Genomic DNA, 55088 nt, shown 5'->3' on the forward strand with positions numbered 1-55088 from the left:
CGAATCGGCGCGTGGCAAAGCGCGTGGCCGACAGCGCTACCGCCACGCCGGACAACAGGACCGCCACCAGACTCGCCATGTTGAGGTAACGCTCGGCCTTGCCCAGCGCGCCGCCAATTTGTCGGTTGCCATCGCGGGCATCCTGCAGGCGCTGGTTGGCAGCCAGGCCCGGCTTGACCAATTGGCGATAGGTTTCCAGCGCCTCGGCTTTGCCGCGCCAGAGTTCCCGGTAGCTGACCCGGCTTCCGGGTTGCACCACACCGGTGGCGGCCAGGTCGCTGAGGTTGATGAGCACCCGTGGTGTGAGGCTATAGAAGTTGCCGGCCCGGTCGGGTTCGTAAGTCAGGACACGTGCCAGTTTCAGGGTTTTCATGCCGACGTCGATGCTGTCGCCGATCTTCAGATCCAGCGCTGTCAGCAGTCGCGCCTCGACCCAGGCCTCGCCGGATTTCGGCCCGCCGCCGGGTACTTCCTGCGCAAAAGGCGCCGGGGCACTTTTCAGTTCGCCGCGCAGTGGGTAGGCATCATCGGCCGCTTTTATGCTGGACAGTTGAATGCCGTTATCGGTGGCGATGACGCTGGAGAACTCCACTACCTGTGCGTGTTCAAGCCCCAGTTCCATACCGCTTTTGATTTGTTCGGGGCGTGCCGGTGAGCTGCCTTCGAGCAACAGGTCGGCGCCGAGAAATTCGGTGGCGCGCAACATCATGGCGCCGTTGAGGCGGGCGCCGAAGTAGCCGATGGCGGTACTCGCCGCTACGGCCACCAGCAGGGCGAAGAACAGCACGCGCAATTCACCGGCGCGGGCATCACGCAGCAGTTGACGGATGGCAAGACTGAACAGGCGCAACAGCGGCAGGCGTGCCATCAAGGCTCCAGTGGGGCGACCAGCAGGCCGGCTTCAAGGCGGATCAGGCGCCGGCAGCGATGTGCCAGGCGTTCGTCGTGGGTCACCAGTACCAGTGTCGTGCCGCGTTCCTGATTGAGTTCGAACAACAAGTCGCTGATGCGCTCACCGGTATGGCTGTCGAGGTTGCCGGTGGGTTCATCAGCGAACAGCACATCGGGCTCGGCGGCAAACGCACGGGCAATCGCTACACGTTGCTGTTCGCCACCGGATAGCTGGCGGGGGGAGTGGGTCAGGCGCTGGCCCAGGCCGACCCGTTGCAGCAACTCGGTGGCCCGCTCGCGGGCATCTTTGCGGCCATCGAGCTCCAGCGGCAACATGACGTTTTCCAGGGCGTTGAGGCTGTCGAGCAACTGAAAGGACTGGAATACAAAACCGACATGCTCGGCCCGAATGCGTGCGCGTTGATCCTCATCGAGGGTGCTCAGCCCTTGCCCGGCGAGGGTGACTTCGCCGCTGCTGGGCAGGTCGAGCCCGGCGAGCAGGCCGAGGAGGGTGGATTTGCCGGAACCGGAGGCGCCGACGATGGCCAGGCTGTCGCCCTTGTTCAGTTCCAGGCTGAGTTCGTGCAGGATAGTCAGTTCACCTTCCGCGCTGGGAACCACTTTGCTGAGGTTCTTCGCGGTGAGAATGCTTGCGCCCATGGAGAATCCGATGCGTGTGTGGTTTTTGAGTGCTGGCCTGGCCTTGATGTGCATGGCCCAGAACGCAGCGGCGGGTACTGTCCTGATCGTTGGCGATAGTATCAGCGCGGGTTTCGGACTGGATACCCGGTTAGGGTGGGTCTCGCTGCTCGAGCAACGGCTCAAACACGAAGGCTTCGACGATAAAGTGGTCAACGCCTCCATCAGTGGCGACACCAGTGCCGGAGGCCAGGCGCGCCTGCCTGCGCTGCTTGCAGAACATAAGCCGGAGCTTGTCATCCTCGAGTTGGGCGGCAATGACGGACTGCGTGGAATGCCCCCGGCTAATTTGCAACAAAACCTTGCGTCGATGATCGACAGCTCCCGCGACAACGGCGCCAAGGTCCTGCTGTTGGGTATGCAACTGCCTCCTAATTACGGCGTGCGCTACACCGAGGCCTTTGCCAAGGTCTACAGCACGCTGGCCACCGAGAAAAAAATCGCGCTGGTGCCGTTTTTCCTCGACGGCGTCGGCGGTCATCCGGACTTGATGCAGGCTGACGGCATACACCCGGCGGCCGGGGCTCAGGACAAGTTGCTGGATAATGTCTGGCCTACGCTAAAACCGCTGTTATGACCCTTTTCTAGGCGCAGGCTTTCGGCTAAGGTGGCGCCCCCGATTTGGAGCCCTCGATGCCGCGTCCTGCCTGGTCACTTTTTGCCTACCAACTGATCGAGCCTGACGAACAGCTGGATCTGTTCGCCTGCCAGGAAGTGCGGGTGCATCTGGTAACCCGTCAACTGGAGCTGGGCGGCTCGGCGGACCGAACCTTGTGTGGCAGCCTGTTGCCTGCACAGCCACGTTGGTCGAGTGTTGATCGTCGAGTATTCCAGGACCAGCGCCTGTGCTCGCTGTGCCGGGCCATCCTTGAATCGCAAAAGCGCGGCACCTCGCCGATCTGGCCAGAGCTGCGCTTTGAGCTCTAGCGCATAAAAGATAGCGTGCTATCGGCCAACTCCCCGAAATTCCAGGCGGCGGTGTACAATCCCGTTTTTTATACCCTTGTCGATCATGCGAAGGACTTTCCGGATGTTGCCGCGTTTTCCTGCCGTCACCCGCTGCCTGTCTCTTGCCGCCCTTTGTATGGCCGGTCCAGCTGCAGCATTGGAGTTTCCCCTGCCACCGCCCGGTGAAGACATCATCGGCCAGGTGCAGGTGATCAAGGCCAAGTACGAAGATACCTTTGCTGACCTTGGTACCGCTTACGACCTGGGCTACACGGAAATGATCGCGGCCAACCCGGGTGTCGATGCATGGTTGCCGGGCGCCGGTACTGAAGTCATTCTGCCGACCCGTTTCATCCTGCCACCGGGCCCGCGCGAAGGCATCGTGATCAACCTGGCCGAGTACCGCCTCTACTACTACCCCAAAGGCCAGAACGTGGTGTACACCTTCCCGCTGGGGATTGGTCGCGAGGGTTGGGGCTCGCCAATCGCACACACCACCATCACCGCGAAAACGCCTAACCCGACCTGGACCCCTCCAGCGTCGATCAAGGCCGAGCACGCCGCCGATGGTGATCCGCTGCCGAATGTCGTGCCAGCAGGCCCGGATAACCCTCTGGGGCCGTTCAAATTCAGTCTGGGCACTCCGGGCTACCTGATTCATGGCTCGAACAAGAAATTCGGCATTGGCATGCGCACGAGTCACGGCTGCTTCCGCATGTTCAACAATAACGTGCTGGAAATGGCGAAAATGGTGCCGGTCGGCACGTCGGTACGAATCATCAACGATCCGTACAAATTTGGCGTAAGCGGCGGCAAGGTGTATCTCGAAGCGCACACACCGCTGGATGACAAGGGCAACCCGTCGGTGGTCGACAAGCACACCTCGGTGATCAACGCGATGCTCAAGCGTGAAGACATCACTAACAACCTGCGCATGAACTGGGATGTGGTGCGTGACGTGGTCGCCGCTGAAGATGGCCTGCCGGTGGAAATCGCGGTGCCGAATGGCTCCGCGCCGATGGTGTCGAATACACCGCTCGATCCGTTGCAGTAAGGCTTGAAAACAACCCGCCGACGCACACCGCGTCGGCGGGTTTTTTATTGCCGGTAGGAAACACCAGGCAATAAAAAAGCCGACCCAAAAAATGGGTCGGCTTGATAACAATCCCGAGGGATTATTACTTGCGGCTAGCTTTGTCCAGCATGCGCAGAGCACGCTCGTTAGCTTCGTCAGCAGTCTGTTGTGCTTTTTGAGCAGCAGCCAGAGCTTCATCAGCTTTACGGTAAGCTTCGTCTGCACGAGCCTGGGAGCGAGCAGCTGCGTCTTCAGTAGCGGTCAGACGTGCTTCGGTTTCTTTCGATGCGCTGCTGCAACCGGTAGCCAGAACTGCGGCCAGAGCCAGAGCAGAGAATTTCAGAACGTTGTTCATCGTGTTCCCCTTCAAGGACTTTCTATTAAGTTAGCTGTCTCCTCAGAGTGAGGAAATAGCCGGCGTACATACTACTCATTACTACTCGTAAGTAAACTGACGTAAAGCAAGAAGCAAAAAAAATTGTAGGCGTTGATTCTTTTTCGAGCAACTTTTAACTGCATTGTCTAAAAAATATCCAGCTGCGAGGCCCGAGATGAGCGAGCCGCTCAAAAAAAGTTCCGCGCACTCACAGGGCTTTTTTTCGGTCTTGGCTAAAGTCTGGCTAGATGAGTTCGTCCATACTTCTGTTCGAATTTTGCGCAGAGGCTCTCATAATCTTTATCCATCTAGAGGTGACTTTAAGAGAGCAGATTCGTCTTATGTCTCAATATCCGGCAATGTTCAGGCTGCCGACCCGCTAAGACCGTCGGTCGAGCCGTCCCTGCGTACCCCCGGAGCAGCACCCGCTGGCTGAGCATGATGACGAGCGCACCTTGAGCATTTTCGCCAATGGTGCCTACTATTTGATACGTGCTCGGTTGCGCGAGATCGGTGCAGTTCTTCTCGGTGTCCATTGGCACGGGGTGGCGTAGATGTTCCTTCGCCGGAAAAACATCGGTAAGGTAGGGGTCAGAATTCAGACCCGCGAGGAGTAGTGATGAGCGAGGCGTTGTCCATCCACCATGACCAGGCTGGTCATCAGTTCGAGACCAATGTGGACGGTCATCGTGCCTACCTGACCTATATGGATCTGGGAAAACAGACCCTGGATATCTATCGTACCTTCGTGCCCAACGCATTGCGTGGTCGTGGCATTGCTGCGGCATTGACCGAGAAGGCGCTGGAGTACGCTGATGAAATGGGCTACACCGTCATTCCATCGTGCTCCTACGTTGAGCGCTACATGGAGCGCCACCAGCGGCACGCCGCCAAGCTGTGACCCAAACGAACGCATAAAAAAACGCCAGGTTTAAGCCTGGCGTTTTTGTGTGCGCTAAACGGTGATCAGGTGCGATCGCGTTTGGGCAACACGTCCTTGAGCTTGGCGTGCATGCTGCGCAAGGTGTTTTCGGTGGCGGACCAATCGATGCAGGCGTCGGTGATCGACACGCCGTATTGCAAGTCGGCGAGGTCTTTCGGGATGGCCTGGCAGCCCCAGTTCAGGTGGCTTTCGACCATCAGGCCGATGATCGACTGGTTGCCTTCGAGGATCTGGTTGGCGACGTTCTCCATCACCAGCGGTTGCAGGGCCGGGTCCTTGTTGGAGTTGGCGTGGCTGCAATCGACCATGATGTTCGGCTTGATCTTCGCCTTGTTCAGCGCTTGCTCGCAGAGCGCGACGCTGACCGAATCATAGTTCGGCTTGCCGTTGCCACCGCGCAGTACCACGTGGCCGTAGGCGTTGCCCTTGGTGGTGACGATCGACACGCCACCTTCCTGGTTGATGCCCAGGAAGCGGTGAGGGCTGGAAACCGATTGCAGGGCGTTGATAGCGACCGTCAGGCCGCCGTCGGTGCCGTTCTTGAAACCGACGGCCGAGGACAGGCCGGAAGCCATTTCGCGGTGAGTCTGGGATTCGGTGGTACGTGCGCCGATGGCCGACCAGCTGATCAGGTCCTGCAGATATTGCGGGGAGATCGGGTCGAGGGCTTCGGTCGCGGTCGGCAGGCCCATTTCGGCCAGGTCCAGCAGCAACTGGCGACCGATGTGCAAACCGTCCTGAATCTTGAACGAGTCGTCCAGGTACGGGTCGTTGATCAAGCCTTTCCAGCCGACGGTGGTGCGTGGCTTTTCGAAATACACGCGCATGACCAGATACAGGGTATCGGACACTTCTGCCGCGAGTGCCTTCAGGCGCTCGGCGTATTCGTGGGCAGCCTTGATGTCGTGGATCGAGCAAGGCCCGATGACGACGAACAGGCGGTGGTCGGTGCCATCCAGGATATTGCGAATGACTTCGCGACCCTTGGTGACGGTGCGCAGGGCGGCGTCGCTCAGGGGGATGTCACGCTTGAGCTGGTCAGGAGTGATCAGCGTCTCGTTGGAGGCGACGTTTAGGTCGTTGATCGGTAAATCAGCCATCGTTTACTCGTCAGGTCACGGGTGCCGGCCGCCAGCGAACCCGCGCGGCGGAGCACAGCAAATTAAGCGCGTCGGGGACCCGAACCTTAGCGCGTTAGGCGCCTGCTCGACAATGGGCACACACCTGTTTAATCCAGCACAGCCTGTGCAAATGCCTTGCGCACGGTGTCGTGAGAGAACTCGTCGGCATGCGCCTGGACCCATTCGAGGGCCAGCGCCTGAATACCTTGCAAGTCATCATGTGCGTCATGCAGGCGGCAATACCGTTCGATCTGGCACACTTGCTCGCCCATTCGGGCACTGAACATCATCTGCTCGTCGACAAAGGCAATGCCCACCAGGTAGCCGCGTTTGCGCCGCAGGCACCAGGCCACATAGCCCAGGTAGCGCAAGTCGGGGTTCAGGGTCGGCATGCGCACTTCCAGCGCCGTGCCATGGCGCCAGGCCCTGTGATAATTGCAAGCCATGCCCCCGAGGCTGATAGTGTGCAAGCGTTGTCGCGAGATGCACTCATGTGTGAGCAACGTTAATTCGACGGGCACATCATCAGGATGAGGAATAAAACGTCCCATGAACACGGACTCCCTGTGTCGGCCATCTGACATTCTTTCACCCAGTATAGTGGTCGAATTGGAACTGACCGATTTCGATGCCGACCAACGGCTGTTGGGAATGCCCGGTGTTTCCCTGGTGATTTTTACCAGTGTCGGCTGCGCCAGTTGCCGATTTGCCCGTGAGCAATTGCCAAGGCTCGATCTGGCAGTCGATCGACTGTGCTGGATCGATGCGGGGAACAATGGCGGGGTGGTCGAGCGTTACCAGGTTTTTCATTTGCCGGCGCTGTTTTTAGTGCGCGACGGTGAGTTCTTCGGGGCATTAAAATCGCGCCTGACCGGTACCGAACTCAATGAAGCGGTCGGACGGGCGCTGATGAAAACAGCAGAGGAGTTGCCATGATGGGGGCAGTGACCAGGCCGACAATCGGTGTGATCGGGACCGGCGCAATCGGCGGGTTCTACGGGATGATGCTGGCGCGTGCCGGCTTCGATGTGCATTTTTTGCTGCGCAGTGAGTTTTCAGCAGTGGCCGAGCGCGGGTTGCAACTCGACAGCGCGGTGCATGGCGCGTTGACGTTGAGCCCGGTTCAGGCTTATTCGTGCGCTGAAGACATGCCCGCCTGCGACTGGTTGCTGGTCGGCGCCAAAACCACCAGCAATGCCGACCTGGCCCCCGCCATCATTCAGGCGGCTGCCGCGAACGCCAAAGTGCTGGTCTTGCAGAATGGCCTGGACGTCGAAGACAGCCTGCGCGAGTTGCTTCCTGACACTTTGCACCTGCTCGGCGGGCTGTGTTTTATCTGTGTCCATCGCACCGGCCCCGGGGAAATTACCCATCAGGCACTCGGCGCCGTCAACATCGGCTATCACAGTGGTCCTGCGGTCGATGAAGTGGAGCGCGTGGCGATTGTAGAAGCGGGCGCCAGACTGTTCCGCAGCGCTGGCATCGATTCCCAGGCCATGCCGAACCTGCAACAGGCACGTTGGCAAAAACTGGTCTGGAATGTTCCGTACAACGGTCTGTCGGTTCTGTTGGGGGCCAGCACCACGCCATTGATGGCCGATGCTGACAGCCGGGAATTGATCAAGGCATTGATGGCCGAAGTGGTGCAAGGCGCAATCGCTTGTGGTCACGACATACCGGCCGGTTACGCCGACCATCTGTTCATGGTGACCGAAAAAATGCCGGACTACTGGCCGAGCATGTACCACGATTTCCTGCACAAGCGACCGCTGGAACTGGCGGCGATTTACGCGCGTCCCTTGGCAGCGGCCAAAGCGGCAGGGTGCGAATTGCCGCTGATCGAAGCCTTGTATCGCAGTTTGAGTTTTATCGATCGACGAAATACCTGAGTCGATCAATCCGGGGGGAAGCGCATGGCCAAGATTATCGACGACAAACTGGTGCTGGCGATTTCTTCGCGGGCACTGTTCGACCTGAGCGAAAGCCACAAGGTGTATTTGTCGAGCGGTGTCGAGGCCTACCGGCAATATCAGATCGAGCACGAGGACGAAATCCTTGAGCCTGGTGATGCCTTCCCGCTGGTGCAGAAACTCCTGAACCTCAATACGCTTCTTGGTCGCGCCCGGGTCGAGGTAATCCTGGTGTCGCGCAACAGCGCCGACACAGGACTGCGGGTGTTTAACTCGATTCATCACTATGGACTGGCAATTTCCCGCGCGGCGTTTGTCGGCGGGCGCAGTCCCTATCCGTATCTCAAGGCCTTTGGCTGTGACCTGTTTCTGTCGACGCATGCCGAAGACGTGCGCAGCGCACTGGAGGCCGGTTTCGCCGCGGCGACCATTCTGTCGGGTGGTGCCAGCCGCGCGGCCAGCGATGAATTGCGGATTGCCTTCGACGGCGATGCGGTGCTGTTTTCCGACGAGTCGGAGCGGGTCTACCAGTCGGGCGGCCTGGAAGCGTTTCAGGCCAGCGAGCGCGAAGCCGCCCGTGAGCCATTGCGCGGAGGGCCGTTCAAAGGCTTCCTGGCGGCCCTCAATCTGTTGCAGCGTGAGTTTCCAGACGACGACTGCCCGATCCGCACGGCGTTGGTCACGGCGCGTTCGGCGCCGGCCCACGAGCGCGTGATCCGCACGTTGCGCGAATGGGACATTCGCCTCGACGAATCATTGTTTCTCGGTGGCCTGACCAAATCGGCGTTTCTCGAAGCGTTCGCCGCCGATGTGTTTTTCGACGATCAGGCCGGCCATTGCGAATTGGCCCGTGAAGTCGTCGCCACCGGTCACGTACCGCACGGCATAAGCAACGAGCAAAAGATTTAAGCCCGCCGTTCAACGCGTTACGCAAAGCGTCGTACTCGTCAAGGCGCTGCTAAGCTGAATCAAATCTCCGCCATGTTGGCTTGCGAGGAGATCCTATGATTCAGTCGATGCTGTATGCCACTGACCTTGGCCTATATGCACCGTTGGTGATGCAACATGCCTTGGCCCTGGCGCGGACATTCAATGCCGACTTGTATGTGGTCCACGCGGTTGAGCCCATGGGGTTGTTTGCCGAATCGGTGCTTCAGAGTTATTTGGATGAACAGGCCTTGAACGAGTTTCACAGTCAGGGCCTGAGTACTGTCATTGCCAATATCGAGCAGCGGGTGCTCGACAGTTTTCGCGAAGAGCTGGGGGATGAAGGGGAGCAGGATCTGGCGCGAATCCGCGCGGTGCGCGTACTTCAGGGGGATCCGTCGCAGGTGATTCTCGACCAGGCGCAGAAACTCTCTGTGGATTTGCTGATCGTAGGTAGTCATAGCCATGGTGCTGGCGCGGAAACGCCTTTGGGCAGGACCGCCGCGCGCGTGTTGCAGCTGGCGCGGGTGCCGGTCTATCTGGTGCCACTGGTAGAGCGTCGCCGCAAGGAAGATCGCTAGAACACAAATAGTGGCAATTTGACAAAAAAGTTCTAGATTTATTCTTCACGCCATTAATATAGTTATATACCGTCGCTGATGCCCGTGGCGTCTACCTGCTTTGAGGGATTCATATGAAGCTTCAACAATTGCGCTACATCTGGGAAGTGGCGCACCACGACCTCAACGTTTCCGCTACTGCCCAAAGCCTTTACACCTCGCAACCGGGTATCAGTAAACAGATCCGCCTGCTGGAAGACGAACTGGGCGTCGAGGTGTTCGCCCGCAGCGGCAAGCACCTGACCCGCGTCACCCCGGCTGGCGAACGCATCATCACCACCGCCGGCGAAATCCTGCGCAAGGTTGAAAGCATCAAGCAGATCGCCCAGGAATTCTCCAACGAGAAAAAGGGCACCCTGTCGATCGCCACCACCCACACCCAGGCACGTTATGCGTTGCCACCGGTGATCAGCACCTTCATCAAGCAATACCCGGACGTTGCCCTGCACATGCACCAGGGGTCGCCGATGCAGATCGCTGAAATGGCCGCTGACGGCACCGTGGATTTTGCTATTGCCACCGAAGCGCTGGAGTTGTTCGGCGACCTGGTGATGATGCCGTGCTACCGCTGGAACCGCTGCGTGGTCGTGCCACAAGGTCACCCATTGACCAAGCTGTCGAAGCTGACCCTCGAAGCCCTCGCCGAATACCCGATCGTGACGTACGTGTTCGGTTTTACCGGCCGCTCGAAGCTCGACGAAGCCTTCAGCCATCGCGGCCTGACGCCGAAAGTGGTGTTCACCGCCGCCGACGCCGACGTGATCAAGACTTACGTTCGTTTGGGACTGGGTGTGGGCATCGTGGCGAAAATGGCGGTCGATGCCAAACTCGATAGCGATCTGGTCATGCTCGATGCGAGCGATTTGTTTGAATCGAGTATCACCAAAATCGGTTTCCGTCGTGGCACCTTCCTGCGTGGCTTCATGTGCGACTTCATCGAGAAGTTTGCCCCGCACCTGACCCGCGAAGTGATGGCTAAAGCCATTCAGTGCCACAACAAGCAGGAGCTGGAAGAACTGTTCGACGGCGTCGAACTGCCGGTCCACTGATTTGTTTTAGATCACCTCGGTAACAGAGAACTGTTGCCGAGCGCCCGCTACCAGAATCTCCACTTCATCCCCTTCGAACTTGCCCAGCAGGCTTTTGCCCAGCGGCGAGCGGGGGGTGATGACGGTAATCAGTTGCCCCACCAGATCGACCTTCAGGCCGGCTGCGTCGGGGGCCAGAAACAGCCATTGCTCACGACCGTTCTCGTCTTCCAGTCCGAGCAGCGCGCCGACTTCGATGCCGCGCTGATCATCATAAGGGCGCAGCCTCAGGTTTTGGCACAGCGCCAGTGACTGGCGGATTTCTTCCACCCGTTTTGCCTGCCCGGCTGCCAGATAGGACGCCTCCAGCCCCAGGGTGTCGTACTTGTTTTCGGCGATGTTTTCTTCGTGGGTCGCGGTTTCGTAGGCGGTTTGCGCGGCACGTTCTGCGATGTCGAGATCAATCCGCAGCTTGTCGAGAATCAATTGGTGGACGGTCTGTTTGTTCATGATCAGTCGCAGAATTGCAGGACATTGGCGCGGCTTTTTTCGCTCGGCGCGGTATGGTCCTGCTGCAACCAGAACTGGCATTTTGGATTGGACAGATTGCGGCTGCTGCTGCGGGCCTGATCCATACGCACCTGCTGTTCGTTCTTGCGCAGGTTCTCTTCGTATTGCTCGAACAACGGGCTCTGCGGTGGAATATCCGGCCTTGGCTGTTCGACAATCGGCGGCTTGGCCAGTTGTTCCACGGCGGCGGCTACCGGTGCCAGTTGCTCTTTGAAAAACACCGCTGAGACGAGCCAGCAGGTCAGCGCGATGGCGATAAATCCCAGCCACATACCAAGGGCAATGCTGCCGGTCAATCGCAGGGCGTTAAGCTGGATCGGCAGCGGGCTGCGCGGGTTGGGACGGTAGGGCATGGCTGCCTCCTGGCGGATGGTCGCGGGCGAGTGGCGATTGTCGCACGAAGATTAATCGCCGTCGGCTCTTCTGCACGAGGTAATTTATGCGGACAATCGGTGCCTTTGCCAACGGGAACCTGGAATGCCTGAACTGCCTCAAGTGAAAAACCGCCGGCGCTGGGATATTTTTTGCACCGTGGTCGACAACTTTGGCGACATCGGCGTGACCTGGCGCCTGGCTCGCCAACTGGTGGCCGACCACGGGCTGGAGGTGCGCTTGTGGGTCGATGACCTGCGCGCCTTCGAACGTCTGTGTCCCCAGATCGATAGCCATGTCGCGCAGCAATGGCAGGCCGGTGTCGAAGTGCGCCAATGGCCGACCGAGTGGTTGGCCACCGACGCGGCGGACGTGGTCATCGCCGCATTCGCCTGCCAATTGCCGAGCGCCTACATGGACGCCATGGCCGCGCGGGTAAAGCCGCCGCTGTGGATGAACCTCGATTATCTGAGCGCCGAGGACTGGGTGATCGGCTGCCACGGTTTACCGTCGGTCAAATACAAAACGGTGCAGAAGTACTTCTTCTTCCCGGGATTCCGGCCGGGCACCGGCGGTCTGCTGCGTGAAAGTGGATTGCTTGAGCGTCGCCGGCAGTTTCAGCAAAGTCCCGAGACTCAACGCGAATTCCTTCAAGGGTTGGGCATTGATCGTGCGCCGAACGCGCACTTGATCTCGCTGTTTGCCTATGAGAATGCCGGGTTGTCGAGTTGGCTGGATGTACTGGCCGCCGATTCGTCGCCCACACATTTGCTGGTGCCCGAGGGGCGGATTCTCGGCGATGTCGAACGCTGGCTCGGCGTTGAAGGATTGGCCGCGGGGGCGCTTCATGTTCGCGACGGATTGACCGTCCAGGTGCTGCCGTTCGTCCGACAGGATCAATATGATCACCTGCTCTGGTGCTGCGATTTCAACGCCGTGCGCGGTGAAGACTCCTTCGTTCGCGCTCAATGGGCGGGTCGGCCGATGCTCTGGCACATCTATCAGCAGGAGGAAGACATCCACCTGGACAAGCTTGATGCGTTCCTCGCGCTGTACACAAAAGGCCTGTCCGAGCCCGCCAGCCAGGCGATAAACGGTCTTTGGCACGCCTGGAATGCCGGTCATGATATGTCCGACCACTGGCGCACAGCCCGCAAACACTGGCCAGAGCTGCAAAAACACGCCGAGGCGTGGTGTCTGGAACAAGCCTTGCAGGCCGATCTTGCCGCGGCGCTGGTACAGTTTTATGTAAATTGGATATGATACGCGGCCTAGATTTTTGTAAATCCCATCCAAATTCGGATATTCGCAATGAAAACTGGTAAAGAACTGAAACCCGGTACCGTGATCCGTCTCGACAACGATCCTTGGCTGGTTCAGAAAGCTGAATTCACCAAATCCGGTCGTAACAGCGCGATCATGAAGACCAAGCTGAAAAACCTGCTGACCGGTTACAAGACCGAGATCGTTTACAGCGCCGACGACAAACTGGACGACGTAATCCTCGACCGCAAAGAAGCGACCCTGTCCTTCATCAGCGGCGACACCTACACGTTCATGGACACCACTGACTACACCATGTACGAGCTGAACGCCGAAGACATCGAAGCCGTTCTGCCTTTCGTTGAAGAAGGCATGACCGATGTTTGCGAAGCGATCTTCTTCGAAGAGCGTCTGGTTTCCGTAGAACTGCCGACCACTATCGTGCGTCAGGTTGACTACACCGAAGGTTCCGCTCGCGGTGACACTTCCGGCAAGGTAATGAAGCCTGCCAAACTGAAGAACGGTACCGAGCTGTCGGTTGCTGACTTCATCGAAATCGGCGACATGATCGAAATCGATACCCGCGAAGGCGGTTCCTACAAAGGCCGTGCTAAATAAGCACTGCTTGAGGAATGAAAAAGCCCGGCCATTGAGTCGGGCTTTTTTGTGGGCGCAATTTCGAATTCAACGTTGCACCCCTGTAGGAGTGGTGTTACTTCTTCAGGTGTTCTTTGAGCTCTTGCGACGCTTGCAGCATCGCCGAACGCACCGCAGGCACCTGGCTCACCACGTTGAGCAAACCGTAGTCGTGGATCATGCCGTTGTAGCGAACCGACGTCACCGCCACCCCGGCCTCATCCAACTTTCGAGCATAGGCCTCACCCTCATCGCGCAGCACGTCAGCGCCCGCCGTCTGCACCAGTGCAGGTGGCAAGCCCTTCAGTTGGGCGGTGGTTGCCCGCAGCGGCGAGGCGTAAACCTCGCTACGCTGGTTGGCGTCGGTGGTGTAGTTGTCCCAGAACCACTTCATCATGTTTTTGGTGAGGAAGTGGCCCTCGGCAAACTGGTTGTACGACGTCGTGTCGAAGTTCGCATCCGTCACCGGCCACAGCAGCACCTGGAACTTGATCGCCGGAGTGCCCTTGTCCTTGGCCATCAGCGCAACCACGGCCGCCATGTTGCCGCCGACACTGTTGCCGGCCACGGCCAGGCGCTTGCTGTCGACATTGATCTCTTTGCCGTGCTCGGCCACCCATTGGGTCGCCGCATACGCCTGGTTGATCGCCACCGGGTAATGCGCTTCCGGCGATGGGGTGTAATTGACGAACACCGCAACGGCCCCCGAGCCCGTTACCAGATCACGCACCAATCGTTCGTGGGTCGGGAAGTCGCCCAATACCCAGCCACCACCGTGGAAGAACATGAACACGGGCAGTTCGCCCTTGACCCCGGCCGGCCGAACGATGGTCAGGCGCAGCGGTTGGCCATTGACTTGAATAGTCTTCTCGCTGACATCCGCTTTAGGCAGTGTCAGTTTCACCGAGGCTTGCGCACCCGTCAGCACGGCGCGGGCATCTTTCGGGGTGAGTTGCTCCATCGGTTTGCCGGTGCCGGCATTCAGTACGTCGAGGAAGGCCTGGGTGTTGTGTTCAACACCGTCGCCTGCAAACGCGTTGCCGATGGACAGGGCGAGAAGGGTGCCGGTCAAGACTTTGCTGAAAGCGTTCATGTTCGTTTCCTGTTCGGGCCTTGGGATCAGCGGTTAGACGGTGATGTGCAGGCGCACATCGACGTTGCCACGGGTGGCGTTGGAGTACGGGCAGACCTGGTGGGCAGCGTCGACCAGGGATTGCGCGTCGGCTTGTTCAAGCCCCGGCAGGCTGATGTGCAGGTCGATGTCCAGACCGAAGCCGCCAGGGATTTGGCCGATGCCGACATGGGCGGTGATCGAGGCGTCGTTCGGGATGGTGCGTTTGGTCTGGCTGGCGACGAATTTCAGGGCGCCGATGAAGCAGGCAGAGTAACCGGCTGCGAACAGTTGCTCAGGGTTGGTTGCTGCGCCGCCCGCGCCGCCGAGTTCTTTCGGGGTAGCGAGTTTGACGTCGAGGATGTTGTCGCTGGAAACGGCGCGACCATCACGGCCGCCAGTGGAGGTTGCGATTGCGGTGTAGAGAGTTTGCATGGTGTGAGCCTCATTCGGGTTTGGATGTTTCGCGCTAAATATTTGCGCGCTAAGTAAGTGCGAGGTGAATGTATCGCGCAAGTATTTTGCGCGCAATATAAATTTCTGAAAAAGTTTTGGTCGGGATTTGGGCGGATGATACGGAGGGCTGAGCTAGAGCGGTCGAGGCGAGATTTTCAGGACTGAAAATTTTTCGAGGAAGTGCTGAACGAGGCTGGAAGGGCACCACAAAACCAATTGTGGGAGCGAGCCTGCTCGCTCCCACAGGGGGATTCAGGTTGATTTGGGGATCAGAGGCTGTTCTGCAAATTGCCGCGCAGCACTTGCAGCTCCGCTTGCAATTTGTTCAGTCGCTCCACGGTCATCCCGCTGGCGCCGAGGATGCACTGTGGAATGCTGCGTGCCCGTTCCCGCAAGGCGCGGCCCTGTTCGGTGAGTTCGACGATCACCACCCGTTCGTCTTCGCGGCTGCGGGTACGACTGAGCAAACCTTCGACCTCCAGGCGTTTGAGCAACGGCGTCAGCGAACCGGGATCGGTCAGTAAGCGCGTGCTGATTTCACCCACGGTCAGACCATCGCGTTCCCACAGCACCATCATCGCCAGGTATTGCGGATAGGTCAGGCCCAGCGCTTGCAACAGCGGCTTATAGACCTTGGTCATCAGCAGCGAAGTCGAGTGCAGGGCGAAACAGGCCTGATTATCCAGCAGCAGTTGTTCGCAGTTATCCGGGGTGTCGCGTTCGGTGGTCATCTCAAAAGCCTTGATCGGTAGTCCTCATGAATCTAGCGGGCGAATCTTTAATGCGCCATATAATTTTCGACTAGTGGCGATCCAGCGTGTTTTGCAGTGCCAGGTCCCACGGCGGGATGGGGCTGAAGCGCGTCTTCAGGTATTCCAGCAGCAACCGGCTGCGCGAGTTGGGTTGTTGCGCCAGTCGCAAGGCATAGATGCCGGCGCTCTCCGGTTTGGGCAGCCCGTTATCGCAGAACAGCGGCAGCAGTTCACCGCGCAGCAGGTATTCGCTGGCCAGCCAGGTCGGCAGGTGGGCGATGCCCAGCCCGGCCAGGGCGCCACAGAGCAACGCCTCGGCATTGTTGGCGCTCATGCGGATCCGCGCCGGGCGGTGCAACTGCATCTGCCCGTCACGTTCGAAGCGCCAGGCGAAGGGCGGGGCCAGGCCATCCCAATCGAGACCGTCGTGATCGACAAACTGTGCGGGCTCGGTCGGCACGCCGCGGCGTTGTAAATAGTCCGGGCTGGCGCAGGCAACGCGCACCAAGCTCGCCAGTGGCGTGGCTACCAGCCGGGTGTCGGCCATCTGCCCGGCGCGCAGCACCAGATCGACCTTGCCCAGATTCAAGCCTTGCATGTCGACGAAGCTGTCGATCAGGTGCAGTTGCACGTCGAGGCCGGGGTACAGCATCAGGAAATCGGCAATCACCGGGGCGAGATGCCGTCGCCCGAATGCCGCGGGCGCATCGATTCTGATCAAGCCTTCCGGCGCGCTGCTCAGGGACACCGCTTCGGCCCGTGCCAGCCGAAGCTCTGCGACGATTCGTCGGGCGCGCTCGGCAAAGGCCAGGCCCGCCGGTGTCGGCATCACGGCGTGGGTGCTGCGGGTGAACAACTGGCTGCCGACGGCGTTTTCCAGGCTGTCGATGCGCCGCGCCACGGCCGATGGGGTCAGGGGATGCCGGCGGGAGGCCGCGGAGAAGCTCCCGGATTCCAGCACATCAAGAAACAGCCCGAGCTGTTCGGTCAGTTGATTAGGGTTCATGGCGATCACGGCTGTGCGAAGTTGGCACAGCCATTGTGCGCTGCTGTGCGTTTCCGCGCCATCGCGGACTGCGTAGGATGAACACCCATGACAAATGAGGAATTCCCTGTGATCGAGTTTGTGATGTATCTGGTATTTGGCGCTGCCCTCGGCACCTTCGGCGGGTTGTTCGGGATCGGCGGCGGTTTGATCGCGATCCCGTTGCTGGGCGTGCTGTTCGGGCTTGATCAACAAATCGCCCAAGGCACCGCGCTGGTGATGGTCGTACCCAACGTCATGCTGGCGCTGTGGCGTTACCATCAACGCAATCGCATTGAATTGCGCCACGCGTTGCCCTTGGCGTCGATGGGGTTCTGTTTTGCCTGGATCGGTTCGATCTGGGCGGTCGGCATCGATGCGCAAACCATGCGCATCGGCTTTGTCGCCTTCCTCGTGGCGCTGTCGGCCTACAACCTGATCCGAATGTTCATCGCCAATACCCCCGCCTCGGCGCAGATGCATTACGGCTGGCCATGGCTGGGTGTGCTCGGCGCGGCTTCCGGGACCATGGGCGGCTTGTTTGGTGTAGGCGGGGCAGTGGTGGCGACGCCGGTGTTGACCAGCCTGTTTGGCACCAGCCAGGTGGTGGCCCAAGGGTTGTCGCTGGCGCTGGCGTTACCCAGCACCGGCGTCACGCTGGTGACTTATGCGGCGCACCATCAGGTCGACTGGCTGATTGGCGTGCCGTTGGCCATCGGCGGCTTGATGAGCATCAGTTGGGGCGTAAAGATCGCCCACGCAATGCCGGAGCGACTGCTGCGCGGGTTGTTTTGCGGTTTTCTGGTGTGCTCGGCGGTGATGCTCGCGTTTAAAGTTTGAAGCCGTCGACGATGTGCTCGGCCAGGCACTCGGTGATCGGCGACGGATTGTGCAGATTGCGCACGAGCATGATGCAGGCTTCCGGTAATTGCGGCAGGTCTTCGGCCTCACCGAGGATGCGCATGTCCGGGGTGATCAGGCTTTCCAGTTGCGCCGTCACCGCCAGCCCGGCGCTGACCACGGCCATCAATGCCGACAGGCTCGAACTGTTGTAGGCAATCCGGTAATCACGGCCCATCGCATCCAGTGCGTTACACGCCCACAGCCGGCAGAAACAATCACTGTTGAACATCGCCAGAGGCAACGGCGTCTGCTCATGGGCGCTGAAGCATTGCGCCTCGGCCCAGACGAAACGTTCCTTGCGCAACAACTGGCCAATCTCGGTGCCGGGCTCGCGGGTGACGATGGACAGGTCCAGGTCCTGACGTTGCAGCAATTGTTTTGATGATTCGCAGTGAACCTCGATCTGGATCAGCGGATAGCTCTTGGCGAAGCGCGACAAAATCCCCGGCAGAAAACGCATCACGTAATCGTCCGGTGTACCGATGCGTACGGTGCCGACCATGTGCGGCTCACGCAGCGTGTTGAACACTTCGCTGTGGAGTTTGAGGATGCGCCGCGCATACCCCAGCAAAACCTGGCCTTCGGCGGTCAGTTTGACCTGTCGCCCATCGCGTTCGAACAGTTGGCGCTGCAACACGTCCTCTTCCAGGCGTTTCATCTGCATGCTCACCGCCGACTGCGTGCGATTGACCAATTCACCGGCGCGGGTAAAACCGCCCTGGTCGGCGATGGCGACAAAGGTGCGCAGAACATCCGTATCGATACTGGGGAAAGCTGACATCCATCAATCTCCGAGATGGTTACCATCAGAAACATTCGTTGGATTGATCTTATCCCTCGAGCGAGACTTGAGCCATCCCCAACGGAGGACAACGAGATGAAAGGTCAACATCAACACGTAACGGAAGAAAGATTCTCCATTCATGCGGTATCCGATCTGCTGCACAAGTTTACCCGCTGGTACGAACTTCATCGTGAGCGCGAACTGCTGGCGAGTCTGAGCGATGAAGCACTGAAGGACATAGGCGTCAGTCGTGCCGATGTCGAACATGAATCGGTCAGACCCTTCTGGGATGATCCGATGCATAAATGATGAGGCCATTGCTACACAAACCCCTCTCTGGTGAGGTAGGTTGCGAGCAGACACGGAGGTATTCATGCCCGCAACGCTGTCCTTTTCCAACCGACAAGCTCGACGTCTGGCACTGGCTGCCCAAGGGTTCAACGGGCGCCAGCCGCCAGCGACGATCAAACCTGTTCAACTCAACCGACTGATCGAACGGCTGGGCATTTTGCAGATCGATTCGGTCAATGCGTTGGTGCGTTCGCACTACCTTCCCTTGTTTTCCCGCCTTGGAAATTACTCATCCGACTTACTCGATCAGGCTGCCTGGAGCCAGGGCCGACGTCGCACGTTGTTTGAGTACTGGGGGCACGAAGCCTCGTTGTTGCCGTTGTCGATGTATCCCCTGATGCGTTGGCGTATGCAGCGCGCTACGCGTGGCGAAGATATTTATCAGCAACTGGCGCGTTTCGGGCGTGAACAACAGGACACGATTCGCCGGGTGCTGGCCTCGGTCGAAGAACTCGGCGCACTGGGTGCCGCAAGCCTGTCGACTCGTGAGGAACGGGCCGGGCCGTGGTGGGACTGGAGCGCGGAAAAGCATGCGCTGGAATGGCTATTTGCCGCCGGCGAAGTGACGGTGGCCGGCCGGCGTGGTTTCGAACGACTTTATGATTTGCCGGAACGGGTGATTCCTTCGGCCATTTTGCAGCAGCCGGAATTAAGTGAGGCCGAGGCTCAGCGCGGGCTGTTATTGCATACGGTGACGGCATTGGGTGTCGGCACGGAAAAAGACCTGCGGGACTATTTTCGCTTGAACCCAGCAGACAGTCGCCCGCGTCTGGCGGAACTGGTCGAGGCCGGTGAGTTGCTGACCTGCGAAGTGCAAGGCTGGCGGCAAGCGGCGTATTGCCTGCCCGAGCCGAAAGTGCCGCGCAAGGTTGCGGCCAGTGCATTGCTTTCACCGTTTGATTCGCTGATCTGGGAACGCAGTCGTACCGAGCGGTTGTTTGATTTCCGCTACCGGCTGGAGATTTATACGCCGCAGGACAGGCGGGTTTACGGGTATTACGTGTTGCCGTTTTTGCACAACGAACGGATTGCCGCGCGGGTGGATCTGCGGGCGGAGCGAGCGTTGGGGCGGCTGGCGGTGCACGCGGTACACGAGGAAGAGCCGGGGCTGGATGATGAAGGGATGCAGGCTTTGGCGGTCAATCTGCAGCGGATGGCGGACTGGTTGGGGCTTGAGCGGGTGCAGTTGAATTGTCAGCGGGTGAGTGCCGACAGGTTAAGAGTGGCATTGGCTGGAAGTGGCGGTGGTTAGGCTGGCCTCATCGCGAGCAGGCTCACCCCTACAGGTTTCACGCAATCCTGTGGGAGTGAGCCTGCTCGTGAAGGGAGCGACGCGGTCTAGCGCCGAACTTGTTTCAAGGTCTCAGCAATCAAAAACGCCAATTCCAGCGACTGATCTGCATTCATCCGTGGATCACAATGGGTGTGATATCGGTCCGACAACCCATCCTCGGTAATCGGCCGCGCCCCACCAATGCATTCGGTCACGTTCTGCCCGGTCATCTCGATGTGGATGCCACCGGCATAACTGCCTTCCGCCTGGTGAACCTGGAAGAACTGCTTCACCTCGCCGAGGATCTGCGCGAAGTCGCGGGTCTTGTAACCGCTGCTGGCCTTGATGGTGTTGCCGTGCATCGGGTCGGAACTCCACAGCACCTGCTTGCCTTCGCGCTGCACTGCGCGGATCAGCGCCGGCAAATGATCGCCGACCTTGTTCGCGCCCATCCGCGCAATCAGGTTGAGGCGGCCCGGATCGTTGTCCGGGTTCAGCACGTCGATCAGGCGAATCAAATCTTCAGGGTTCATGCTCGGGCCGACCTTGACCCCGATCGGGTTGTTCACCCCGCGCAGGAATTCGACGTGTGCGCCATCGAGCTGGCGGGTGCGGTCGCCGATCCACAGCATGTGCGCCGAGCAATCGTAGTAATCGTTGGTCAGGCTGTCGCGCCGTACGAAGGCTTCTTCGTAGTTGAGCAGCAGCGCTTCGTGGGCGGTGAAGAAACTGGTTTCGCGCAATTGCGGCGAAGTGTCCATGCCGCAGGCGCGCATGAACGCCAGGGTTTCATCGATGCGGTCGGCCAGGTGGCTGTATTTTTCAGCCAGTGCCGAATTGGCGATGAAGTCCAGGTTCCACTTGTGCACCTGATGCAGATCGGCAAACCCGCCCTGGGCGAACGCCCGCAGCAGGTTCAGGGTGGCGGTGGACTGATGGTAAGACTGAAGCAGGCGTTCCGGGTCCGGCACGCGGCTTTTCTCGTCGAAACCGATGCCGTTGACGATGTCGCCACGGTAGGCGGGCAGGGTCACGCCGTCGATGGTTTCGTCATTGGACGAACGCGGTTTGGCGAACTGACCGGCCATGCGCCCGACCTTGACCACCGGGCAGCCGGCGGCGAAGGTCATGACGATCGCCATTTGCAGCAGGACTTTGAAGGTGTCGCGGATTTTCGCGGCGGAGAACTCGGCAAAGCTCTCGGCGCAATCGCCACCCTGCAACAGGAAGGCGCGCCCCTGGGTCACTTCGGCAAACTGACGGCGCAACTCCCGGGCCTCACCGGCAAACACCAGCGGCGGATAACTGGCCAGGGTTTGCTCGACCTGCTGCAAATGCGCGGCGTCGGGGTATTGAGGTTGTTGCTGGATCGGCAGGGCGCGCCAGCTGTCAGGGCTCCAGGGTTGGCTCATCACGTTCTCTAGTGTTTTACGCTCGGACGGTTATGTTATCAGCAATTAGTGCGTGACCTGTTCCCGTCGCTTCGCGGACAATCGCGCCTTTGCCGCGCCCCCTCGCGGTTTTATTGCGCTGCTGTTTATCACAGGCCGGCGCGGCAGCAATCAGGAGACGAAATGACTGAGGAGCGCGTCGAGCATCTGCTCGCCGAGGTACAGGATGAGTTCGGCGTGATACGCGTGCTGGAAGTCGCCGACTACCGTTTTCTGGAGTTCGGCGATGCCATCGAGCAGAGCTGCGTCTTCACCGCTGATCCGAGCTGGCTCGAGTACGACTACACCCGGGCGATGCTGATCGGTGCGCTGTGCCACGAGCAGCCGGAAAGTGCGCTGTTTCTGGGGCTTGGCGCGGGCACGCTGACTCAGGCCTGCCTGAAGTTCCTGCCGCTGGAAGATGTCGAAGCGATTGAATTGCGCCCGGACGTACCGCGCCTGGCCATTGAATACCTGGGGCTGGATGATGATCCTCGGTTGTATATCCGGGTGGGTGATGCGCTGGAGTTACTCGACACCGCTGAACCGGCGGACCTGATTTTCGTCGATCTTTACACCGATGTCGGTCCGGGTGTCGGACATCTGGCCTGGAGCTTTCTGGAAAACTGTCAAAAGCGCTTGAATCCTGGTGGCTGGCTGGTGATCAACCAATGGGCCACCGATGATGGCAAACCGTTGGGCGCGGCGTTGTTGCGCGGGCTTTATCACCGTCATTACTGGGAGCTGCCGGTGAAGGAGGGCAATGTGATTTTGATCGTCCCTTCGGAGCTGGATCAGGAGTTGGACATGGACGGTTTGGTCGCAAGGGCCGAAGGGCTGGCGCCGCGATTGGGGTATTCGTTGCAGTCGCTGATCAAGGCGATACGTCCGGCGACTTGATGTGTTGTCTGTAATGGCCCCATCGCGGGCTTGCCCGCGAAGGGGCCATCTAAGCCAACACAGGTCTCAAAACCCTTTGAAGATCCCGGGCCGCTTCTCGAGCATCGACCGCACCCCCTCCTTGGCATCCTCGCTCGCCAACAACTTCTTCACCAGCGGCGGTAATCCCTGCGCCGCTGCGGTTTCCCCTTCATAACGCGCCTGCCGCGCCGACATCAGCGTCGCCTGCACACCCAGCGGTGCCTGACGGGCTATCCGTTCGGCCAATTCAATGGCCCGTGGCAGCAGATCCTCGCTGGCCATGACTTCCTGCACCAGACCCAGATGTAACGCGTCATGGGCATCGAATTCATCGCCAGTCAGCAACCAGCGCATCGCATTGCCCCAACCGGCGACTTGATGCAGTCGCAATGTCGCGCCACCAAACGGGAAGATCCCGCGCTGCACTTCTTTCTGAGCGAATCGGGTGTTGCTGGCGCACAGATTGATGTCAGCGGCCAGCATCAATTCGATGCCGATAGTCAGGCAGTAGCCCTGCGCGGCCACAATCACCGGTTTGCTGACGCGGGGGCCGGCAAAAACACCCCAGGGATCGCAGCCTCCCGGCGGGGCCTGCCAGCCTTCGGCCAACGCCGCGCTGGCACTGACCAGATCGAGCCCGGCGGTGAAATGCTCGCCATGACCGAACACCACCGCGACCCGCGCCTCGTTGTCGGCCTCGAATTCGCCGTAGGCCAGGCTCAGTTCGTTGAGCAGTTCAAGGTCGAAGGCGTTGCGCTTGGCCACCCGATCCAGGCCGATCATCAGGACATGACCGTGTGGTTCGCGGGTGACACGACTGCAAGCGGGCGGATTCATGGAACAATTCCTCGAGCGGGAAGGGTGTGTCAGACCGCAGGTCTGCTTGCTAACGATGAACCGTTTTAGCGTCATCACCAGCAGGGCCGGGCCTTTGAAAAATAGACCGTCTCAGGATTATCCGCAAAGCCTGTGACACAACGGTGTATCCGTCAGTTTTCCGACAAATAATGCTCCCTTTTTGGGCGAATTCCGGTATAGTGCGCGCCGGCCTTTAACCGGGCCGCGTTTAGGTAGCGCAATTCCCCGAAGTCAGCTTCGGCTGCACGTCCGCACAGCGGACTCTCCCTTGACGAATCTTTTTCATTCATTCGTTTTCGCAAATCCCCGCCGACAAAGCAGCCAGGGCGACTCTTGAGTCTTACACGGCATGCGCAGCTTTGGAGCATGGGTCTTTGCGGATGCACTTAGAGGCAGACCCATGACCCAGGAAACCGGCGGCTTCGCCGCTTTTAATCTTAATCCGAATATCCTTGCAGCCGTCATTGCGACCGGCTACGAAGAGCCTTCGGCTATTCAGCAGCAATCGATCCCGATCATCATGGCCGGCCACGACATGATTGGCCAAGCGCAAACCGGTACCGGTAAAACCGCCGCGTTCGCCCTGCCAATCCTGCATCGCATCGATCCTGCAAAGCGCGAACCGCAAGCCCTGATCCTGGCGCCAACCCGTGAGTTGGCGCTGCAAGTAGCAACCGCTTTCGAAACCTACGCCAAGCAAATGCCGGGCGTTACCGTTGTGGCCGTTTACGGCGGCGCCCCTATGGGTCCACAACTGAAAGCAATCCGTAATGGCGCACAGATCGTTGTCGCCACTCCGGGCCGTCTTTGCGACCACCTGCGTCGTGACGAAAAAGTCCTGGCTACCGTGAACCACCTGGTTCTCGACGAAGCGGACGAAATGCTCAAACTGGGTTTCATGGACGACCTCGAAGTCATCTTCAAGGCTCTGCCAGCAACCCGTCAGACCGTATTGTTCTCGGCCACCCTGCCACAGTCGATCCGTGCCATTGCCGAACGCCATCTGCGCGATCCGCAACACGTGAAGATCCAGACCAAGACTCAGACCGTTACTGCGATCGAACAGGCTCACCTGTTGGTTCACGCTGACCAGAAGACCTCGGCTGTATTGAGCCTGCTGGAAGTGGAAGATTTCGACGCCCTGATCATGTTCGTGCGCACCAAGCAAGCGACCCTGGACCTGGCCAGTGCCCTGGAAGCCAAAGGCTACAAAGCCGCTGCGCTGAACGGTGACATTGCTCAGAACCAACGTGAGCGCGTGATCGAATCCCTCAAGGATGGCCGTCTGGACATCGTTGTGGCGACCGACGTTGCTGCTCGTGGCCTGGACGTTCCGCGCATCACTCACGTATTCAACGTTGACATGCCGTACGACCCAGAGTCCTACGTTCACCGTATCGGCCGTACCGGCCGTGCCGGTCGCGAAGGTCGTGCACTGCTGCTGGTGACTCCGCGTGAGCGCCGCATGCTGCAAGTGATCGAGCGTGTAACCGGTCAAAAGGTTGCCGAAGTTCGCCTGCCGGATGCTCAGGCCGTTCTCGATGCCCGCATCAAGAAACTGACCAACAGCCTGTCGCCGCTGGTTGCTGATGCCGAATCGACCCACGGTGATCTGCTGGATCGCCTGACTGCCGACATCGGTTGCACTCCACGTGCGCTGGCCGCTGCTCTGCTGCGCAAGGCAACCAACGCTCAGGCGTTGACCCTGGCTGCCATCGAGAAAGAACGTCCACTGGTGCCGAACAACGCACCGCGTGGCGATCGTCCAGAGCGTACCGGTGATCGTCCGGACCGTGGTGATCGCGAGCGTCGTGCTCCGGTTCCATTGGCTGAAGGTCGTGCTCGTTGCCGTACCGCGCTGGGTGCGCGTGACGGCATCGCTGCCAAGAACCTGCTGGGCGCTATCCTGAATGAAGGCGGTTTGGCTCGTGAAGCCATCGGCCGCATCCAGGTACGTGACAGCTTCAGCCTCGTCGAGCTGCCGGAAGATGGTCTGGAGAAGTTGCTGACCAAACTGAAGGACACTCGCGTTGCCGGTAAGCAGTTGAAGCTGCGTCGCTATCGCGAAGATTGATCCGCTCTTGAGCTGATTGATCGCACATAAAAAATCCCCGACTGGTTCGGGGATTTTTTTTGCCTGCTGTTTGTGCCCTGCCTGTCGAGCAGCGCCACGGTCTTCCGGTCAGCCAAAACGATAAATATCCATCCCCAGCGCGCCCATGGTGAACCCCTGATGCGCAATGCTGAACTCGCCACCAGCCCCGCGAGCAAAATACAGCGGCAATAAATGCTCATCGCTAGGGTGATTGCGCACGGCATTGGGCGCCTGTTGACGGTAATCGTGCAGCGCCGCTTCATCGTCGGCTGCGAGTTTCTCGATCATCCAGTCGCGGAAGGATTTGGCCCAAGGTTCGACGCTTTCCGGGCCTGCATGCCAATCCAGTTCACGCAAGTTGTGTGTGATGCTCCCTGAGCCGATCAACAGCACACCGTGCTCACGCAGGCTGGCCAAGGCATGGCCGACGCGGGTTTGCAGGGCTGGGCCGCCACGGGTGGGCAGCGAGACTTGCACAATGGGGATATCGGCTTGCGGATACATCAACGTCAAAGGCACCCAGACACCGTGGTCGAACGGGCGCTTGGCATCGATGCGTGCTGGCAGATCGGCAGCCTTCAATAAATCGACAACCTGCGCCGCCAAATGGGGATTTCCGGGTGCGGGGTACTGAACGTCGAACAACGCCTGCGCAAAGCCGCCGAAGTCGTGCCAGGTTTCCGGTCGGGGATTGCCGCTGACCAGCAGCTCATTGCTTTCCCAATGCGCCGATACAATCACGATGGCTTTCGGTTTCGGCAATTCGGCGGCTAATCGAGCTAGAGCCGGTCCGCTGGCCCCCGGTTCCAGTGCCAACATGGGCGAGCCATGGGATATGTACAGGCTGGGGAACATGAAAGAGCTCCTGAGGGGTAAGATGGCGTCATCTTCAGTCAGATCATTGATCTAAATCTAATATAAGTTTTAGAGTCTTTTGATCGAATTTTCGGGATTAATTATGCAGCCGGAGTTTTGGCACAAGCGGTGGACGACGAATCAGATCGGCTTTCACCTGCCGGAAGTGAATCCTTATCTGCAACGGTACTGGCCGCAGCTGGGCCTGGAAGAAGGCTCGCGCGTATTGGTGCCGCTCTGTGGGAAAAGCCTGGATCTGCTGTGGCTGGCGAAGTGCGGTCACGAGGTGTTGGGCGTCGAGCTGTCGGAAAAAGCGGTGGAAGACTTTTTCCACGAGCATCAATTTGATCCGGACGTCAGCGACCAAGGCCCTTTCACGGTCTATCGGGCGGGCTCGATCGAGATCTGGTGTGGTGATTTTTTCGCGTTGACGGCCGGCGATGTCGCCGATTGCAGCGCACTGTACGACCGCGCTGCGTTGATAGCCTTGCCACCGAAGATGCGCGAGCAGTACGCCGCGCATCTGACGCGGATTTTGCCGAAGGAGTCGCTGGGGTTGCTGATTACCCTGGACTACGACCAGGCGCAAATGGACGGCCCGCCATTTGCTGTGCTGGATGATGAAGTGCAGCGGTTGTTCGGTGGCTCGTGGGCGCTGAAGATTCTGGAGGATCAGGATGTTCTGAGTTCGAGCGGGAAGTTCCTGGAGGCGGGGGTTACCCGGCTTGAAGAGCGGGTGTATCGGGTTTCCAGCCATTAAGGTGTGTTGAGCTTGCTCGCGATGAGGACAGGAAGAACACCGCATCAACCAGGCAAATAAAAAAAGGCCCGCATCACTGCGGGCCTTGTGTTTTTGTTGCTGAACAATCAGCGCTGAAGTCGATGCAGCGCGTTGATACGTTCTTCCAGCGGCGGGTGGCTCATGAACATCCGGGCGAACCCTTGCTTGATGCCACCGTTGATGCCAAAGGCGTTCAGGGTGTCCGGCATGTGTACCGGCAGGCCTTGTTCGGCGCGCAGGCGTTGCAGGGCGCCGATCATCGCGGCAGTACCGGCCAGGCGTGCACCGGCTTCGTCGGCACGGAATTCACGCTTGCGCGAGAACCACATGACGATGGAGCTGGCCAGAATGCCCAGGACCAGCTCGGCGAAGATGGTTGCCACGTAATAGGCAATCCCCTGGCCTTCTTCGTTCTTGAAGATCACCTTGTCGACAAAGTTGCCGATGATCCGCGCGAAGAACATCACAAAGGTGTTCACCACGCCCTGAATCAGCGCCAGGGTGACCATGTCGCCATTGGCCACGTGGCCAATTTCGTGGGCCAGCACGGCTTTCACTTCATCAGGCGAGAAACGCTCCAGCAAGCCCTGGCTGACCGCGACCAGTGCGTCGTTCTTGTTCCAGCCCGTAGCGAACGCGTTCGCCTCGTAGGCCGGGAAAATCCCGACTTCAGGCATCTTGATCCCGGCTTCCCGGGACAGTTGCTCGACGGTTTGCAGCAGCCATTGCTCGTGACGGGTGCGTGGCTGGGTGATGATCTGGGTGCTGGTGCTCATCTTCGCCATCCACTTGGAGATGAACAGCGAGAACAGCGAACCGGCAAAACCAAAGACCGCACAGAAAATCAGCAGCTGATTGAGGTTCAGATCAACCCCGTTGGCCGCCATGAACCCGTTGAAGCCGAAAAGGCTCAGGGTGATGCTGGCAATCAGCACGACCGCCAGGTTAGTGGCCAAAAACAGCAGGATGCGCATCATGGTTGTAGAAATCTCCTCGTGCTAAAGATGTAGCGTACTGCGGGGTATATAAGGTGATGCACCGGGCTATTCAACCGGGTGACTATTTCAAACTGTGTCCTACGCCAACAGTCTAGCCGCTTGCAGGCCTTTTCCGATGCGGGCATGGGAAATGTTTGACAGGCAAAGCGCGGCGCGGGCCCTGCCGTTGTTGGACGCGAGCACCCAACCAGTGACCAGGCATGACTTGAAACAAGGAAGTGCGGCGGGACGCAGAGATGTGTTGCTGAATTAATCACCGCACGACTTTCGCAAAAAGTCGCACGGTGACGAACCCCTTTTACTGACGGTAGGACTTGAGGAAGCTACCGATCCGCCCGATGGCCATCTCCAGGTCATCCACGCGCGGCAGGGTCACCACGCGGAAGTGATCCGGCCAAGGCCAGTTGAAGGCTGTGCCCTGAACCACCAGCAGCTTCTCGGAGAGCAGCAGGTCGAGCACGAACTTCTCGTCGTTGTGGATCGGGCAGACTTTCGGGTCGATCCGCGGGAACGCATACAGCGCGCCCATCGGCTTGACGCAGGTGACGCCCGGAATGTCGTTGAGCAATTCCCAGGTGCGATTGCGCTGTTCCAGCAAGCGGCCCTGCGGCAGCACCAGGTCATTGATGCTCTGATAGCCGCCCAGTGCGGTCTGGATCGCATGCTGGCTCGGCACGTTGGCACATAGGCGCATATTGGCCAGCATGTCGATGCCTTCGATGTAGCTCTGCGCGTGATGTTTCGGGCCGGAGATAGCGATCCAGCCGGAACGGAAACCGGCCACGCGGTAGGACTTGGACAGACCGTTGAAGGTCAGGCACAGCAGGTCCGGAGCCAGGGACGCGGTGCAAATGTGCACGGCGTCGTCGTACAGAATCTTGTCGTAGATTTCGTCGGAGAACACCACCAGATTGTGCTGGCGCGCCAGTTCGAGCATGCCCAGCAGCACTTCTTTGGAATACACCGCACCGGTCGGGTTGTTCGGGTTGATGATCACCAGCGCCTTGGTGTTCGGCGTGATCTTGGCCTTGATGTCGGCCAGGTCCGGCCACCAGTTGGCTTGCTCGTCGCACAGGTAATGCACCGGGTTGCCGCCGGACAGACTGACCGCAGCCGTCCACAGCGGATAGTCCGGGGCTGGCACCAGCACTTCGTCGCCATTGTTGAGCAAGGCCTGCATCGACATCACGATCAGCTCGGAAACGCCGTTGCCCAGGTAGATGTCTTCGATGCCGACACCTTCAACCTGCTTCTGCTGGTAGTACTGCATCACGGCCTTGCGGGCGCTGAACAGGCCTTTGGAATCGCTATAGCCCTGGGCGGTCGGCAGGTTGCGGATCACGTCCTGGAGGATTTCGTCCGGCGCTTCGAAACCAAAAGGCGCCGGGTTGCCGATGTTCAGCTTGAGGATGCGATGACCTTCCTCTTCCAGGCGTTTGGCGTGCTTGAGCACTGGGCCGCGAATGTCGTAGCAGACGTTGGCGAGCTTGTTCGATTTGCTGACCTGCATGGCGATGTGTTCCCGAAAATGAACGATCCAGGCGGCGTATGAACGACTGCACTGGGAATCCTGCGTATTCACACAGGCCTGACGCCTTGAGATGCAGCACCCATAAATCCGTTTGAATGCGCGTGGTCTGGCTGCCAGACTGGCGTTTGACGAGGCGCAATCATACGTGCCGCCCGATCCGTGGAAAAGGTACAGATCGGGCTTTTTCAGCTGCTGAGGTGTGACGATGGAAAAGTTGGAAAAAACCCTGGAAGAATGGAAGGCGATGCTCGACCCGGAGCAATACAACGTTTGCCGCCTCAAGGGCACCGAGCGACCGTTTTCCGGCAAATACAACGACACGAAAACTAACGGTGTCTACCACTGCATCTGCTGCAAAGAGCCGCTGTTCGACTCCAAAACCAAATTTGACTCCGGTTGCGGCTGGCCGAGCTTTTATGCACCGATCGGCGACAGCGCCATGGTCGAGATCCGTGACGCCAGCCACGGCATGATCCGCACCGAAGTGGTCTGCGCCAAATGCGATGCGCACTTGGGGCACGTGTTCCCGGACGGTCCGCCACCGACTGGCCTGCGTTATTGCATCAACTCGGTGTGCCTGGATCTGGTGCCGCGCGATTAATGTGAGCCCTGTAGGAGCACGGCTTGCCGGCGATGACAATTTCAAGAACGCCATCGCCGGCAAGCCGTGTTCCTACAGTAATTGTCGCCAACCAATTGATTTATTAAATTGCACACAATTCAATTGCTCGCTATTTTGTCTCATCTTCTTTCATCAAGAGTGCAAGTCATGACCGACAACCTGCTGAGCATCCCGTGCACCACCATCAAGGGTGAGCAAAAGACCTTGGCCGATTACGCCGGCAAGGCCGTACTCGTGGTCAATACCGCCAGCAAGTGCGGCTTCACCCCGCAATACAAAGGTCTGGAAGCGTTGTGGCAGACCTACAAGGACCAAGGGTTGGTGGTGCTCGGCTTTCCGTGCAACCAGTTCGGCAAGCAGGAACCCGGCAATGAAGGCGCCATTTCCGAATTCTGCGAATTGAATTTCGGTGTCAGCTTCCCGCTGTTCAAGAAAATCGACGTCAACGGTGCCGGCGCGCATCCGTTGTTCGTTCAGCTGAAAAAACGCGCCCCGGGTGTGCTGGGTTCGCAGGGCATCAAGTGGAACTTCACCAAGTTCCTGATCGGCAAGGATGGTCAGTTGGTCAAGCGCTTTGCCCCGGCGACCAAACCGCAGGACCTGAGCCGCGAGATTGAAGCCCTGCTCAAATGAACAGCCTGTCAGTCGATTCGCTGAAGCTCGACAGCCAGCTCTGTTTCAAGCTGTACGCCGCTTCCCGGGCGGTGATTCGTGCCTACAAGCCGATGCTCGATCAGCTCGGCCTGACCTATCCGCAATACCTGGCCATGCTGGTGTTGTGGGAATGGCAGGAGGCGGCCCCTGAGCAACCGACGGTCAAGGCGCTGGGCGAACGTCTGGCGCTGGATTCCGGCACCCTGACGCCGTTGCTCAAGCGACTTGAGCAATTGCAACTGGTGCAGCGTCAGCGTTCGGCTCGCGATGAGCGTGAGGTGCACCTGAGCCTTTCACCGGCCGGCAAGGCGCTGCGTGATCAGGTCGGCCCGCTCAAGGCGCGCCTGTTGTGCGACAGCGGGGTGGATCTGGATCGCCTGAGTGAATTACGTAATGGTCTCGATCATTTGCTGGGGCAGATCAAGGCACTGTCGTAGCTGGAACCCATAGATCAAGCAGCGCGGCCAGTTCTTCTCGGCGGAAAGGCTTGGCCAGGTAGTCGCTCATGCCCGCCGCGCGACAGCGTTCGCGTTCCTCGGACATGGCGTTGGCGGTCAGAGCGACGATGGGCAGTTGCGGCCAGCGTCCGCTGCGACGAATTTGCCGACTGGCTTCGTAGCCGTCCATCACCGGCATGTTGCAGTCCATCAGAACCAGATCGAAGTCGCTTTTCTCCAGTTGATCCAGCGCTTCGGCCCCGTGAGCAGCGACGATGACCTCGCAGCCCAATTTGCCGAGCATGCCTTTGGCGACCAATTGATTGACCGGGTTGTCCTCGACCAGCAATACCCGTCCGCGCCGCTGGTGGGGAAGGGCTTCAATCCGCGCGCCATTGATCATCGTGGTTTCTGGCTGCAAGACCCGCCGCAAAGTCTGGTACAGCGCATTGCGTGCCAGCGGCCGTGCCTGTTGCTGCAATGGCGCGAGGGCGCTCACCTGTTCGCTGGGCATGAAGTTGCCATAAGCGGTCACCAGCAGAATCGGCGCGTCAAGGGTGGGACGCAGGCCAAACAGGCATTCGGGGCAGTCGGTGATCAATACATCAGGTTCAAGTCCGAGCAGCGAGTCATCAATGGAACGCTGTTGATAGTCGAGTCCCCACGCCGGTAGCAGGGTTTTCAGCAGCTCGGCCAGACCGCTGCTGGCCGCGGTGATCGCAATAATCTTCCCGGACAGCGGTACCGGGGATACGGCGCGAGTGTGAGCGGGCAGCGGCAGGTCGGCGCAGAACTGACTGCCAAAACCGGCTTCCGAGCTGATCGTCAGGCGTCCCTGCATGGCTTCACAGAGGTTATAGGTCAGGGCCAGACCCAGACCCGTACCGCCGAACTGCCGGGTAATACCGGCGCCGGCCTGGGTAAACGGCTGGAAGATCTTGACCTGGGCATCGTGGGCGATCCCGATGCCGGTGTCGCAGACTTCGATTCTGACCCCCTCTTCGAAGGCAGACAGACGCAAATCGACCCGACCGAAGCGAGTGAACTTGAGCGCGTTGGACAACAGGTTGCTGACGATCTGCCGCACCCGGGTCGGGTCCCCCAGCACCAGCGCCGGAAATTGCGGATCGATCAGGCACGTCAGCTCCACGCTCGGCGCCGCATTCTGGGAGAGCAGGTTGGCGGTGTCTTCGACCAGCGCGCCAAGGTCGAACGGAATGTGCTCGAGTTCCAGTTGCCCGGCATCGAATTTCGACAGGTCGAGAATATCGTTGAGCAACTCCACCAGCACTTTGCCCGAGTCATGGGCGATCGACAGTTGTTGCTGCTGTTCGGCCGTGAGCGGGCCGTCCAGCGATAGCGCGATCATTCCCAACAGACCGTTGAGAGGGGTGCGGATTTCATGGCTCATGTTGGCCAGAAAGACCGAGCGTGCTTCAGCCATCTCGATGGCCGTGGTGCGCGCGACTTCAAGTTCCTGATTGGATTGGCTGAGCCGGGTATTGATCGCCTTGAGTTCGGCCGTGCGTGCCGAAACGATGTTTTCCAGTTGACTGAGGTAGTCGGTCAGACGGTTTTCGGCGTTGCGTCGTTGCTGGATCTCGGTGGCGATGTTTTCGAATTGTTGGTTGGCGACTTTGACCAGCACACCGATTTCATCGTTTTCATGCCCCACCGGGTATTCCAGCCAGGTCGGCTCCGCACTGCGCGGATCGCGGCCACTGAGTTCGCGGATGACCCGCACCAGGGGCTTGGTCAGCATCACGTAGAACAGCGCCAGCAGAATGCCAGTCAGGATCAGGCTTCGGGCGAAGCCGTTGAGCAGCGTCACTTCGGCCCGGCGCAGGAAGCGGCTGCCGAAGGCGTAGGTGTCGACTTCCAGTTGCAAGGTCCCGAGCGATTCGTTGGGCAGGTGATCGAGAAACAGACGGTCTTCGAACTGCCGATTGGCGCCAAACAGGAAATCGCTGATGACTCGATAGCCACTTTGCGCGCTTGGGCGTTTAACGCTGGCCAGCACGGTATTGTTGTTGTCGGTGAGTTTTGCGCTGAGGATCGCCGGTGAGCGCACCAGGCCCATGGTCAGTTCCTGGGCGAGTTCGGCGTCGATGTTGTAGGCGATGCGCGAGGCAGGGTTGTGGCTGATTTCCAGCAAAGACAGTATTTCGCGGTTGATGGAGGCGTCTTCGCTGGCATAATCGATGCCTATTTGCAGCAGGCTGAGCAGCGTGCCCAGAATGAAACCGACCAGCACAGTAAGCCTGGCTTGCTTGTATGACAGCCGGTGGGTGAATTTGATGTCCATGGGGTGTTGAACCACTTTCGTTTCCTTTCGCTGCTCAAGCATAGTCGATCATGCATGGATTCCGATGTTCTCGCGAACCCCTGAGCAGGGGATGAACCGGGCACTGAACGCTGTGTATTCGTCGCTGTATCGCCATCATCACTGTGAATGTGCCCAAGGAGAAGACGTGGACGCCCGATTGAATGCTTTTCTTGAACGCGCCGATGCTGTTTTGGCCCGTATCGAGCCGCTGCTGCCCGCACCTCGGCAAGCCATCGACTGGAGTCAATGCCTGGCCGCGCGTTGGCAGCGCGAGGGGCGCAGCGGTTTTCTGCTGCCGCTGCACGTCAGCCTCGACATGCGCTTGTCCGACTTGATCGGCGTCGACCGGCAACTGGAGCAACTGGGGCGAAATACCCAACAGTTTCTCGACGGCATGCCGGCCAACCACGCCTTGCTCTGGGGCTCGCGCGGCACCGGTAAATCGTCGTTGGTGCGGGCCTTGCTGGCCGAACACGCCCAGGCCGGTTTGCGCCTGATCGAGATCGAGCGCGATCACCTGGCGGACCTGCCGCGCGTGGTCGAGCAAATCGCCAAGTTGCCGCAGCGCTTTGTGCTGTTCTGCGATGACCTGTCGTTCGAGGCGGGCGAGGGTGATTATCGCGTACTCAAGAGCGTGCTCGACGGCTCCCTGGAACAAGCGCCGGACAACGTTCTGCTGTACGCCACGTCCAACCGCCGTCACCTGGTGCCGGAAAAGGAAAGCGATAACGAAAACTGGAAACGCGTCGACGGTGAACTGCACCCCAGCGAGGCGGTGGAAGACAAGATCGCGCTGTCGGACCGCTTCGGCCTGTGGCTGTCGTTTTATCCGTTTACTCAGGAACATTTCCTCAACGTCGTCGAACACTGGATCGGTCAACTGGCCGGCAAGGCCGGGCTTGAGTGGCAGCGTGACGACGAACTGGACATCCTCGCGGTGCGTTGGGCAGGAGGCCGAGGCAATCGCAATGGACGTTGCGCTTATCAATTTGCCCGCTATTGGGTCGGGCTCAAGCTGTTGGAGCACAAAGCATGATTGATTTACAGAAGAGCGGCCAAGGGCTGGATGGTTACGGCATGTTGTGGGCGCAGCTGGAATCGTTGCTGGCGGACGAGCGTGATTTCATTGCCAACGCTGCACAGTTCTCGGCGTTCCTGTTCAACCAGCTCGACGATTTGAACTGGGCCGGCTTCTACCTCAACCGCAACGAAGAACTGGTGCTCGGTCCGTTCCAGGGGCAAATCGCCTGCGTGCGAATTCCGTTCGGCCGCGGTGTGTGCGGGACGGCAGCGTCGACCTTGCAGACTCAATTGGTTGAAGACGTGCATGCTTTTCCCGGACATATCGCGTGCGACAGCGCATCGAACAGCGAACTGGTTGTGCCGCTGGTCAAGGACGGTCGACTGATCGGCGTGCTCGACCTCGACAGCCCGAAACTGGCGCGGTTTACCGCAGAAGATCAGGCCGGCATCGAGCGCCTGGCGGCGATTTTCCTGCGCCTGACCGATTGCTGATCAAGCACCCAAGCCTGCCTTGACCAGCAGGCTGGTCGGGTCGACGGCGTCAATCTGCTGCGGATCGAGGAATCGTTCTGCGTACTGCAAATAAATGCGTGCCCGGACGAACAGCCCGAACAGTTCCGGGTCGATGTGGGCGTCACGGCACATGTTGGCCATGATGCCCAAGGCCTCGCTCAAGGTTTTGGCCTTCTTGTACGGGCGATCGGCAGCGGTCAGCGCTTCGAAGATATCGGCAATCGCCATCATCCGGGCCGGCAGGCTCATTTCTTCTCGCTTCAACTGTTTGGGATAACCGGTGCCGTCCATTTTCTCGTGATGGCCGCCGGCAATTTCCGCGACGTTCTCGAGGTGACTGGGGAAGGGCAGGCGTCTGAGCATCAGGATCGTCTGCACCATGTGATGATTGATGATGTAACGCTCCTCGCGAGTCAGCGTGCCTCGGGTGATGCTCAGGTTATAGAGCTCGCCCCGGTTGTATTTGTACGGCGGGACTTCGAGCTTGAAACCCCACGGATTGTCAGCAGGAATCAGCTCGTTTTCGGGGCGTTCGAACAGGTGTTCGGGTTTGTCCGCCAACAAGGGTTCGCTGACCGGCAGCGTCGGGGCCGGTGTGCGTGCCTGGCGGCGATTCTCTTCCCATGAAACCCCAAGTCGATCATCCAGGGTGCGGGTCCAGGTGCGTTGAGCAATGCCGCGCAATCGTTGCAGGTCGACTTCGGCCATGGCCTCGCCGCCCAGATTGCAGTGGGCGACGAACGCGAAATCATCGTCCAGCCCTGCCAGGCTCGCATTGCGTAATTCGGCCAACTGACGTTCATCACCGCCTTGGGCGATGGCCTGCCAGTAGTTGATCCAGGCATCGCGCTTGAGCACTTCGAAACGCGTGCGGATTTCGTGGATGCGGTCGTTCAGGGTTTCAAGCTTGGTGGCTTTATCGACCACATATTCCGGGGTGGTAACCTTGCCGCAGTCATGCAGCCACGCCGCGATGTGCAGGGCTTCCCATTCATCTTCCGTCGGGTGATAACCGCTGAAGGCCGGCTCCTGACTGGCCGCGGCAGCCTCGGCGAGCATCAGCGTCAATTCCGGCACTCTCTGACAATGTCCCCCGGTGTAAGGGCTTTTGGCATCGATGGCGCCAGCCAGCAGTTGAATGAAAGAGTCCAGCAGCTGCTTCTGCCTGGCTTGCAAACGCTGGCTTTCAATACTTACCGCCGCCGCGCCAGACACCGCCTGGAGAAACGCGATACGGTCCGGGCGCAGCTTTTCCAGGTCGCTTTGTGCGCCGCTGTCGGCCAGCAAAAGGACCAGCAGGCCGACAGTTTCGTTATGCCGATTGTGCAGCCGGATACCGATCAGGTGAACCCGTGGACATTCCAGCGCCAGCAGCACCTTTTGCAGATCGGCTGCGTTTTCGAAGCCCAGGCTGGTGACCACATTGTCGGCGCTGGACAACTGCTGCATCCACTGAGGACTCCGTGAATCCTGGAACTCGTAGCCTTGAATACCAAACGTCGGCAACGCCTGGGAGGTCTCATTGATCACCAGCCCATGGGGTTCCATGCGGTCGCCGTCCTGCTCGCGCAGGTAAATCAGGCCCGCCTGGGCCTGCCCGATCTTCACTGTTTCGAACAGCACCCGTTGCAGCAACGGGGCGAACCGAGTCTCGGCGCTCAGACTGTCAGAGATCTGGAAAAAGCTCGCCAGGGTGTCCTTCATACGCGTCATCGACACGCTCAGTTGGTCGACTTCAAGCACTGGCGAGCGTCGGCTGACGGGAAATTTGAAATTGAAACTGCGGATCGCATCGGCTTCCTGTACCAGTGCGCGCAAGGGTTTGACCAGAATTCTGGAGGTGAGCCACCCCAGCGGCAGGCACAGCAACAACGTTGCCAGCGTGATCAACGCCCCTTGCCAGCGCATGCGGTAGGCATCGACCAGTAATTCATCTTCGGGCACCAACAGCGCCAACTGCAATCCTTGCGGCCCGCCTTCCTGCATGCTGCTGCGGGCCACAATCCATTCGCGACCGGCAGCGTCCAGGCGATTTCCCTCGGACGGATGGGTGAGCAGGGCGCCGAGTGCCGGATTCAGATCGGCCGCCTTGATCAGGCGTGCGGTCTGGTCGTCGACGATCAGGCGGCTGCTGTCGGGATAGGCAACGGCATTGCCCTCGGCATCGAACAGCACGATTTCGGTATGGGGGGTCACCACATGTTTGGCCAGCGTCGCCGACAGTTCGGCGAGAGTCAGGTCGGCGCCCATCACCGCATTTTCGCCGCTGCGCCGGGCTAGCGTCGTCCCGACATGGTGAGTGGAGAAAAAGACATAGGGTTCGGTGGTGATCTGGCCCTCATCGCTGCGAGCACTGGTAAACCAGGCGCGAGTGCGCGGATCGTAGGTTTCTTCAGGGTTATCCTGGCGACTGACGAGCGCCAGGTTTTGATCAAAAAACAACGACTGGGACCGCACCTTCCCGGCGCCGGAAGGGTGTTCAATGCTCCAGACCTGATAGGCCGCATTGTCTGGCGCATTGGTGAGCGTTCTCAGAGCGGGGGTGCGCAGGGGGCGAACCATGAAAAAGTCGCCATTGCCGTATCCCAGGTACAGCGAGGCCAGGTTGGGATTGTCTTTGAGCGACTGGCTAAAGGGTTTCAGCAGCGCGAGCCGTTGCTCCAGAGCGGGCGCTTCGGTCGCCGGGTTGTCCGCCAGCAGGCTCAAGAGATGGCGAATCGGTTCATAAGTGCCCTGCAGGTCCAGGCGGACATCCTGTTCGATGCGGTTGAACAGTTTTTCACTGCTGGACAAGATGATCTGCGTGGTTTGCCGGTAATTGAAAATGCCCAGCACCATGCCTGTGAGCAGCAGCAGGAAGGTAAACATCACGCTGATATGGACGTGCAGCGGAAACCTGCGTTGATCAGGGCGCAGTGGGTTGGACATTACTGGTCTCTCCGTGATGGTTAACACACTGCTCAGCGCCCAAGCATAGTTAAGGCTCCATCATTCTGCTCCTGTCGTTGTGCTCTATTTGTTGTTGCAGGGCGTGCTCCAGCTCGAGCATGGCGTGCTTGATGGCTTGGGTGCAGTCGGCTAAGTTTTCGGGGTGGAACGCTTCACGGCAGGCGCTTTCGAGCGCTTCGCAGCTGTCGATCAACCGACTCGCCTGGACGATGCGCGCCGCCCCCTTGATTTTGTGAGCGATATCGAGGAATGACTGGCGGTCTTTGCACGGTGACAAATCCATCAATTCCTGGCGGTCCAGACGATTGCTGTTCAGCACTTCAAGCAACAGACGTTGATCCAGCTTTGGATTGCCGCCTGTGAGCAGCTGCAGCCCTTCGAGGCTGAACGCGGGGTGGGCGAGCGGTTTGACGCGTTCAATCCACAATCTCAAGGCCGTCAGGCTGAGTGGCTTGAACAGGCAGTCGTCCATCCCCGCGTGTTTGCAGCGTTGTACTTCTTGCGGTTGTGCGTTGGCGGTGAAGCCCAGCAGGGTGCACGCCGTGCGCGCCTGCTGCTGTTCGTACTGGCGAATCAGGCGGGCCAGTTCGTAGCCATTCATGACCGGCATGTTGCAATCGACAATCACCAGATCGAACAGCCCGTGCTTCCATGCCTCGAACCCGGTTTCGCCATCCGTTTCAGCGCAGTGGTGATGCCCCAAAAATTCCAGTTGCTGGCACATGAGCAAGCGATTGGCCGGGTGATCATCGACCACCAGGACGTTCAACGGAGTTGAGTTAGGGTGAACAGTCGCTTCGACGGTTTTCGGTCGCAGGTCTGGCGGCAATGTGGTCAGGTGCAGCACTATCTCGACCTGCGTACCGGCACCGACCTGGCTACGCAACTGCAGACTGCCGCCCATCATCTCGCACAGGGTACGGCTGATCACCAGGCCCAACCCGGCGCCTCCTCGGGTCGGCTGCGCGCTTTGGGTTGCCTGAGTGAATGGCTCGAACAAACGCTGTTGATCATGCTCGCTGATGCCGATTCCGCTGTCCTGAACCTGCACGCGCAACAAAACCCGCTCGGGCTCGTCTGTGGCCTGCCACTCCACCCCAATCCGCACCTGACCCTGTTCGGTAAACTTGATGGCGTTGCTGACCAGATTGGAAAGCACCTGCTTGAAGCGCATCGGGTCCAGCAACACATCGGGTGGCGGATGGGCGGGGCTCAAGTCCAGTAACAGATGCAGGTGTTTCTGTCGGGCGAGGCCGTCGAAGATCCTCACCACCGACGCTACCGTTTCACCCAGATGGACGCGCTCCGGATTCAGGCTCAAATGCCCGGATTCGATGCGCGCAATATCGAGAATGTCCCCGATCAGTTCCAGCAGGTCTTTCGCCGAGTGGTATGCGACGTCGATGGCGGGTCGGTCCGGATGAGCGGGTTCGATTCGTTTGAGGGTCAGCTCCAGCATGCCGATGATTGCATTCATCGGGGTGCGAATCTCATGGCTCATGGTCGCCAGAAAAGTGCTTTTGGCTCTGTTCGCTTCATCGGCGCGTTCCTTGGCGGCTCGAAGGTCATCAAACAGTTGTCGCCGCTCGCTGATGTCAATCCAGCCACCAATGATGCCCTGTACTTCAGCCTTCGAGTCCCGGTAAGGCAACACCCAGTGGTAAATCGTCAGTTTGCGACTGCCGATTTGCAACGTGCGATCGAGAATCAATGGTGTACCTTCGTTTACGACTCGCTGATAGTCAGACTCAAACTCCCGTGCCTCGAACGCGTTGCTCAAGTTGCCTTGAATGACACTTTTACCGATCACGTCTTCGTACTTTGCGCTGAAGGCTTCCAGGTAACTGTCGTTGCAGCTTTGCAGCAGCCCCTGACGGTCCCGTACGTAGATCGGATGCGGCGTGCCGTTGACCAGTGATCGCATGAACTCAAGTTGGTCATTCAATGCGAGTTCAGCCGCCTGACGCTGTTTGATCTGACGACGCATGTAAGCGTTCCAGGCAACAGACATCAGCAGTAGCACGCCAACACCGAGCACCACCTGATAGAACACCCGGTGGTAGTTGCGCCAGGTGTTTTGCGACGTCGAGGAGTAACCCCGCCAGCGGCTGTTGATAATGCCCAGTTCTTGCGGGGTAATGCTCAGCAACGCCTTGTCGAGGATGGCACTCAGTTCTTTGGCATCGCGTGCGGTTGCGAGGGAGAACGCAGCCTGTTGCGTGCCAACGGTGGAACTGATCTGAAGTGTCTGCTCGAAGACTCTGGATGAGATGAAGTAGTTCGCAATCACCAGCGAGGTTACGGAGCCTTCAGCCTTGCCCTCGGCCACCAGTTGCACGGCACTGAAGGTGTCGGGGGTTTCGATCAGAGTGAGGTTCGGGAACTCGCGACGCAGGTAATCCACCATCGGATTACCCTGGGCAATCGTCAGGCGTTTACCCGAAAACTGTGTGAGGTCGTTCGGACTGCCGGCCACTTTGCGCGTCAGCAGGACAAAAGAGTTTTCCAGATAAGGGCGACTGAAATTCAGCAGCGTTTCACGCTGTGCGCTGGGCAGCAGGGCGGCAATCAGGTCGGTCTGATGCTGACCGATACGATCAATCATCTCGTCATCACGTCGGCTGCGTTGGATCTCGAAGCGCAAACCGGTGCGCAACCTGATCAGTTCGAGCAGATCGGCAGCGACACCTCGAAAGTTGCCGTCGTTATCGAAAAATGTCAGCGGCGCAAACGCTTCATTGACCACCACGCGAACCACCGGATGTTGCGCCAGCCAGCGTTCTTCGCGAGTGGTAAGTTGCAGTTTGTGATCGGTGAGAAGAATGTCACTGCCTGCACTCCAGCGTTTGGCAATCTCTTCTCGCGAATGGGTGGGGGTGGCATTCAGTATCGTGTTGATGATCCCAAGCAGTTCCGGGTTGTTGCGGTGCACGGCAAAACTGAAGCCGTGGACTTCGTGTTTACCGAAGTTGGCCATCCGGACGTTGTTCAGGTAACCCTTGTTGATCAGGTAGTGGGTCGAAATGGTGTCACCGAGAAAGACGTCCGCCTGGTCGAACGCGACCGCGTTCATTGCATTCTGGTAAGACGGGTAGGCGGTGATGATCGCCTTTGGATACAGGGCTTTGACTTCTTCCATCGGTAAATAGTGGTACACCATGCTCAACCGCAATCCGGCCAGTCCATCGGACAGGGACCGGGTTTCTCCTTCGCGTGTTACCAGAACCGGTTGGTCCGCGGCGTAAGGTGTCGACAACACAATGTCGGCGTTACGTGCTTCAAATCCGTTGGCGCTGCCGAGCATGTCGACCTCACCGTTTTCCAGCGCCTTGATGGCATCTTCCCGGGATGCGTAGCGCTGAACCTTGACTGGCAGGTCGGTCGCCTTGCCAAGGATGCCGGCGTAATCAGCGGTGAAGCCTTCATAGTCGCTACCGCTGCTGCTCAGGTCGAAAGGCGGGTAATCGGGGGCTGAGCTACCCAGAATCAGTTCGCGTTTGTTTTTGATCCATTGCCGCTGTGATTTATCCAGTTGTACTTCCATGTGCCCGACCATTGAACGACTGAGCAGGGTGTAATGCTCGCTGGCGGAGTGTGTCGCAGACACTGAGGTGCTCAGGCATAAGCCGGCCGTGATCAGTATCAGATAATCCTTTAAACGACTGGGCATCCGGTCTCTCACACTAAGGCGTTGCGTTTTGCCATATCGATAAGTTCAACCAGTGATTTGGCTTTGAGTTTTTGCATCAAGCGTTTTTTATAGGTGCTGACGGTCTTGTTGCTCAGGAACATGCCCTTGGCAATTTCCTTGTTGGTGCGGCCTTGTGCAAACAGTTGCAATACCATCAATTCCCGGTCGTTGACTGACTTGAATAGCTCCAGGTCGGCATATCGCGTGTCATCGCTACGGACGGGGTTCAGTGCCTGGCTGGGGAAGTAGTTGTAACCGGAAAGCACCGCTTTGATTGCACTGACCAGCTCACTCAGGTCTTCCTGTTTGCAGACATATCCCGACGCGCCGGACTGCATGCAACGAATACCGAACAAGGTCGGGCACTGGGCCGTTAAAACAAGGGTTTTTAACGGAGTACACATGGCATTAAAACGGGAGAGAACTTCCAGTCCATCCAGTTTGGGAATGCTGATGTCGAGAATAACCAGGTCTGGCATGCATTCGCGGACCATCTGCATGGCGTCGACCCCGTTATCCGTTTCGCCGACGACTTTATAACCTTCATGTTCGAGCAACATTCGGACGGCAAGACGGATAACGGGGTGATCGTCGACAATAAAAACGGAGTTCATAATCAGATCCCATGCGAGCTCAAATAAAGCGCGCACCTTAGCTCAGATAGTTGAGGGGGCGCATGAACTGACAGGTCGATAGCAGTGATATAGGACAAGTCCTACAGTTGAAGAGGAATGAGACTACGTTCCAGTTCGGGTTTGAATGAGGATCAAGGGAAGTGTTGTATGGAGTAAGTTGATTGTGGAGTGATAGGTTTTTAGGAAGAGGTCAGGGTCAATAAGTTTATAAAGTCTGATTGTTTCAATGATTTTATCAAGTAACCGAGCAACGGTAGCTCTGTTGGTCGGCAGCGTTAAGTTTGTCCAATTTCGCCGGATGTCAGACTACTTGAATGTATTGCCTGATCATTCCAGCATCCGACCCGCGTTCGGACAATCTGAACAGCGGGTCGGGGCGGGGCGGGGGCGTCAGCGGCTTGAGCGACCGGTCATTTCCAGGGCCATTTCACTGGCATAGCTGTCGGTCATGCCGGCGATGAAGTCGATCATCCGCAGGAATGAAGTGTGCAAAGGCCCGCGAGGATCGGGTGCATTGTTGCCCAACAAGTCGAGGATGCGGCGACTTTTGAACGACGGCGTTCGACCATTGTGTTGTTCCAGTGCCGCGCCGCAGAAAGCGTTCAGTAGAATCTCCAGCGTGGTGTAGGCGCCGATTTCATGCAGTGTCTTGCGCTTGTCCTGGAAGATTTTTTTCCTGGCCATGTCTTTGGCATTCAGGACACAGCGCTTGGCCGGGCCATGCATGTGCTCCACCAGATCGCCGGGCAGTGTACCGGCCAGCAGGGCGTCCTGTTGTTCGACGAAGGCCCGGGCCGCGGCATTGGTCAGGTGTTCGATGGCTTTGCCCCGCAGGATGGCCAGCTTGCGTCGACGCGAATCCAGCGGACCCAATTGGCGATAGGTTTCCGGAAGATCGTCGCCCACCAGATTGAGCAGTAACGACTCGACTTCGGCGTACTCCAGCAACTCCATTTCCAGGCCGTCTTCCAGGTCGATCAGCGCATAGCAGATGTCATCTGCGGCTTCCATCAGGTACACCAATGGATGGCGTGCCCAGCGCTGCTCCTCCAGTTGAGGCAGGCCGAGTTTATGAGCGATCTGCTCCAGCAATGGCAGTTCGCTCTGATAACAGCCGAACTTGTGCTTCTTGTAGCCCAGCGAGTCAGCGTGCTTCGCCGTCCAGGGATACTTCAGATAAGTACCCAGCGTGGCGTACGTCAGCCGCGTACCACCATCGAACTGGTGGTACTCCAATTGAGTGAGCACACGAAAGCCTTGGGCATTGCCTTCGAAATTCAGGAAGTCATTACGTTCGACTTCGCTCATGTCATCCAGCCAGCCACGGCCGGCTGCCTGTTGGAACCAGTGGCGGATGGCATCTTCGCCTGAATGGCCGAAAGGTGGATTGCCGATGTCATGGGCCAGGCAAGCCGACTGCACCACCATTCCCAGGTCACTCGGTTCGCACCAGTCTGGCAACGCGCTGCGGATGGTTTCACCGACACGCATGCCCAACGAACGGCCGACGCAACTGACTTCCAGGGAGTGGGTCAGGCGCGTGTGAATGTGATCGTTGCTGGTGACCGGATGGACTTGTGTCTTGCGTCCCAGCCGGCGAAAGGCACCTGAGAAAATAATGCGGTCATGGTCTTTATGGAAAGGGCTGCGGCCTAGTTCTTCCGGGCTGTGCAGCGGTTTTCCGAGGCGTTCGCGGGTAAGCAGGGTTTGCCAATCCAAGGCTGGTCTCTCCGTCAGGTGACTGATGCCTTAGCCTAGAGCCCGGCAGCGTCGATGTCGATGAGCAGCAGTCGCTCGCCATTGTCGAAAAATTGCCCGGCGGTGAGGCAATACTGGTTGCTGGTGGCATCGCGGTACGTGTTGGAAAGTGTAAGCCGACGCTCGTCCCAACCCTCTGCCAGCAAGTGATAGAAATACGGACGCCATGACCAGTTGTGACCCAGGTACCGGGTGTCCGATTCCCAGGCGTTGTTTCGCCATTCAAGGTTGGGCGTCAGTTGCGTGCCGTGGCGATCGCATTGATAGAAACGCAACAGCCAGGGGAATGCGTCCAGCTGGGGCAGGGCGCTGAGCGGTGCGTGGGCTTGGGCCCACGTCTGCAGCAGGGTCATCAGCTCGCCGAGTTGCTGGCGCATGACCATCAGCCGCCCACGCTCAGCCAGTTTTTTTTGAACATACCGTTGGCGCAGCTGTGCGAAGCGCTCGACAAAAGCGTCCGCGGCAAAGAAGTCGGCTTGTGCCTTGGCAAACAGAAAACCCTGCACGTACCGGGAGCCGCACTCCAGGGCAAAACTCAATTGAGCTTCAGTTTCCACCCCTTCGGCAATGATCCAGCAACCGGTTTTCTCGGCCATCTGCGCCAGCGCCTTCACCACATCACTGCTCGGACCGCCCAACGCGGCTGCCTGGAACAAGCGCATGTCGAGTTTGAGAATGTCCGGTTGCAGGGCCAGTACGCGATCGAGTTGAGAATACCCTGCGCCGAAATCATCAATGGCGATTCGTGCGCCTGCCTCTCGGTAGCGAGCCACGACGTTAGACAGGCGCTGAATGTCGCCGCCCAGTTCAGTGATTTCGAAGACGATGCGTTGCGGGTCGACGTTGTGCCTGCACAGTTGTTTGAGGCTTGGTAGCGCTTGATCCGGGCGCAGGCGATTGATCCAGCGCGGGGAAATGTTCAGGCTGAGAAACCAGTCCGAGGGGGCTTCATGCAAGCGGCTCAGCGCGTTGTCGCGGATCTGCCGATCAAGACGCCGCAATGCGATGGCGGGTGTCCTCGGGTCGGCGAAAAGCGGGCCCACCGAGGCCAGTTGACCGTCGACCTGTTGCAGTCGGCCCAATGCCTCGACGCCGGCGATACGGCCGGTGGCGGTATCGATGAAGGGTTGAAAGCAGGCGAGCGGTTGCCCGTCGATCACGAGGCCTCCTTGGTTAAGGTCTTGTTTTTGGATACCTGGTCACCGGATAGGCACACAGGATTGAACCCCTCGATAGAGAAGTTCATCCCGGTGGTATTGCAAGAATGCAGCCAGATAGTGGCTATTTAGTCTTTTCGCGAATTGCTTTGCAGGACCAGCTTGATCAAAGGCCCCAGGCTGGTGCCCAGACGAACCAGCCGAGTCAGGCTGCTGGCGCCGCCGTTGCGGGTACTTTTGCCGGTCAGGAAACCGAGCAGGGTGACGGCTGCCACGCCCCAGAGCGGAGCGTGCTTGATGCCAAAACCGTCCTGCAGGTCTTGCTTCATTCCGCGAATCCGCTGCAAGGGTTGCAGCAGTTCCCGGGACTCGAGGCGGATTTCCTGACGATGCATTTCCATGCGCAGGCGAATCAGCGCCTTGCGCATTTCCGCGCGCGAGCTGTTATTGGGCAGTTGAGGCAGGCTCATGGCAGCAGGCGCTCCCGATCGTTGGCCAATTCTTCCAGGGTGCCATGGAAGGGCGAGGACTCATCGAAGACTGCTGCTTTCAAACGTAATCCACAGAAGATCGCGGCAAGGGTATAGAACACGCAGAGCCCGATGATGGCGGCCAGGCGATAGGTGTCCCAAAACACAATCAACACCAGCGTCGATAATCCCACCAGCAACAGTAATGCAAAGACCAGCGCCAGGCCTGCAAACAGCAGCAAGCTTACAGTGCGCGCTTTTTGTTCCTGCAACTCGATGCCGAACAGTTCGACATGGCTGTGCAACAGTCCGAGAAACGCGGCGCCCAGGCGCCGCGATGAAGCGCTTGTGCCCGTCGCCGACGAGCCGGATTCGCCGATAGACATATCAGCGCCGAGAAGCCAACAGGCCAATCAGGAAGCCTACCCCGGCGGCGATGCCGACCGATTGCCATGGGTTGGCCTGCACGTAATCTTCGGTCGCGGAGACAGCGGCCTGACCGCGTTCGCGCAACGAGTCTTCGGTCAGCTTCAGGGTTTCCCGGGCACGCAACAGACTGTCGTGGATCTGGGTGCGCAGTTCATCCGCCTGATCGCCGGCCAGGGTCGCGGTGTGCTCCAGCAACCGTTCCGTGTCACTGACCAGGGTCTGAAAATCGTTCATCAGGATTTCTTGAGCAGTCTTTGCCTTGATGCTGGCCATGGGTAGATCTCCGTAAGTGGCTTCTGATGGGTTCGAGTATGAGCCTTGCGCGAAGGTTCAGTACAAATGACTGGTACAACTTTTGCTGTGTCGTGGTGCGTTTGCCGGCGCCGACGCGCTGTTGCCGGGCATGATTTCAGGAAAACCTCGACTCAAACAATAAAAACTCGCGCGATGATTTCGCTCTGATGCGCCAAAGCGGTTCATGGGGATCAGTGATTCGATCCACATAAGCCGCAACTTGGTGCGTCAGCAGTCTGCGTGAACTGCTTTGGTGCTTTTTAGCCTTAAGGTCTGCCATTCCATGGAAAATCTGCAAAGCGCTGTGGACAGTCTGGTCCATAGCTCCAATACATTGTTCATCCTCATTGGCGCGGTCATGGTATTGGCCATGCACGCCGGTTTCGCCTTTCTTGAGGTTGGCACGGTTCGGCAAAAGAACCAGGTCAACGCCTTGTCGAAGATTCTCAGTGACTTCGCCATTTCGACCCTGGCCTACTTCTTTATAGGCTATTGGATTTCCTACGGAGTGACGTTCCTGCAGCCGGCGGCGGTGATCAATGCCGACCATGGTTATGGACTGGTGAAATTCTTTTTCCTGCTGACCTTTGCAGCCGCCATTCCGGCGATCATTTCCGGCGGCATTGCCGAACGCGCCCGGTTCGTCCCGCAATTGTGCGCGACCGCGCTGATCGTGGCGTTCATCTATCCCTTTTTCGAAGGGATGATCTGGAACGGCAATTATGGCTTGCAGACCTGGTTGCTGGCGCGATTCGGCGCCAGCTTCCATGACTTTGCCGGTTCCGTGGTGGTGCATGCCATGGGCGGCTGGTTGGCCCTCGCGGCGGTGTTGTTGCTCGGGCCGCGACAAGGACGCTATCGCGATGGCCGTCTGGTGGCGTTTGCTCCGTCTAGCATTCCCTTCCTCGCTTTGGGTTCGTGGATCCTGATTGTTGGCTGGTTTGGCTTCAACGTCATGAGCGCCCAGACCCTGCAAGGCGTGAGCGGACTGGTGGCGGTGAACTCGTTGATGGCCATGGTCGGCGGAACCGTGGCGGCGCTGATCGTCGGGCGCAACGACCCCGGCTTTCTGCACAACGGCCCATTGGCCGGGCTTGTGGCCATTTGCGCCGGCTCCGACCTGATGCACCCGGTGGGCGCGCTGGTGACCGGCGCCGTCGCCGGGGCGCTGTTTGTCTGGTGCTTTACCGCGGCGCAGGGTAAATGGCAGATCGACGATGTGTTGGGTGTGTGGCCTTTGCACGGTCTGTGTGGCGTGTGGGGTGGTATCGCGTGCGGCATTTTTGGCCAGGCTGCGTTGGGCGGCCTGGGCGGTGTAAGTCTGATCAGCCAGTTGATCGGCACCTCGCTGGGTGTGATCGTGGCGCTGGCTGGTGGTTTTACGGTGTATGGAACGATCAAGGCGTTTCATGGATTGCGCTTGAGTCAGGAAGAGGAGTACTACGGCGCGGATTTGTCGGTGCATAAGATCGGCGCCGTCAGTCAGGACTGAATCAATTTTCTGCATCTTCAGCTCCGGGATAAAAATCATGGAGCATCCGATAGCGATCATGCCGGATCTGATCGGCCCGCTCCTGTACCTGATGGGCGGGCAGTCCCAGCATGATCAGTGCATGGGAGGCGAGCATCAGGCTGGACTCCAGCAACTCGGGTACGACTTCATTGGCGCCGGCTTCTTTCAGTTCGGCCATTTGGCTGTCATCGCGGGTACGAACCAGAATAGGCACTCTTGAATTGATCCGGCGAGCCTCCTTGAGGATCTCCAGCGCGATGTCAGGTTGGTCCACCGCGATAACCAGCAACCTGGCGCGCGCCAGTCCGACGGCAAGCAGTAATTCACCTCGACGCGAGTCTCCATAATGCACGCTGCTTTCGCTGACGGCCGCTTCCTCGACTCTGACCGGATCGTGGTCCAGTGCAATGTAAGGTTGTTGCTGATGACTCAGGCAGCGCCCGATGGACTGGCCGACGCGCCCGTAACCACAGATGACCACATGCTTGTCCAGATCCGCGTTCAGCGCGCTGATCTCTTCAAGTTGTGCCTCCTCGTTGGATTTTCGATGCAGATGTTTTGCGATGGATGGGGCCGCGCGCAGCAGCAGTGGCGTGACCAGCATCGAACAGAACGTCGCAGCCAGCAGCAAGCCGCCGAGTTGCGCGGGCATCAGATCGCTTTGCTGCATTTGCGCCATCAGCGCAAAGCAGAACTCACCTCCTTGGGCCAGTGCCAGGCCGCTGCGCCAGGCAGTTTCGCCATCGCTGCCACGCCATTTGACCAGCAGCGTCACCACGGTGCCCTTGATCAGCAGCAATCCCAGGGTCAGGCCAAGAATCAGCAGCGTGTGGCTGGCGAACAGATTCAAGTCGATCAGCATGCCGATGGTGACGAAAAACAACCCGAGCAGAATGTCCCGAAACGGGCGGATATCAGCCTCGACCTGATGCCGGTAATGACTTTCGCCCAGCAGCATGCCGGCAAGAAACGCGCCCAGGGCAGGGGAAAGCCCCATCAAGTGAGTCAGCCAGGCGGTCAGCAGGACAATCACCAGCGCCAGCAGTACAAACAGTTCGGCGGAGCGGGCGGCGGCGACTTCATGGAACAGTCCTGGCAACAACCAGCGGCTGGCCAGTAGCAACCCGCCGAACAACACCACGGTTTTTATTAGGGTCAGGGGCAGCGCCCAATACCAGGCCTGATCACTGTTTCCGGCGAACACGGGCACCAGTGTCAGCAGCAAGACGGCCACTACGTCCTGGAACAGCAATACGGCGATGGCATTCTGGCCATGACTGCTGAAAATCTCGCCAAGGCTGGTCAGCTCCTTGCTGACGATGGCCGTGGACGACAGCGCAAGCCCCGCGCCCAGCAACAGCGCGGGAGTGACCGGCATCCCGAACATCATCAGTAAAACACCCAGCAACAGTCCGCAAGCCAGCACTTGCAAACTGCCAAGGCCGAACACCACATGTCGCAGTGCGATCATTTTCGTCAGGGAAAACTCAAGACCGAGGGAGAACAGCAGGAACACCACACCTAACTCGGCAAGGTGTGGTAACCCTTCGCTCTCATCTACCCAATTGAACGCGGTCGGGCCAATCATCAGCCCCACGCACAGGTAGCCGAGGACCGGGGGCAATCGCAGGCGCTGGAACAACGCTATGACCACTAGAGAGGAAACGAGAATAATCAAGAGATTGGCAAACACGAAAAGCTCCGCTGACAGACGCTGGCTACTCAAGCGTAGAAGCAAAAAAAACGTGAGCATTGCTTAAATGGCACAAACGACGCCTGATTTGCGTCAGGGTTATTCCGCCATCATGGCGATTCATGTTGTCGGGCAGAAAATTCGACGGCTCGACGGCTTTTCGGGGCAGGCCTAGAATAGTTACTTAATTTTTTTCGGTTGAGTGCTCATGCCTCCTGAATGTCAGCTGTTCGGCACCCTGGGGTGCCATCTCTGTGAAGTGGCCGAAGCCGAGCTGATGCCGTTGGTTGAACACGGTCTGCTGGTTGAGCTGGTAGATATTGCTGACGATGAAACCTGGTACGCGGCCTACAGTCTGCGCATTCCGGTCTTGCGACGAGTCGATACCGGGGCAGAGCTGAATTGGCCGTTCAGTGCCGACGAGGTGGTGGCGTTCTTGCGTTAAGCGGTTTTTATGCTGGCGATGGTCCCGTCTGTCGAACTTTACGATTGAACCCCTTGGCTTAACCGATGCTCTTCGGATACTGTATGCGTATACAGTTATTCGGAGTGCTGCCTTGATGTCCCGGGTTTCCGGGTTTGAGCAGGCAGTTCCAGGCGTGAGAGGGATGAATCGTGGTCAATGTCGAACAATTGAAAAACAGCGTGAACCGGATGTCGGTCGATGTTGTGCGCGAGGCTGTCCTCGAATTGCGTCTGGACGGTTTGGTGACGGAAGGAAAAACGCCTTTTAACAAATTGCACTTCAACACCTGTTTTGCCGAGATCGAGGCACTGTTCCAGCGTGCGGGTTACCACCGGCAGCTGGATGTCGTGGGCTATCAGGGGTTGTTGTACGCACTTTACGACCCGGCTCGCTGGGAAGCCGTCGATGTGTTGCGCTGGCTCAAGGAATTCACCGAAGCGGCGGCGCGCGCACAGATTCCGGCATGAGGATTCTCTGCTAGGTTCGATTCGGCCACTGTTGGATAATGCTGCCCTGTATTGAGGGTTAGAGCTTTCGTATGTCCACTTCATCTTTTTCTGCCGCACACAACCAGGCCAGCACACTCTACTTGCCGCCGGGTTCGTGGCTGACCGTTATCGATTGCCTGTGCGAACATTTCAGCGCTATCGGTCGCGAACAATGGCTGGACAGGGTGACCCGCGGTCGCGTGCTCGACGGGCACGGAATGCCGATTGCACTTGATCTGCCGTACAAGGAAGGGCTGCGGATTCATTATTTTCGTGAGGTTGCGGACGAAAAGCCGATCCCGGTGGTCGAGTCGATCCTCTATGCCGATGAGCATTTGGTGGTCGCTGACAAACCGCATTTTTTGCCGGTGACTCCGGCAGGCGAGTACGTTGAACAAACGTTGCTGAGAAGATTGATCCGTCGTCTGGATAACCCACACCTGGTGCCGTTGCATCGCATTGACCGGCATACCGCGGGGCTTGTCCTGTTTTCCGCCAACCCGCAGAGCCGATCTGCGTATCAGTCATTGTTTCCGACACGGCAGATTGAAAAATACTACGAGGCAATTGCTCCTGCATTGCCTGATCTGACCTTTCCATTGGTGCATAAAAGCCGGCTCATCGATGGCGAGCCGTTTTTCCGCATGCAGGAAGGTCCGGGAATCAGCAATACCGAGACTGCCGTCGAGGTTCGGGAAAAGAACGGGGACCTCTGGCGGTATGCGCTATACCCGGTGACGGGCAAGAAACATCAATTGCGGGTGCACATGACTGCGCTTGGCGCCAGTATCTGTAATGACCCGTTTTACCCGCAGGTGCTCAAGGACGTTGAAGATGACTATGCCAATCCGCTGAAACTGCTCGCGCAGGGATTGCGGTTTGTGGATCCGGTCACCGGCCAGGAAAGAGCGTTTGAAAGCACCCTCACCTTGCAGTGGTGAAAAAATTCCGGCCACGAAAAAGCCCGCGTCTAGCGGGCTTTGTCTTATCTGGCAAGTGCTGTAAAGATTACAACTCTTTAACGGTACGAACCTGATCCTTGTTGATACGGGTTTCCTTGCCATCCAGCTGTTCGAATTCGTAGAAGCCCGATTTTTCATCGTACTTTGGCGAGTCGACTGCCTGGATTTCGCGGCCGTCATTCAAGGTGATCACTGTCGGCGATGCGCAGCCCGCCAAGGTCGCGAGGCCTGCTGCGAGCATGAGAGTGGCGAGGGTCCGATGGGTCATGGGTGTATCTCCGAATAAGAATTCTTTTGGTTACTGAGCTTGTAGACGTACACAACGCACGCAAGTTCCTTGGCTAGTGTCATTCTGACACGGTATGCGCGCTTAGCAATTGCGGGGTATTGAGGTTGGCCAGTCGAGGGTCGTTGTCTGCGCATTGCAGGGCAGTTGCCTCCAGTTTACGCATGATGCGTCCGGGGCTGCGTTCACCTTCATTCCATGCCGTGTCGAACGCGGCGCGGAGAGCGACAGGGATAACGCACAGCAACGGTTCCCAATGTGCACCTTGGCGCAGCATCAGCGGTTTGTCCGGATGCTGGCTGGCCATTTTGCGCATGCTGAGGAGCAGGGCATCGTCGATGCGGGGCACGTCGCACGGTAAGACCAACAAATAAGGATGACGGGCAGCCTTGAGGCCGGCGCGAATCCCGGCGAGGGGACCGGGAAAATCGCCTTCGTCGTCATGGACCAACTGATCAGCGTAGGGCGCGTATTTGTCCAGGTTCCTGTTGCACGAGATGATCAGGTCATTGCTCAGGTCGCGGGTCTTGCGATACAGGTGCGCGATCAGCGGCGCGCCGTGCCATTCCAGCAACCCCTTGTCCTGACCGCCCATGCGTTGGCCGCGGCCACCTGCCAGGAGCAGAATGGAGCAGGGTGGCAATGCCGGGTTCGAGGTCATGGCGGGTCTCCATGGGGGCGCTGAAAAAGTGAAGCGCTGTGATATAACACCGAGCTGTTTTTCCTACAACTGGACGAGCCTATGAAAGCCAAGGCTGATGTACCTTTCACGCCGCTTAACATTGCGGTGCTGACTGTCAGTGATACCCGAACCCTGGAAACCGATACGTCAGGTCAGGTTTTTGTCGACCGCTTGAGCGCCGCCGGCCACAACCTGGCCGCTCGGGTTCTGCTTAAAGATGACCTCTACAAAATCCGCGCGCAAGTCGCCAACTGGATTGCCGATGAGGTGGTGCAGGTGGTTCTGATCACTGGCGGTACCGGGTTCACGGGGCGTGACAGCACGCCAGAAGCGGTGAGTTGCCTGCTGGACAAGCAGGTAGATGGGTTTGGTGAGCTGTTCCGGCAGATTTCCGTTGCGGACATTGGTACCTCGACCGTCCAGTCCCGGGCGCTGGCCGGTTTGGCCAACGGTACGCTGGTCTGCTGCTTGCCCGGTTCAACCAATGCCGTGCGCACTGGCTGGGATGGCATTCTCGCCGAACAACTGGATTCCCGGCATCGTCCCTGCAATTTCGTCGCTCACTTGAAGCAGGCGCAACCCTGTGAATCCCGTGGGTAAGCCAGGTAAAACCGGCAGCCTTATGCCGGTCGAGGTGGCGCTGGCGCGCTTGCTGGAAATGGCAGAGGCTTCGCCCATCCGCGAGCGTGAGCGTTTGCCTGTGGCGCAAGTTCAGGGGCGCGTGCTCGCCGATGACCTGGTTTCAACCCTTGATCTGCCACCTTGGCCAAACAGCGCCATGGATGGCTACGCCCTGCGGGCCGCCGACTGGACGGGTGAACCGTTGGTGGTCAGTCAGAAGATTTTTGCAGGTCAGGCGCCCGAACCGCTGCAACCCGGTACCTGTGCCCGCATCTTTACCGGTGCACCGGTGCCAGCAGGCGCCGACTGTGTCGAGATGCAGGAAAATGCCGAGGTTCAGGCGGATGATCGAGTCCGTTTCATCGAGCCCATGACCCCCGGTCAGAACATCCGGCCACAAGGTCAGGAGACAACGGTGGGCGAGCTTGTTTTGCCGGTTGGTACCCGCCTTGGATCAATCGAACAGGGTTTGGCGGCATCGATGGGCTGCGCTGAGCTCGATGTTGTTCGCAAGGTTCGTGTTGCGGTTCTCTCTACCGGAGATGAATTGGTTGAACCGGGCCAGGCCCTGGGTCCAGGACAAATCTACAACAGCAATCGCGTGTTGCTGTGCAGTTGGTTGCAACGCCTGGGTTGTGAAGTCATCGATGCCGGTATTTTGCCTGATGACTTGGTGACCACTCGTGCCCGTCTAGGCGAGTTGAAGGATGTTGATCTGATCCTCTCAACTGGCGGAGTGTCGGTTGGCGAAGCCGATTTCCTCGGCTTGGCCTTGCGCGAAGCGGGCGAGTTGACGCTATGGAAGCTCGCCATCAAACCGGGTAAGCCGCTGACCTTCGGGCATTATCGCGGTGTGCCCGTGATTGGTTTGCCCGGCAACCCGGCGTCGACATTGGTCACTTTTGCGTTATTGGCAAAGCCCTATCTTCTGCGACGTCAGGGTGTAAAAGAGGTCGAGCCGTTGAAGTTCCAGGTGCCGGCCGGGTTTGTCTGGCCAAAGGCGGGCAATCGACGGGAATACTTGCGTGGTCGCCTGGAGAATGGTCGGGCGATCATTTACAAGAATCAGAGTTCCGGCGTACTTCGCAGTGCCGCCTGGGCCGATGGCCTGGTTGAAGTGTTGGAAGATCGCACGTTGATCGAGGGTGAATATGTAGTGTTCATTCCTCTGAGCGAAGTTCTGAACTGACGCGTAGGGCTCAGTTGCCGCAAGCCCGGTAAAGCGCCGGGTCTTGCGTGCATGGCTGACGCTTAACGAACCAGCAGTGTCACGACCTGATCAAAGCGGCTGTTGGCAACCCAACCCAACAGGCCGAGGACGACCGCTGCGCCGCCTGCCGAATAGGCAAGTCTGTGTTTGATGGATTTGACGTCATTGCGCACTTCATCCATGTCTCTTCGGATGTATTTCAGATGAGTCTCCAGTTCAATGACGCGAGGTTCCATGTCAACTCCTGCAGCGGGTTTTGCGTTGTTGTTGAATTCAGCTTGATGATTGGTGCGATTTTCCGAGAACGGCTTTACCGGAGGGAGCGGCAACTTGATGTCATGGGTTTGCATGGAGAAAGACGCTCCTTGCATCTATGCCCTTTGAATAGCTGAAGCTCTTATAATTTGCTTTTGTAATCTTTGGTGAGTGTCTACTCATTTGCTTGCACATCCCTGTGTGGTTGCTTTTGATGACGGATAGTCGCCGAAACCAAGGTGAACCATTCGCCCTGGCGGGTCAATTAAGCCGATTCCTCATATATCGTAAGAAAATATCCCGACCTGTAGGACCGTAAACCTGCATGCCTCGAAAAATCTCAACGTCGTGCGACCTTTATAGGGGGGAGTGAGGTCAACATCTCCTGAATGAATTCCAATCAGGAGCTACGACAATGAGTGAGCGCAAGGCGCTGTTGATTCTGCATGGCA

At 58.6% G+C, this 55088-nt stretch carries 59 protein-coding genes and 1 pseudogene (2 of these 60 running past the window's edge); 29 read left to right on the forward strand and 31 right to left on the reverse strand.

Annotated elements, in window-relative coordinates; all coding sequences use genetic code 11:
- A protein-coding gene (locus J2X66_RS23190; protein ID WP_310269010.1) for an ABC transporter permease crosses the window boundary here: on the reverse strand, positions 1-868 show its start. It extends 1637 nt beyond the left edge of the window; only the first 868 of its 2505 coding nucleotides appear in the window; its start codon is at positions 866-868; its stop codon lies off the left edge, out of view.
- On the reverse strand, positions 868-1551 hold the full coding sequence (locus tag J2X66_RS23195) for an ABC transporter ATP-binding protein (RefSeq protein ID WP_007943616.1): 684 nt from the start codon (positions 1549-1551) through the stop codon (positions 868-870). Before J2X66_RS23195 ends, J2X66_RS23190 begins: the two co-directional genes overlap by 1 nt.
- Positions 1552-1561: 10 nt before the next feature.
- On the opposite strand from J2X66_RS23195, the gene J2X66_RS23200 reads away from it, so the two are divergent.
- From J2X66_RS23200 to J2X66_RS23210, 3 genes are all read left to right on the forward strand, one after another.
- Positions 1562-2167, forward strand: a complete 606-nt coding sequence (locus J2X66_RS23200) for an arylesterase (RefSeq protein WP_310269015.1) — start codon at positions 1562-1564, stop codon at positions 2165-2167.
- Positions 2168-2223: 56 nt separating this feature from the next.
- Positions 2224-2517 (forward strand): hypothetical protein, encoded by a 294-nt coding sequence (locus tag J2X66_RS23205; protein ID WP_003226812.1) that lies wholly within the window; start codon positions 2224-2226, stop codon positions 2515-2517.
- 103 nt (positions 2518-2620) lie between these two features.
- Positions 2621-3592: a L,D-transpeptidase family protein gene (locus J2X66_RS23210; protein ID WP_140670889.1), complete on the forward strand. Its 972-nt coding sequence runs from the start codon at positions 2621-2623 to the stop codon at positions 3590-3592.
- A gap of 124 nt (positions 3593-3716) precedes the next feature.
- On the opposite strand, the gene oprI is transcribed toward J2X66_RS23210, so the two are convergent.
- Positions 3717-3968, reverse strand: coding sequence for an outer membrane lipoprotei OprI (gene oprI / locus J2X66_RS23215; protein ID WP_003199355.1), 252 nt, complete (start codon positions 3966-3968; stop codon positions 3717-3719).
- A 640-nt stretch (positions 3969-4608) separates the two neighbouring features.
- On the opposite strand from oprI, the gene J2X66_RS23220 reads away from it, so the two are divergent.
- Positions 4609-4890, forward strand: coding sequence for a GNAT family N-acetyltransferase (locus J2X66_RS23220; RefSeq protein ID WP_027925705.1), 282 nt, complete (start codon positions 4609-4611; stop codon positions 4888-4890).
- Positions 4891-4955: 65 nt separating this feature from the next.
- On the opposite strand, the gene J2X66_RS23225 is transcribed toward J2X66_RS23220, so the two are convergent.
- Positions 4956-6032: a 3-deoxy-7-phosphoheptulonate synthase gene (locus J2X66_RS23225; RefSeq protein ID WP_027925706.1), complete on the reverse strand. Its 1077-nt coding sequence runs from the start codon at positions 6030-6032 to the stop codon at positions 4956-4958.
- A gap of 128 nt (positions 6033-6160) precedes the next feature.
- On the reverse strand, positions 6161-6604 hold the full coding sequence (locus J2X66_RS23230) for a PilZ domain-containing protein (RefSeq protein WP_027925707.1): 444 nt from the start codon (positions 6602-6604) through the stop codon (positions 6161-6163).
- On the opposite strand from J2X66_RS23230, the gene J2X66_RS23235 reads away from it, so the two are divergent.
- The 5 genes from J2X66_RS23235 to cysB all read left to right on the forward strand — a co-directional run bounded on the left by J2X66_RS23235 (position 6603) and on the right by cysB (position 10559).
- A complete protein-coding gene (locus J2X66_RS23235) occupies positions 6603-6989 on the forward strand; it encodes a co-chaperone YbbN (RefSeq protein ID WP_027925708.1) in 387 nt (128 codons plus the stop codon). The genes J2X66_RS23230 and J2X66_RS23235 overlap by 2 nt on opposite strands.
- The gene (locus tag J2X66_RS23240) at positions 6986-7942 is read left to right on the forward strand and encodes a putative 2-dehydropantoate 2-reductase (RefSeq protein ID WP_310269023.1); all 957 of its coding nucleotides are present in this window, start codon (positions 6986-6988) and stop codon (positions 7940-7942) included. Before J2X66_RS23235 ends, J2X66_RS23240 begins: the two co-directional genes overlap by 4 nt.
- A gap of 24 nt (positions 7943-7966) precedes the next feature.
- Entirely contained in the window at positions 7967-8872 is a 906-nt protein-coding gene (locus tag J2X66_RS23245) for a 5'-nucleotidase (protein WP_310269026.1), read from the forward strand.
- A 95-nt stretch (positions 8873-8967) separates the two neighbouring features.
- Positions 8968-9471 (forward strand): universal stress protein, encoded by a 504-nt coding sequence (locus tag J2X66_RS23250; protein WP_027925711.1) that lies wholly within the window; start codon positions 8968-8970, stop codon positions 9469-9471.
- A 113-nt stretch (positions 9472-9584) separates the two neighbouring features.
- A complete protein-coding gene (cysB, locus tag J2X66_RS23255) occupies positions 9585-10559 on the forward strand; it encodes an HTH-type transcriptional regulator CysB (RefSeq protein WP_027925712.1) in 975 nt (324 codons plus the stop codon).
- Between the two features lie 6 nt (positions 10560-10565).
- On the opposite strand, the gene J2X66_RS23260 is transcribed toward cysB, so the two are convergent.
- Both J2X66_RS23260 and J2X66_RS23265 read right to left on the reverse strand, forming a co-directional pair.
- A complete protein-coding gene (locus tag J2X66_RS23260; RefSeq protein WP_310269030.1) occupies positions 10566-11048 on the reverse strand; it encodes a transcription elongation factor GreAB in 483 nt (160 codons plus the stop codon).
- A gap of 2 nt (positions 11049-11050) precedes the next feature.
- Entirely contained in the window at positions 11051-11461 is a 411-nt protein-coding gene (locus J2X66_RS23265; RefSeq protein WP_310269033.1) for a hypothetical protein, read from the reverse strand.
- A 124-nt stretch (positions 11462-11585) separates the two neighbouring features.
- Here J2X66_RS23265 and earP point away from each other — a divergent pair, with 124 nt between their 5' ends.
- Positions 11586-12743 carry an elongation factor P maturation arginine rhamnosyltransferase EarP gene (gene earP / locus J2X66_RS23270; protein WP_310269036.1) on the forward strand — a complete coding sequence of 386 codons (1158 nt, stop codon included), beginning with the start codon at positions 11586-11588 and terminating at the stop codon, positions 12741-12743.
- A gap of 48 nt (positions 12744-12791) precedes the next feature.
- Complete coding sequence (locus tag J2X66_RS23275) at positions 12792-13361, forward strand: elongation factor P (protein WP_310269039.1); 570 nt, start codon at positions 12792-12794, stop codon at positions 13359-13361.
- Positions 13362-13455: 94 nt separating this feature from the next.
- Here the strand turns inward: J2X66_RS23275 and J2X66_RS23280 are convergent, their stop codons facing one another.
- The 4 genes from J2X66_RS23280 to J2X66_RS23295 form a co-directional block, all read right to left on the reverse strand.
- Positions 13456-14472: an alpha/beta hydrolase gene (locus J2X66_RS23280; protein ID WP_310269042.1), complete on the reverse strand. Its 1017-nt coding sequence runs from the start codon at positions 14470-14472 to the stop codon at positions 13456-13458.
- A gap of 33 nt (positions 14473-14505) precedes the next feature.
- Positions 14506-14925: an organic hydroperoxide resistance protein gene (locus J2X66_RS23285; protein WP_310269045.1), complete on the reverse strand. Its 420-nt coding sequence runs from the start codon at positions 14923-14925 to the stop codon at positions 14506-14508.
- A gap of 290 nt (positions 14926-15215) precedes the next feature.
- On the reverse strand, positions 15216-15677 hold the full coding sequence (locus J2X66_RS23290) for a MarR family transcriptional regulator (RefSeq protein ID WP_310269048.1): 462 nt from the start codon (positions 15675-15677) through the stop codon (positions 15216-15218).
- Between the two features lie 70 nt (positions 15678-15747).
- A complete protein-coding gene (locus J2X66_RS23295; RefSeq protein ID WP_310269053.1) occupies positions 15748-16704 on the reverse strand; it encodes a LysR family transcriptional regulator in 957 nt (318 codons plus the stop codon).
- Between the two features lie 108 nt (positions 16705-16812).
- Between J2X66_RS23295 and J2X66_RS23300 the strand changes: the two genes are divergently transcribed.
- Complete coding sequence (locus J2X66_RS23300) at positions 16813-17562, forward strand: sulfite exporter TauE/SafE family protein (protein ID WP_310269297.1); 750 nt, start codon at positions 16813-16815, stop codon at positions 17560-17562.
- Here J2X66_RS23300 and J2X66_RS23305 read toward each other — a convergent pair.
- Positions 17552-18406, reverse strand: a complete 855-nt coding sequence (locus J2X66_RS23305; RefSeq protein ID WP_310269056.1) for a LysR substrate-binding domain-containing protein — start codon at positions 18404-18406, stop codon at positions 17552-17554. The two genes, J2X66_RS23300 and J2X66_RS23305, sit on opposite strands and share 11 nt — an antisense overlap.
- Before the next feature lie 96 nt (positions 18407-18502).
- On the opposite strand from J2X66_RS23305, the gene J2X66_RS23310 reads away from it, so the two are divergent.
- Positions 18503-18718: a DUF1127 domain-containing protein gene (locus J2X66_RS23310; protein ID WP_027925722.1), complete on the forward strand. Its 216-nt coding sequence runs from the start codon at positions 18503-18505 to the stop codon at positions 18716-18718.
- Positions 18719-18782: 64 nt separating this feature from the next.
- Positions 18783-20012: a winged helix-turn-helix domain-containing protein gene (locus J2X66_RS23315; RefSeq protein WP_310269060.1), complete on the forward strand. Its 1230-nt coding sequence runs from the start codon at positions 18783-18785 to the stop codon at positions 20010-20012.
- An 86-nt stretch (positions 20013-20098) separates the two neighbouring features.
- On the opposite strand, the gene J2X66_RS23320 is transcribed toward J2X66_RS23315, so the two are convergent.
- Positions 20099-21445: a class II 3-deoxy-7-phosphoheptulonate synthase gene (locus tag J2X66_RS23320; RefSeq protein ID WP_310269064.1), complete on the reverse strand. Its 1347-nt coding sequence runs from the start codon at positions 21443-21445 to the stop codon at positions 20099-20101.
- Between the two features lie 162 nt (positions 21446-21607).
- Here J2X66_RS23320 and J2X66_RS23325 point away from each other — a divergent pair, with 162 nt between their 5' ends.
- Positions 21608-22363 carry a spermidine synthase gene (locus J2X66_RS23325; RefSeq protein ID WP_123432631.1) on the forward strand — a complete coding sequence of 252 codons (756 nt, stop codon included), beginning with the start codon at positions 21608-21610 and terminating at the stop codon, positions 22361-22363.
- 66 nt (positions 22364-22429) lie between these two features.
- Here the strand turns inward: J2X66_RS23325 and J2X66_RS23330 are convergent, their stop codons facing one another.
- Entirely contained in the window at positions 22430-23221 is a 792-nt protein-coding gene (locus tag J2X66_RS23330) for a crotonase/enoyl-CoA hydratase family protein (protein ID WP_310269066.1), read from the reverse strand.
- 421 nt (positions 23222-23642) lie between these two features.
- Here J2X66_RS23330 and J2X66_RS23335 point away from each other — a divergent pair, with 421 nt between their 5' ends.
- On the forward strand, positions 23643-25316 hold the full coding sequence (locus J2X66_RS23335; RefSeq protein WP_007943712.1) for a DEAD/DEAH box helicase: 1674 nt from the start codon (positions 23643-23645) through the stop codon (positions 25314-25316).
- A 108-nt stretch (positions 25317-25424) separates the two neighbouring features.
- Here the strand turns inward: J2X66_RS23335 and J2X66_RS23340 are convergent, their stop codons facing one another.
- The gene (locus tag J2X66_RS23340; RefSeq protein ID WP_310269070.1) at positions 25425-26192 is read right to left on the reverse strand and encodes a class III extradiol ring-cleavage dioxygenase; all 768 of its coding nucleotides are present in this window, start codon (positions 26190-26192) and stop codon (positions 25425-25427) included.
- Between the two features lie 103 nt (positions 26193-26295).
- Between J2X66_RS23340 and J2X66_RS23345 the strand changes: the two genes are divergently transcribed.
- Positions 26296-26952, forward strand: coding sequence for a thiopurine S-methyltransferase (locus J2X66_RS23345; protein WP_310269299.1), 657 nt, complete (start codon positions 26296-26298; stop codon positions 26950-26952).
- A gap of 107 nt (positions 26953-27059) precedes the next feature.
- Here J2X66_RS23345 and htpX read toward each other — a convergent pair whose 3' ends face one another.
- Positions 27060-27950, reverse strand: a complete 891-nt coding sequence (gene htpX / locus J2X66_RS23350) for a protease HtpX (protein ID WP_027925729.1) — start codon at positions 27948-27950, stop codon at positions 27060-27062.
- 319 nt (positions 27951-28269) lie between these two features.
- Positions 28270-29481, reverse strand: coding sequence for a pyridoxal phosphate-dependent aminotransferase (locus J2X66_RS23355; protein ID WP_123432627.1), 1212 nt, complete (start codon positions 29479-29481; stop codon positions 28270-28272).
- Between the two features lie 226 nt (positions 29482-29707).
- On the opposite strand from J2X66_RS23355, the gene msrB reads away from it, so the two are divergent.
- The 3 genes from msrB to J2X66_RS23370 all read left to right on the forward strand — a co-directional run bounded on the left by msrB (position 29708) and on the right by J2X66_RS23370 (position 31215).
- On the forward strand, positions 29708-30103 hold the full coding sequence (gene msrB, locus J2X66_RS23360) for a peptide-methionine (R)-S-oxide reductase MsrB (RefSeq protein WP_310269076.1): 396 nt from the start codon (positions 29708-29710) through the stop codon (positions 30101-30103).
- A 168-nt stretch (positions 30104-30271) separates the two neighbouring features.
- On the forward strand, positions 30272-30757 hold the full coding sequence (locus tag J2X66_RS23365) for a glutathione peroxidase (protein WP_310269080.1): 486 nt from the start codon (positions 30272-30274) through the stop codon (positions 30755-30757).
- Complete coding sequence (locus tag J2X66_RS23370) at positions 30754-31215, forward strand: MarR family transcriptional regulator (RefSeq protein WP_310269083.1); 462 nt, start codon at positions 30754-30756, stop codon at positions 31213-31215. The genes J2X66_RS23365 and J2X66_RS23370 overlap by 4 nt, the downstream gene beginning before the upstream one ends.
- On the opposite strand, the gene J2X66_RS23375 is transcribed toward J2X66_RS23370, so the two are convergent.
- On the reverse strand, positions 31199-33520 hold the full coding sequence (locus tag J2X66_RS23375; RefSeq protein ID WP_310269302.1) for a response regulator: 2322 nt from the start codon (positions 33518-33520) through the stop codon (positions 31199-31201). The two genes, J2X66_RS23370 and J2X66_RS23375, sit on opposite strands and share 17 nt — an antisense overlap.
- A gap of 166 nt (positions 33521-33686) precedes the next feature.
- On the opposite strand from J2X66_RS23375, the gene J2X66_RS23380 reads away from it, so the two are divergent.
- Together J2X66_RS23380 and J2X66_RS23385 are read left to right on the forward strand one after the other, a co-directional pair.
- The gene (locus J2X66_RS23380) at positions 33687-34577 is read left to right on the forward strand and encodes an ATP-binding protein (RefSeq protein ID WP_310269087.1); all 891 of its coding nucleotides are present in this window, start codon (positions 33687-33689) and stop codon (positions 34575-34577) included.
- Positions 34574-35056 (forward strand): GAF domain-containing protein, encoded by a 483-nt coding sequence (locus J2X66_RS23385; protein ID WP_027925736.1) that lies wholly within the window; start codon positions 34574-34576, stop codon positions 35054-35056. The genes J2X66_RS23380 and J2X66_RS23385 overlap by 4 nt, the downstream gene beginning before the upstream one ends.
- Here the strand turns inward: J2X66_RS23385 and J2X66_RS23390 are convergent, their stop codons facing one another.
- The 9 genes and pseudogenes from J2X66_RS23390 to J2X66_RS23425 form a co-directional block, all read right to left on the reverse strand.
- The gene (locus J2X66_RS23390; RefSeq protein ID WP_310269092.1) at positions 35057-38005 is read right to left on the reverse strand and encodes an HD domain-containing phosphohydrolase; all 2949 of its coding nucleotides are present in this window, start codon (positions 38003-38005) and stop codon (positions 35057-35059) included.
- A 49-nt stretch (positions 38006-38054) separates the two neighbouring features.
- On the reverse strand, positions 38055-41696 hold the full coding sequence (locus J2X66_RS23395; RefSeq protein ID WP_310269095.1) for a transporter substrate-binding domain-containing protein: 3642 nt from the start codon (positions 41694-41696) through the stop codon (positions 38055-38057).
- A gap of 8 nt (positions 41697-41704) precedes the next feature.
- Entirely contained in the window at positions 41705-42331 is a 627-nt protein-coding gene (locus J2X66_RS23400; RefSeq protein ID WP_027925739.1) for a response regulator transcription factor, read from the reverse strand.
- Positions 42332-42531: 200 nt separating this feature from the next.
- A pseudogene (locus J2X66_RS30325) lies at positions 42532-42609 on the reverse strand (response regulator); the annotation flags it as partial.
- A gap of 133 nt (positions 42610-42742) precedes the next feature.
- Positions 42743-44071 (reverse strand): deoxyguanosinetriphosphate triphosphohydrolase, encoded by a 1329-nt coding sequence (locus tag J2X66_RS23405; RefSeq protein ID WP_027925740.1) that lies wholly within the window; start codon positions 44069-44071, stop codon positions 42743-42745.
- A gap of 35 nt (positions 44072-44106) precedes the next feature.
- Positions 44107-45270 carry an EAL domain-containing protein gene (locus J2X66_RS23410; RefSeq protein WP_310269098.1) on the reverse strand — a complete coding sequence of 388 codons (1164 nt, stop codon included), beginning with the start codon at positions 45268-45270 and terminating at the stop codon, positions 44107-44109.
- A gap of 125 nt (positions 45271-45395) precedes the next feature.
- On the reverse strand, positions 45396-45737 hold the full coding sequence (locus J2X66_RS23415; protein WP_123432618.1) for a hypothetical protein: 342 nt from the start codon (positions 45735-45737) through the stop codon (positions 45396-45398).
- Positions 45734-46123 (reverse strand): phage holin family protein, encoded by a 390-nt coding sequence (locus J2X66_RS23420; protein ID WP_027925743.1) that lies wholly within the window; start codon positions 46121-46123, stop codon positions 45734-45736. The genes J2X66_RS23415 and J2X66_RS23420 overlap by 4 nt, the downstream gene beginning before the upstream one ends.
- A 1-nt stretch (position 46124) precedes the next feature.
- Complete coding sequence (locus J2X66_RS23425; RefSeq protein ID WP_310269103.1) at positions 46125-46439, reverse strand: YqjD family protein; 315 nt, start codon at positions 46437-46439, stop codon at positions 46125-46127.
- A 304-nt stretch (positions 46440-46743) separates the two neighbouring features.
- On the opposite strand from J2X66_RS23425, the gene J2X66_RS23430 reads away from it, so the two are divergent.
- Positions 46744-47952 (forward strand): ammonium transporter, encoded by a 1209-nt coding sequence (locus J2X66_RS23430; protein ID WP_310269106.1) that lies wholly within the window; start codon positions 46744-46746, stop codon positions 47950-47952.
- 1 nt (position 47953) lies between these two features.
- Here J2X66_RS23430 and J2X66_RS23435 read toward each other — a convergent pair whose 3' ends face one another.
- A complete protein-coding gene (locus J2X66_RS23435; protein WP_310269109.1) occupies positions 47954-49666 on the reverse strand; it encodes a monovalent cation:proton antiporter-2 (CPA2) family protein in 1713 nt (570 codons plus the stop codon).
- Between the two features lie 208 nt (positions 49667-49874).
- On the opposite strand from J2X66_RS23435, the gene J2X66_RS23440 reads away from it, so the two are divergent.
- The 3 genes from J2X66_RS23440 (at position 49875) to J2X66_RS23450 (ending at position 51561) form a co-directional block, all read left to right on the forward strand.
- Positions 49875-50111: a glutaredoxin family protein gene (locus J2X66_RS23440; RefSeq protein ID WP_310269111.1), complete on the forward strand. Its 237-nt coding sequence runs from the start codon at positions 49875-49877 to the stop codon at positions 50109-50111.
- Positions 50112-50281: 170 nt separating this feature from the next.
- Positions 50282-50599, forward strand: coding sequence for a transcriptional regulator (locus J2X66_RS23445; protein ID WP_310269114.1), 318 nt, complete (start codon positions 50282-50284; stop codon positions 50597-50599).
- A gap of 71 nt (positions 50600-50670) precedes the next feature.
- Positions 50671-51561, forward strand: a complete 891-nt coding sequence (locus tag J2X66_RS23450; protein WP_310269117.1) for a pseudouridine synthase — start codon at positions 50671-50673, stop codon at positions 51559-51561.
- Between the two features lie 67 nt (positions 51562-51628).
- Here the strand turns inward: J2X66_RS23450 and J2X66_RS23455 are convergent, their stop codons facing one another.
- Both J2X66_RS23455 and mobA read right to left on the reverse strand, forming a co-directional pair.
- Positions 51629-51850: a YgdI/YgdR family lipoprotein gene (locus J2X66_RS23455; RefSeq protein ID WP_027925749.1), complete on the reverse strand. Its 222-nt coding sequence runs from the start codon at positions 51848-51850 to the stop codon at positions 51629-51631.
- A gap of 79 nt (positions 51851-51929) precedes the next feature.
- Positions 51930-52529, reverse strand: a complete 600-nt coding sequence (gene mobA / locus J2X66_RS23460; RefSeq protein ID WP_310269121.1) for a molybdenum cofactor guanylyltransferase MobA — start codon at positions 52527-52529, stop codon at positions 51930-51932.
- Between the two features lie 81 nt (positions 52530-52610).
- On the opposite strand from mobA, the gene moaB reads away from it, so the two are divergent.
- Both moaB and glp read left to right on the forward strand, forming a co-directional pair.
- Positions 52611-53150, forward strand: coding sequence for a molybdenum cofactor biosynthesis protein B (gene moaB / locus J2X66_RS23465; protein WP_310269124.1), 540 nt, complete (start codon positions 52611-52613; stop codon positions 53148-53150).
- Between the two features lie 22 nt (positions 53151-53172).
- A complete protein-coding gene (gene glp, locus J2X66_RS23470) occupies positions 53173-54360 on the forward strand; it encodes a gephyrin-like molybdotransferase Glp (RefSeq protein ID WP_310269306.1) in 1188 nt (395 codons plus the stop codon).
- Positions 54361-54422: 62 nt separating this feature from the next.
- Here glp and J2X66_RS23475 read toward each other — a convergent pair whose 3' ends face one another.
- Positions 54423-54731, reverse strand: coding sequence for a hypothetical protein (locus J2X66_RS23475; RefSeq protein WP_027925753.1), 309 nt, complete (start codon positions 54729-54731; stop codon positions 54423-54425).
- A 320-nt stretch (positions 54732-55051) separates the two neighbouring features.
- Here J2X66_RS23475 and yegS point away from each other — a divergent pair, with 320 nt between their 5' ends.
- Positions 55052-55088: the 5' portion of a lipid kinase YegS gene (gene yegS / locus J2X66_RS23480; RefSeq protein WP_310269127.1), read on the forward strand. It continues 881 nt past the right edge of the window; only the first 37 of its 918 coding nucleotides appear in the window; its start codon is at positions 55052-55054; its stop codon lies beyond the right edge, outside the window.

This window comes from Pseudomonas sp. 3296, from assembly GCF_031456615.1.
GTDB lineage: Bacteria > Pseudomonadota > Gammaproteobacteria > Pseudomonadales > Pseudomonadaceae > Aquipseudomonas > Aquipseudomonas mucoides.

Bases quoted from the DNA above. Each gene is read 5' to 3' on its own strand.
- J2X66_RS23195 (WP_007943616.1), bottom strand. From the start codon at position 1,551: ATGGGCGCAAGCATTCTCACCGCGAAGAACCTCAGCAAAGTGGTTCCC.
- J2X66_RS23200 (WP_310269015.1), top strand. From the start codon at position 1,562: ATGCGTGTGTGGTTTTTGAGTGCTGGCCTGGCCTTGATGTGCATGGCC.
- J2X66_RS23205 (WP_003226812.1), top strand. From the start codon at position 2,224: ATGCCGCGTCCTGCCTGGTCACTTTTTGCCTACCAACTGATCGAGCCT.
- J2X66_RS23210 (WP_140670889.1), top strand. From the start codon at position 2,621: ATGTTGCCGCGTTTTCCTGCCGTCACCCGCTGCCTGTCTCTTGCCGCC.
- oprI (WP_003199355.1), bottom strand. From the start codon at position 3,968: ATGAACAACGTTCTGAAATTCTCTGCTCTGGCTCTGGCCGCAGTTCTG.
- J2X66_RS23220 (WP_027925705.1), top strand. From the start codon at position 4,609: ATGAGCGAGGCGTTGTCCATCCACCATGACCAGGCTGGTCATCAGTTC.
- J2X66_RS23225 (WP_027925706.1), bottom strand. From the start codon at position 6,032: ATGGCTGATTTACCGATCAACGACCTAAACGTCGCCTCCAACGAGACG.
- J2X66_RS23235 (WP_027925708.1), top strand. From the start codon at position 6,603: ATGAACACGGACTCCCTGTGTCGGCCATCTGACATTCTTTCACCCAGT.
- J2X66_RS23230 (WP_027925707.1), bottom strand. From the start codon at position 6,604: ATGGGACGTTTTATTCCTCATCCTGATGATGTGCCCGTCGAATTAACG.
- J2X66_RS23240 (WP_310269023.1), top strand. From the start codon at position 6,986: ATGATGGGGGCAGTGACCAGGCCGACAATCGGTGTGATCGGGACCGGC.
- J2X66_RS23245 (WP_310269026.1), top strand. From the start codon at position 7,967: ATGGCCAAGATTATCGACGACAAACTGGTGCTGGCGATTTCTTCGCGG.
- J2X66_RS23250 (WP_027925711.1), top strand. From the start codon at position 8,968: ATGATTCAGTCGATGCTGTATGCCACTGACCTTGGCCTATATGCACCG.
- cysB (WP_027925712.1), top strand. From the start codon at position 9,585: ATGAAGCTTCAACAATTGCGCTACATCTGGGAAGTGGCGCACCACGAC.
- J2X66_RS23260 (WP_310269030.1), bottom strand. From the start codon at position 11,048: ATGAACAAACAGACCGTCCACCAATTGATTCTCGACAAGCTGCGGATT.
- J2X66_RS23265 (WP_310269033.1), bottom strand. From the start codon at position 11,461: ATGCCCTACCGTCCCAACCCGCGCAGCCCGCTGCCGATCCAGCTTAAC.
- earP (WP_310269036.1), top strand. From the start codon at position 11,586: ATGCCTGAACTGCCTCAAGTGAAAAACCGCCGGCGCTGGGATATTTTT.
- J2X66_RS23275 (WP_310269039.1), top strand. From the start codon at position 12,792: ATGAAAACTGGTAAAGAACTGAAACCCGGTACCGTGATCCGTCTCGAC.
- J2X66_RS23280 (WP_310269042.1), bottom strand. From the start codon at position 14,472: ATGAACGCTTTCAGCAAAGTCTTGACCGGCACCCTTCTCGCCCTGTCC.
- J2X66_RS23285 (WP_310269045.1), bottom strand. From the start codon at position 14,925: ATGCAAACTCTCTACACCGCAATCGCAACCTCCACTGGCGGCCGTGAT.
- J2X66_RS23290 (WP_310269048.1), bottom strand. From the start codon at position 15,677: ATGACCACCGAACGCGACACCCCGGATAACTGCGAACAACTGCTGCTG.
- J2X66_RS23295 (WP_310269053.1), bottom strand. From the start codon at position 16,704: ATGAACCCTAATCAACTGACCGAACAGCTCGGGCTGTTTCTTGATGTG.
- J2X66_RS23305 (WP_310269056.1), bottom strand. From the start codon at position 18,406: ATGTCAGCTTTCCCCAGTATCGATACGGATGTTCTGCGCACCTTTGTC.
- J2X66_RS23310 (WP_027925722.1), top strand. From the start codon at position 18,503: ATGAAAGGTCAACATCAACACGTAACGGAAGAAAGATTCTCCATTCAT.
- J2X66_RS23315 (WP_310269060.1), top strand. From the start codon at position 18,783: ATGCCCGCAACGCTGTCCTTTTCCAACCGACAAGCTCGACGTCTGGCA.
- J2X66_RS23320 (WP_310269064.1), bottom strand. From the start codon at position 21,445: ATGAGCCAACCCTGGAGCCCTGACAGCTGGCGCGCCCTGCCGATCCAG.
- J2X66_RS23325 (WP_123432631.1), top strand. From the start codon at position 21,608: ATGACTGAGGAGCGCGTCGAGCATCTGCTCGCCGAGGTACAGGATGAG.
- J2X66_RS23330 (WP_310269066.1), bottom strand. From the start codon at position 23,221: ATGAATCCGCCCGCTTGCAGTCGTGTCACCCGCGAACCACACGGTCAT.
- J2X66_RS23335 (WP_007943712.1), top strand. From the start codon at position 23,643: ATGACCCAGGAAACCGGCGGCTTCGCCGCTTTTAATCTTAATCCGAAT.
- J2X66_RS23340 (WP_310269070.1), bottom strand. From the start codon at position 26,192: ATGTTCCCCAGCCTGTACATATCCCATGGCTCGCCCATGTTGGCACTG.
- J2X66_RS23345 (WP_310269299.1), top strand. From the start codon at position 26,296: ATGCAGCCGGAGTTTTGGCACAAGCGGTGGACGACGAATCAGATCGGC.
- htpX (WP_027925729.1), bottom strand. From the start codon at position 27,950: ATGATGCGCATCCTGCTGTTTTTGGCCACTAACCTGGCGGTCGTGCTG.
- J2X66_RS23355 (WP_123432627.1), bottom strand. From the start codon at position 29,481: ATGCAGGTCAGCAAATCGAACAAGCTCGCCAACGTCTGCTACGACATT.
- msrB (WP_310269076.1), top strand. From the start codon at position 29,708: ATGGAAAAGTTGGAAAAAACCCTGGAAGAATGGAAGGCGATGCTCGAC.
- J2X66_RS23365 (WP_310269080.1), top strand. From the start codon at position 30,272: ATGACCGACAACCTGCTGAGCATCCCGTGCACCACCATCAAGGGTGAG.
- J2X66_RS23370 (WP_310269083.1), top strand. From the start codon at position 30,754: ATGAACAGCCTGTCAGTCGATTCGCTGAAGCTCGACAGCCAGCTCTGT.
- J2X66_RS23375 (WP_310269302.1), bottom strand. From the start codon at position 33,520: ATGGACATCAAATTCACCCACCGGCTGTCATACAAGCAAGCCAGGCTT.
- J2X66_RS23385 (WP_027925736.1), top strand. From the start codon at position 34,574: ATGATTGATTTACAGAAGAGCGGCCAAGGGCTGGATGGTTACGGCATG.
- J2X66_RS23390 (WP_310269092.1), bottom strand. From the start codon at position 38,005: ATGTCCAACCCACTGCGCCCTGATCAACGCAGGTTTCCGCTGCACGTC.
- J2X66_RS23395 (WP_310269095.1), bottom strand. From the start codon at position 41,696: ATGCCCAGTCGTTTAAAGGATTATCTGATACTGATCACGGCCGGCTTA.
- J2X66_RS23400 (WP_027925739.1), bottom strand. From the start codon at position 42,331: ATGAACTCCGTTTTTATTGTCGACGATCACCCCGTTATCCGTCTTGCC.
- J2X66_RS23415 (WP_123432618.1), bottom strand. From the start codon at position 45,737: ATGAGCCTGCCTCAACTGCCCAATAACAGCTCGCGCGCGGAAATGCGC.
- J2X66_RS23420 (WP_027925743.1), bottom strand. From the start codon at position 46,123: ATGTCTATCGGCGAATCCGGCTCGTCGGCGACGGGCACAAGCGCTTCA.
- J2X66_RS23425 (WP_310269103.1), bottom strand. From the start codon at position 46,439: ATGGCCAGCATCAAGGCAAAGACTGCTCAAGAAATCCTGATGAACGAT.
- J2X66_RS23430 (WP_310269106.1), top strand. From the start codon at position 46,744: ATGGAAAATCTGCAAAGCGCTGTGGACAGTCTGGTCCATAGCTCCAAT.
- J2X66_RS23440 (WP_310269111.1), top strand. From the start codon at position 49,875: ATGCCTCCTGAATGTCAGCTGTTCGGCACCCTGGGGTGCCATCTCTGT.
- J2X66_RS23450 (WP_310269117.1), top strand. From the start codon at position 50,671: ATGTCCACTTCATCTTTTTCTGCCGCACACAACCAGGCCAGCACACTC.
- J2X66_RS23455 (WP_027925749.1), bottom strand. From the start codon at position 51,850: ATGACCCATCGGACCCTCGCCACTCTCATGCTCGCAGCAGGCCTCGCG.
- mobA (WP_310269121.1), bottom strand. From the start codon at position 52,529: ATGACCTCGAACCCGGCATTGCCACCCTGCTCCATTCTGCTCCTGGCA.
- moaB (WP_310269124.1), top strand. From the start codon at position 52,611: ATGAAAGCCAAGGCTGATGTACCTTTCACGCCGCTTAACATTGCGGTG.
- glp (WP_310269306.1), top strand. From the start codon at position 53,173: ATGCCGGTCGAGGTGGCGCTGGCGCGCTTGCTGGAAATGGCAGAGGCT.
- J2X66_RS23475 (WP_027925753.1), bottom strand. From the start codon at position 54,731: ATGCAAACCCATGACATCAAGTTGCCGCTCCCTCCGGTAAAGCCGTTC.